40 protein-coding genes (1 of these 40 running past the window's edge) are annotated in these 53,395 nt (G+C 34.9%); 23 read left to right on the forward strand and 17 right to left on the reverse strand.

Going from position 1 to position 53,395, the window contains the following annotated elements; genetic code table 11:
- Positions 1-364: the start of an AraC family transcriptional regulator gene (locus tag L3049_RS18800; protein ID WP_275111371.1), read on the reverse strand. It extends 530 nt beyond the left edge of the window; 364 of the gene's 894 nt are visible here — the first part of the coding sequence; the start codon lies at positions 362-364; the stop codon falls past the left edge of the window.
- 98 nt (positions 365-462) lie between these two features.
- Between L3049_RS18800 and L3049_RS18805 the strand changes: the two genes are divergently transcribed.
- The 3 genes from L3049_RS18805 to L3049_RS18815 all read left to right on the forward strand — a co-directional run bounded on the left by L3049_RS18805 (position 463) and on the right by L3049_RS18815 (position 4,748).
- Positions 463-1,467: a uroporphyrinogen decarboxylase family protein gene (locus L3049_RS18805; protein WP_275111372.1), complete on the forward strand. Its 1,005-nt coding sequence runs from the start codon at positions 463-465 to the stop codon at positions 1,465-1,467.
- 106 nt (positions 1,468-1,573) lie between these two features.
- A complete protein-coding gene (locus L3049_RS18810) occupies positions 1,574-4,048 on the forward strand; it encodes a glycoside hydrolase family 2 TIM barrel-domain containing protein (protein ID WP_275111373.1) in 2,475 nt (824 codons plus the stop codon).
- Between the two features lie 31 nt (positions 4,049-4,079).
- Entirely contained in the window at positions 4,080-4,748 is a 669-nt protein-coding gene (locus L3049_RS18815) for a corrinoid protein (protein WP_275111374.1), read from the forward strand.
- A 110-nt stretch (positions 4,749-4,858) separates the two neighbouring features.
- Here L3049_RS18815 and L3049_RS18820 read toward each other — a convergent pair whose 3' ends face one another.
- The 8 genes from L3049_RS18820 to L3049_RS18855 all read right to left on the reverse strand — a co-directional run bounded on the left by L3049_RS18820 (position 4,859) and on the right by L3049_RS18855 (position 10,405).
- Positions 4,859-5,188, reverse strand: a complete 330-nt coding sequence (locus L3049_RS18820; protein WP_275111375.1) for a hypothetical protein — start codon at positions 5,186-5,188, stop codon at positions 4,859-4,861.
- 65 nt (positions 5,189-5,253) lie between these two features.
- Positions 5,254-5,619, reverse strand: a complete 366-nt coding sequence (locus tag L3049_RS18825; protein WP_275111376.1) for a hypothetical protein — start codon at positions 5,617-5,619, stop codon at positions 5,254-5,256.
- Between the two features lie 83 nt (positions 5,620-5,702).
- Entirely contained in the window at positions 5,703-6,464 is a 762-nt protein-coding gene (locus L3049_RS18830) for an RDD family protein (protein WP_275111377.1), read from the reverse strand.
- Positions 6,465-6,492: 28 nt separating this feature from the next.
- Complete coding sequence (locus tag L3049_RS18835; protein ID WP_275111378.1) at positions 6,493-7,335, reverse strand: hypothetical protein; 843 nt, start codon at positions 7,333-7,335, stop codon at positions 6,493-6,495.
- Between the two features lie 143 nt (positions 7,336-7,478).
- Positions 7,479-7,649 carry a hypothetical protein gene (locus L3049_RS18840; protein ID WP_275111379.1) on the reverse strand — a complete coding sequence of 57 codons (171 nt, stop codon included), beginning with the start codon at positions 7,647-7,649 and terminating at the stop codon, positions 7,479-7,481.
- Between the two features lie 101 nt (positions 7,650-7,750).
- Entirely contained in the window at positions 7,751-7,918 is a 168-nt protein-coding gene (locus tag L3049_RS18845) for a hypothetical protein (protein ID WP_275111380.1), read from the reverse strand.
- Between the two features lie 25 nt (positions 7,919-7,943).
- Entirely contained in the window at positions 7,944-8,171 is a 228-nt protein-coding gene (locus L3049_RS18850; protein ID WP_275111381.1) for a hypothetical protein, read from the reverse strand.
- 785 nt (positions 8,172-8,956) lie between these two features.
- Complete coding sequence (locus L3049_RS18855) at positions 8,957-10,405, reverse strand: sodium:solute symporter family protein (protein ID WP_275111382.1); 1,449 nt, start codon at positions 10,403-10,405, stop codon at positions 8,957-8,959.
- A 394-nt stretch (positions 10,406-10,799) separates the two neighbouring features.
- Here L3049_RS18855 and L3049_RS18860 point away from each other — a divergent pair, with 394 nt between their 5' ends.
- The 4 genes from L3049_RS18860 to glgP all read left to right on the forward strand — a co-directional run bounded on the left by L3049_RS18860 (position 10,800) and on the right by glgP (position 19,761).
- Positions 10,800-12,734 (forward strand): glycogen debranching enzyme N-terminal domain-containing protein, encoded by a 1,935-nt coding sequence (locus L3049_RS18860; RefSeq protein ID WP_275111383.1) that lies wholly within the window; start codon positions 10,800-10,802, stop codon positions 12,732-12,734.
- 7 nt (positions 12,735-12,741) lie between these two features.
- Complete coding sequence (locus tag L3049_RS18865; protein ID WP_275111384.1) at positions 12,742-14,052, forward strand: glycosyltransferase family 4 protein; 1,311 nt, start codon at positions 12,742-12,744, stop codon at positions 14,050-14,052.
- A gap of 4 nt (positions 14,053-14,056) precedes the next feature.
- Positions 14,057-15,361: a glycoside hydrolase family 57 protein gene (locus tag L3049_RS18870; protein WP_275111385.1), complete on the forward strand. Its 1,305-nt coding sequence runs from the start codon at positions 14,057-14,059 to the stop codon at positions 15,359-15,361.
- Between the two features lie 164 nt (positions 15,362-15,525).
- Positions 15,526-19,761: an alpha-glucan family phosphorylase gene (gene glgP, locus L3049_RS18875; protein WP_275111386.1), complete on the forward strand. Its 4,236-nt coding sequence runs from the start codon at positions 15,526-15,528 to the stop codon at positions 19,759-19,761.
- Between the two features lie 47 nt (positions 19,762-19,808).
- On the opposite strand, the gene L3049_RS18880 is transcribed toward glgP, so the two are convergent.
- The 5 genes from L3049_RS18880 to L3049_RS18900 all read right to left on the reverse strand — a co-directional run bounded on the left by L3049_RS18880 (position 19,809) and on the right by L3049_RS18900 (position 29,310).
- The gene (locus tag L3049_RS18880; protein WP_275111387.1) at positions 19,809-22,196 is read right to left on the reverse strand and encodes a PAS domain-containing hybrid sensor histidine kinase/response regulator; all 2,388 of its coding nucleotides are present in this window, start codon (positions 22,194-22,196) and stop codon (positions 19,809-19,811) included.
- 158 nt (positions 22,197-22,354) lie between these two features.
- Positions 22,355-24,829, reverse strand: coding sequence for a hybrid sensor histidine kinase/response regulator (locus L3049_RS18885; protein ID WP_275111388.1), 2,475 nt, complete (start codon positions 24,827-24,829; stop codon positions 22,355-22,357).
- A gap of 252 nt (positions 24,830-25,081) precedes the next feature.
- Complete coding sequence (locus L3049_RS18890; RefSeq protein WP_275111389.1) at positions 25,082-25,573, reverse strand: hypothetical protein; 492 nt, start codon at positions 25,571-25,573, stop codon at positions 25,082-25,084.
- 21 nt (positions 25,574-25,594) lie between these two features.
- A complete protein-coding gene (locus L3049_RS18895; RefSeq protein WP_275111390.1) occupies positions 25,595-27,295 on the reverse strand; it encodes an alpha-amylase family glycosyl hydrolase in 1,701 nt (566 codons plus the stop codon).
- A gap of 2 nt (positions 27,296-27,297) precedes the next feature.
- Positions 27,298-29,310 carry an alpha amylase C-terminal domain-containing protein gene (locus L3049_RS18900; protein ID WP_275111391.1) on the reverse strand — a complete coding sequence of 671 codons (2,013 nt, stop codon included), beginning with the start codon at positions 29,308-29,310 and terminating at the stop codon, positions 27,298-27,300.
- 525 nt (positions 29,311-29,835) lie between these two features.
- On the opposite strand from L3049_RS18900, the gene dhaK reads away from it, so the two are divergent.
- The 8 genes from dhaK (at position 29,836) to L3049_RS18940 (ending at position 40,594) form a co-directional block, all read left to right on the forward strand.
- The gene (gene dhaK / locus L3049_RS18905) at positions 29,836-30,906 is read left to right on the forward strand and encodes a dihydroxyacetone kinase subunit DhaK (protein WP_275111392.1); all 1,071 of its coding nucleotides are present in this window, start codon (positions 29,836-29,838) and stop codon (positions 30,904-30,906) included.
- 131 nt (positions 30,907-31,037) lie between these two features.
- Complete coding sequence (gene dhaL / locus L3049_RS18910) at positions 31,038-31,679, forward strand: dihydroxyacetone kinase subunit DhaL (RefSeq protein WP_275111393.1); 642 nt, start codon at positions 31,038-31,040, stop codon at positions 31,677-31,679.
- A 6-nt stretch (positions 31,680-31,685) separates the two neighbouring features.
- A complete protein-coding gene (gene ptsP, locus L3049_RS18915) occupies positions 31,686-34,163 on the forward strand; it encodes a phosphoenolpyruvate--protein phosphotransferase (RefSeq protein WP_275111394.1) in 2,478 nt (825 codons plus the stop codon).
- A gap of 133 nt (positions 34,164-34,296) precedes the next feature.
- On the forward strand, positions 34,297-35,175 hold the full coding sequence (locus L3049_RS18920; protein WP_275111395.1) for a helix-turn-helix domain-containing protein: 879 nt from the start codon (positions 34,297-34,299) through the stop codon (positions 35,173-35,175).
- Positions 35,176-35,308: 133 nt separating this feature from the next.
- A complete protein-coding gene (locus L3049_RS18925; protein WP_275111396.1) occupies positions 35,309-37,855 on the forward strand; it encodes a phosphoenolpyruvate carboxylase in 2,547 nt (848 codons plus the stop codon).
- Between the two features lie 99 nt (positions 37,856-37,954).
- Positions 37,955-38,662: a hypothetical protein gene (locus tag L3049_RS18930; RefSeq protein WP_275111397.1), complete on the forward strand. Its 708-nt coding sequence runs from the start codon at positions 37,955-37,957 to the stop codon at positions 38,660-38,662.
- A gap of 405 nt (positions 38,663-39,067) precedes the next feature.
- The gene (locus L3049_RS18935) at positions 39,068-39,772 is read left to right on the forward strand and encodes a Crp/Fnr family transcriptional regulator (protein WP_275111398.1); all 705 of its coding nucleotides are present in this window, start codon (positions 39,068-39,070) and stop codon (positions 39,770-39,772) included.
- 156 nt (positions 39,773-39,928) lie between these two features.
- Complete coding sequence (locus L3049_RS18940) at positions 39,929-40,594, forward strand: protein-methionine-sulfoxide reductase heme-binding subunit MsrQ (protein ID WP_275111399.1); 666 nt, start codon at positions 39,929-39,931, stop codon at positions 40,592-40,594.
- Positions 40,595-40,603: 9 nt separating this feature from the next.
- Here the strand turns inward: L3049_RS18940 and L3049_RS18945 are convergent, their stop codons facing one another.
- Positions 40,604-41,278: a Crp/Fnr family transcriptional regulator gene (locus tag L3049_RS18945; protein WP_275111400.1), complete on the reverse strand. Its 675-nt coding sequence runs from the start codon at positions 41,276-41,278 to the stop codon at positions 40,604-40,606.
- Between the two features lie 195 nt (positions 41,279-41,473).
- On the opposite strand from L3049_RS18945, the gene modA reads away from it, so the two are divergent.
- The 4 genes from modA to L3049_RS18965 are packed head-to-tail and all read left to right on the forward strand — an operon-like array spanning position 41,474 to position 45,193.
- Positions 41,474-42,244, forward strand: coding sequence for a molybdate ABC transporter substrate-binding protein (gene modA / locus L3049_RS18950; RefSeq protein WP_275111401.1), 771 nt, complete (start codon positions 41,474-41,476; stop codon positions 42,242-42,244).
- 1 nt (position 42,245) lies between these two features.
- The gene (gene modB / locus L3049_RS18955; RefSeq protein ID WP_275111402.1) at positions 42,246-42,941 is read left to right on the forward strand and encodes a molybdate ABC transporter permease subunit; all 696 of its coding nucleotides are present in this window, start codon (positions 42,246-42,248) and stop codon (positions 42,939-42,941) included.
- A 25-nt stretch (positions 42,942-42,966) separates the two neighbouring features.
- A complete protein-coding gene (gene modC, locus L3049_RS18960) occupies positions 42,967-44,061 on the forward strand; it encodes a molybdenum ABC transporter ATP-binding protein (RefSeq protein ID WP_275111403.1) in 1,095 nt (364 codons plus the stop codon).
- 31 nt (positions 44,062-44,092) lie between these two features.
- On the forward strand, positions 44,093-45,193 hold the full coding sequence (locus L3049_RS18965) for a serine hydrolase domain-containing protein (protein ID WP_275111404.1): 1,101 nt from the start codon (positions 44,093-44,095) through the stop codon (positions 45,191-45,193).
- Positions 45,194-45,245: 52 nt separating this feature from the next.
- Here the strand turns inward: L3049_RS18965 and L3049_RS18970 are convergent, their stop codons facing one another.
- Positions 45,246-45,485, reverse strand: coding sequence for a DUF3820 family protein (locus L3049_RS18970; RefSeq protein ID WP_275111405.1), 240 nt, complete (start codon positions 45,483-45,485; stop codon positions 45,246-45,248).
- Between the two features lie 132 nt (positions 45,486-45,617).
- On the opposite strand from L3049_RS18970, the gene L3049_RS18975 reads away from it, so the two are divergent.
- Positions 45,618-46,079, forward strand: coding sequence for a GAF domain-containing protein (locus L3049_RS18975; protein WP_275111406.1), 462 nt, complete (start codon positions 45,618-45,620; stop codon positions 46,077-46,079).
- 13 nt (positions 46,080-46,092) lie between these two features.
- Here L3049_RS18975 and mnmA read toward each other — a convergent pair whose 3' ends face one another.
- A complete protein-coding gene (gene mnmA, locus L3049_RS18980; protein WP_275111407.1) occupies positions 46,093-47,172 on the reverse strand; it encodes a tRNA 2-thiouridine(34) synthase MnmA in 1,080 nt (359 codons plus the stop codon).
- A 181-nt stretch (positions 47,173-47,353) separates the two neighbouring features.
- Here mnmA and L3049_RS18985 point away from each other — a divergent pair, with 181 nt between their 5' ends.
- The 3 genes from L3049_RS18985 to L3049_RS18995 all read left to right on the forward strand — a co-directional run bounded on the left by L3049_RS18985 (position 47,354) and on the right by L3049_RS18995 (position 53,106).
- Positions 47,354-49,399 carry a M13 family metallopeptidase gene (locus tag L3049_RS18985; RefSeq protein WP_275111408.1) on the forward strand — a complete coding sequence of 682 codons (2,046 nt, stop codon included), beginning with the start codon at positions 47,354-47,356 and terminating at the stop codon, positions 49,397-49,399.
- 276 nt (positions 49,400-49,675) lie between these two features.
- The gene (locus L3049_RS18990) at positions 49,676-52,162 is read left to right on the forward strand and encodes a PAAR domain-containing protein (RefSeq protein WP_275111409.1); all 2,487 of its coding nucleotides are present in this window, start codon (positions 49,676-49,678) and stop codon (positions 52,160-52,162) included.
- Between the two features lie 53 nt (positions 52,163-52,215).
- Positions 52,216-53,106 carry a hypothetical protein gene (locus L3049_RS18995; RefSeq protein ID WP_275111410.1) on the forward strand — a complete coding sequence of 297 codons (891 nt, stop codon included), beginning with the start codon at positions 52,216-52,218 and terminating at the stop codon, positions 53,104-53,106.
- Positions 53,107-53,395 lie beyond the last annotated feature (289 nt).

Raw genomic sequence — 53,395 nt, forward strand, 5'->3', positions numbered from 1 at the left:
CCGATTGTAATTCAGGAATATCGATGAACTGCGTTCCAAAAACACTTTTACGAAACTGCACATAAATCGATTCACAAGTGTCCTCATTGTCTTTCTTTGTGAAATGTGGATCGGAAATCCAGGCATGAGGCAGGTTTGCTCCAAGTAAGACCAAATCTCCCTCGGTAAATTCTTCGAAATGATCTCCAACCATGCGAGTGCCATATCCTTTTGTAATGAGTAATAGCTCAAATTCAGGATGATAGTGCCAAGGCCTTGCGAAAAATGAATCTCTGTATTTTCCCACTTTAAAGGATGATTTCTCAGCTACAGCAACATTTTCCAGCTCAACAGAAAGTAGTCTATTTTCTCTTTTTTCGTTCATGATGACAATATAGCTAAACTATTGGCAAAATAGAATAAATATTTACGCACTCGTTAGCGTAGATTTGCTTGTACTAATAAACCCTAAAAATCAGAACAATGACAAAAAGAGAAATCATTAAATGCGTATTGGATGGAAATAAACCTCCTTATGTGCCGTGGTCGTTTAAGTTTACCGAAGAACCAAAAGAAATGCTTCAGGCACATTATGGTGTTGAAGATTTAGATGTACCTCTTGGAAATCATATTTTGAATTTGGGTAGCGACATTGGCTTTTTTGAGGAAGTAGGACCCGATTTGCATCAGGATGTTTTTGGCGTTGTTTGGGATCGTTCTATTGATAAAGATATAGGAATGCCAGTTGAGGTATTAATTAAGGAACCTTCAATGGAAGGTGTGGTTTTTCCAGATCCTCTTGATCCTCGCTTTTTTGCGAATATTGAGCCAGAAATTGAGAAAAAGCCAGATATGTTCCGGTTGTTTCAAATTGGTTTTAGTTTGTACGAACGTGCATGGACATTGAGAGGAATCGAAAATCTGTTAATGGATTTTATGATGTATCCTGATTTTGTACATGAATTATTTACAAAAATTGCTGATTACAACATTGCTCAAATGAAAAAAGCAATGGAGTATGATATTGATGCCATTTATTTTGGTGATGATTGGGGACAGCAAAGCGGTCTTATTTTTGGATATGATATGTGGAAAGAGTTCGTATATCCACAATTGAAAAGAATGTACAGCTACGCTCGCGAAAATGGTAAATATGTAATGATTCACTCTTGTGGTGATGTGGATGAATTGTTCCCTGATTTGGTAGAATTGGGCTTGAATAGTTTTAATCCTTTTCAGCCAGAGGTAATGGATATTTACACCATATTACCAGAATATCGTGGTCGTTTAGCATTTCACGGAGGGTTATCGATGCAGAAGATTCTTCCTTTTGGAACTGTTGAAGATGTTGAGAACGAATCCAAAAGATTACTTGAATTAGGTAAAGATGGTGGCTATATTTTCTCTCCATCTCACTCGGTAGAAAGTGATACTTCAAAAGAGAATATTATGAAGTTTATTGAAATGGCACAAGCTCAGTTGAAATAAGAGATAGAATGAAATAATCCTAAGAATTTAATTGTCTATTGGTAAAGGTATGACGATTAAGTTCTTAGGTATAACTCAATATCAGTAATAAGAAAATTACCTGTAGATGAAAAAAATAAGCCTCGTTCTTGTTTGCTTTTTTATAATTGTTTCCTCGCTTAAAGCGGATAATGTAAGAAGTGTAAAAGACTTTAATTTTGATTGGAAATTTAATTTAGGTGATACGCCAAAGGCAAAGTCAACTGATTTTAATGATCAGGATTGGAGAGAATTGAAATTACCGCACGATTGGAGTATAGAACAGTCTTATACCACAGAAAATACTGCTGGTTCTACCGGATTTCTTCCAACAGGAATTGGTTGGTATCGAAAAACATTCAGCATCGATGCAAGTCAGCAAAACAAATTGTTTCACATCGAATTCGATGGTATTTTTAGCAATGCCGAAGTATGGATCAACGGGCATTATTTAGGCAAAAGACCTTATGGTTACAGCGCTTTTACCTACGAGTTGACCAAGTATTTAAACTTTGGAGGAGAGAATGTGATTGCTGTAAAAGCAGACAACGCCAATTATGCCAATTCTCGTTGGTATACAGGTTCGGGTATCTACCGAAATGTACGATTGGTAAGTACATCGAAAATTTATGTGCCACAGTTCGGAGCTTGGGTAGAAACACCACAGGTAAGCCAAAAACAGGCCAAAGTAAAAGTAAGTTCGATTGTAAAAAATACTTTTGGCAAAGCCCAAAAGCTAAAATTGAAAGTAGCCATTAAAGACAAATCAGGTAAACTGATTGCAAGTGGTTCAAAGAAATTAACGGTTGCAGCTGTTGATACTTCATCAATTAGCTTGACAATTGCCAATCCTGAGCTTTGGAATTTAGAGCAAACCAATCAGTATACAGCAGAGGTGCAGGTGTTTGCAGGCAAAGAGCTAAAAGATAAATACGATGTAGATTTTGGAATTCGTAGTGTCCGTTTCGATGCGAACAAAGGATTCTTTTTAAATGAGAAGAACATCAAGTTAAAAGGAGTTTGCTTGCATCACGATGCAGGAGCTGTTGGTGGTATCTTTATCCGTGACGTATGGAAACGAAGACTTGAAAACCTAAAAGACATCGGCGTTAATGCCATTCGCATGTCTCATAATCCTGCAGATCCTGGCTTGCTAAAATTGTGCGACGAAATGGGTTTTGTGGTAATTAACGAAGCATTGGATGAGTGGCGACGCAATAAAAACAAGTGGATTACCAGTCGTTTTGCAAAAGACATGCGTCCAGAATTGATCACCGGCTACGGCGATATTTATGAGGAATGGGCAGAGCGCGATGTGAAAGACATGGTTCGTAACTCTCGAAATCATCCATCCATTATTATGTGGAGCATGGGGAACGAAATAGAATGGACTTATTCCTATTACTATAAAATGGAGAAAAGCAATCAGGGCTTGGGAAATCAGGTGTTGATGGAAGAAACCGGAGACGGTAAAGATGAGTTGAAAGAAACAGCCGAAGAAATTGAGAAATGGATTAAAGAAATAGATCCAAATCGTTTGGTAACAACAGGTGGTGTATTGCCAAGAGCAGGAAACATTACGGGTTATTTTGATGTGCCAGATGTAATGGGTTACAACTACAGAGCCGACGATTACGATACCGATCACAAGAATTATCCGAATAGAATAATTTATGGTTCGGAAAATTGGGGAACCTACCAGGAGTGGAAAGACGCAGTAGATCGCGAGTTTATTTCAGGGATTTTTATTTGGACAGGTATTGCCTATTTGGGTGAATCGGGACCTTATCCCTGGAAAGGTTTAGATATTTCTTTACTTGATTTTTGTGGCTACTACACACCTAGAGGACATTTCTTTAAAACACTTTGGAGTGATAAACCATATACTTATTTGGCAACCAAGCATGCTAAAAAAGCACAATGGATTCAAAAAGGAGACAAGTGGATTGATAACCGTGTTACAGGTTGGTTAGACAAATGGTTGTTTGAAGATGTAGAGCAAACTTGGAATTACGAAACTGGCGATTCGGTATTTGTAGAGGTGTATTCGAATGCACCGCAAGTAGAACTGTTTATCAATCAGAAGAGCTATGGTGTAAAAAATCCTGATGATTTTGAGGATCACATTGTAAAATACCTTGTGCCTTATGCCGAAGGAGAAATTAAAGCTGTTGGCTTAAACGAATCGAAAAAGGAGAGTGAGTACCAAATAAAAACAGCGAAGTGGGTTTCGAAATTAGTCCTGAAAGCCGACAGAACAGATATGAAAGCCAATGGTTACGATGTGGTTCATGTACAAGCTTACATACAAACAAAATCTGGCGAACTGGTTCCCGATAAAGAGATGCAAATCGAGTTTGATGTTGAAGGAGAAGGCGTAAATATTGGTGTTGACAATGGTTGGGATCGAAATGTACAAAAGCACAAATCGAATTATATTGTTACCCACAAGGGACGAGCGATGTTGTTGGTTCAAAGTACACGCAAGGCTGGAGCTATAAAAATATCAGCACGTGCGGGAGAAATGAAATCGAATCAGATCGAAATAAAAACAGAATTATAGCCAAATGCCAAATGCCAAAAATTCGACTAAAATGAGCGAACTATTGAATCAAATTGCAGCTTGTATTGTATCGGGTAAAATCAACCGGAATTCAGCTTATCCACCAGCCATGAAAAATCAGGATGGTGCAGATGAACTCTGCAAAAAAGCGCTTGATCAAGGAATCGCTGCTGGAGAAATTCTAGAGAAAGCCTTGATGCTTGGAATGGAAAAGGTTGGTATTAAATTTCGTGAGAACAAGATTTTTGTTCCTCAGGTTTTAATGAGTGCCAAAGCAATGAGTGCGGCAATGAATCATTTAAAACCCTATTTCTGTAAGGGAAATGCCAACCGTAAAGGAGTGTTGATTATAGGAACAGTGGAAGGCGATTTACATGATGTTGGAAAGAATTTGGTGGCGACTATAGTAGAAGGAAATGGATATGAAGTGGTCGATTTGGGAACAGATGTAAATGCTGAAATGTTTCTTGAAGCTGCCGAGAAATATCCTGGTAGTATCATTGGATTATCAGCATTGTTAACCACAACTATGGAGAACATGCAGAACATTGTAAAATCGATAAAAAGTAGCAATGCAGCCTTGAAAGTATGTGTTGGAGGTGCGCCTGTTAATCAAGATTTTTGTGAAGAGATTGGTGCCGACAGCTATAATTCCGATCCACAAGGAATGGTAGAATACCTAAATTCACTTGCTTCATAGAGAATTAATAGGCTTGATGCTTTTGACAATAAATTAGGACTGAAGAAATAAAAGAAAGGATCTTGAACTACGCAAGATCCTTTTCTGTTTTTGTAATTTTTACGCTAGTATTAGGCACTTTGTTGAGCCTTTGTTTTTTCCTGAATTAGCAGTAGCAATCCAATTGCAAATAGAATGGAACCAATAAACGATATCGGAGTAGAGATCATCAAGAAATCAATAGTTCTAGAATACATATCCATGTTGGCCTGTTGCATTAAAATGGGAACTGCAATGCTATTAAATAGAAACGCCAATAGGTTTGTGATTGCTCCAATTAGCAGTAATATTCCACTTGCACTTTTCCTATGGTTTAAATTGATGAAGCAGGCTACAATAATTATTATTTGAGGAATTAAAAATAACAAATTCGGTATTATACTTATTAATGAGCTTTCCATTTTTAGAATTGTTCGTTATTGATTTGTAATTATTGGTTTTCTATGATTATTATTCATTCTTGCACTTAGAAATCGTATTTGTCAAACTCAATATACTCTACACCATTATTTGTGAAAGTGATTTCCAAGTACCTGATTTGTTCAGATCCAGAATCATCTGTTGTATCCACTTTTCTGAAATAACTTTCATCCGTTTTTGAAAATAAGCTAAAGCCTGATGTATAAAAAGTAAAGAAGGGCATAAGAGGTACGGCATACTTTAATTTCTCAGTAGTATTTAATTTAGATATGTCAACAACTTCGATTTCCTGATCGGAGTAATATTCATCAATTAACCTGTCTATAGCCTGTAAGCTCTGAATTTTTGTGTAAAGCATATAAAGTAAAAATGCACATACTGTTAGGATAAACAGAATTCCGATAATGTCCATTGCTTTTCGAATTGTAAGGGGTTAATATTGTTTTCTGTTTCTTAATAGATTTCTTACCTGTTTACTTACACAATAAATGAATATTAATTATTCATTTCAATTAATTCCCAATCATGGTTTGGTTCCTTTGTTAGGTGCGCACTAACACATACATCCTTATCATTTCCTTTAACTGTAATTTCAAGTTGCGCATCGCCAAAGCCGTTTGTAATGTTAATGTTTCCAGTTGGAATCATTCCATAGCCTGTTATTCCTCCAGTTTCACTTCGTATTTCTTCGTTTAACTCAATATTCTGTATGGTTATTTTGTAAGCGCTTGAACTTTTAATCGCAGAACTAACAAAGAGGGTAATGAAAAGAAAGAAAGAGATTCCAATGCCCGATAAAATTAAGATCTTTGGAAGTAGTAAATGCTTGTTTGGGTTTCTGACTACGATGGTATCTGCAGCTAGATCTCCTAGTCTTTTTTTAGATTTGCTTATAGCCAATACAATAAATTCTACAAACCAAAAAACAAGTAATAAATTCCGAAGTATTAAGCGCCAAAAAGAAGGTGTATTGTTTGGATCAATAGCATCTCGAACCATTATGCCCATAATCAATCTGCCTGCACTGATTCCCTTAACTGAATCTTTAGTAAGATACAAGAGAATTAGGGGAAGCATTGCATACATTATTGTACCTCCAATTTTAACCATATTTCCTTCGTCCATAAAATTAGGACCAAGAGCTAAAAATATAATTGAAGTCATTAAAAATGAGAGTAAGAAATGATCAATTAAAAAGGCTGCAATACGTCTTTTTCGACTTGATAGCTCTAGTTTGTTTTCTACTATTTCGTTCATAATTGGACTTTGTTTTTTGGGTTTTCAGTTATTGTTTTTTGATACTTCCTTCTAGTTTCTTTTGTAGCTGAGAGTGGATTTCTTTGCTTATAATCTCCGAAAGTTCACCAGATTTATAATTGAATAATCGCAATGTTTTAGGCTCTTTTGAAGATTTGTATTTGCCATCCTCATTGTAATCAATGCCAAATTGAATCAAAATATTTTTGCTCTCATGTACAAATTTATAAGCTATTATATCTGCATTTTTGATACCAACCTCCTTTAGCTTTTGCTCTGATATCGAGTACATATATAGTTTTTTTAGGTCGTTGGCATTAATAAGTCCATCCTTATACGAATCTGAAGTGGCCGCTGTAAAGACAATAAAAACATCATCATTAAAATACTTCGTGTCAAGTTTTTCGAAATTTATTCTATCCTCAAAAAGCTTGTTTAGGTTCCCATTTTTCGCATCGTAAATTAAGAGGTTGTTGTACGAACCGTAATAACTTCTCTTTCGGTATTTCTTTCCAGAACTAAAACTTCCCTCGTGCACATCAAGTAGGCCTAAAACGGCATCATCTTCTATGCCTTCTGGATTATTCAATGTTTTTTGTGATACAGGAATCATGTAAATCAGATTAAGTGTATCAACAAGTTGTGGAATTTGATAGGAAATAATTTGCTGTCTTTTATTTTTCTTTTGAAGCAGCTCAATTTTCTCATCAGATAAAATGCCATCCTGACCGCTATTTCTAAAACTCGAAGCTATTTCCAATCCAACAAAATACAGTATTGAAATTAAACCAAATAAGGCCATAAGAGCTACAATTGTGCCCAAAACAGCAAGTAGTTTTTGATTGTATTTTTTGACTTTCTCGATGTTCATAGGATATTGGGTTTTATTGAAGTTTCGATTTGTATGTGGCTTGCTTGTCTGAACTTATAGACTCTGGTTTGTAACGAATTTATCGGCACGAACCATTCCAAGCTAATATTTCATTAGCTTGGAATAATGTTTTCACTTCCCAGTTAAACTCTTTTTTTAGTGAAAAAGCTAAGTATATTAATAACAAATCCAATTGGGATTAATACTCCTGCTATAAGGTACATTCGATTAGATTCAGGATAATTAACCATTAAAAATAAAGATGCTGCTAAAAGTAATAGGCTAAGAATGTAAAATAGATTGTTCGTTTTCATAGGGTTTTAATTTTTTATGTGAAAGCTAAGTTTTCAAATGTTGAAGGTCCAAATGATCATCGTTAATGATTTCATATTAGTATGTCTTAAATAGGTTGGGTTTAATAGCCCTTGTTCTTTTTTTCTGTTTTGGCTATTTTTTCTTCGATCATTTTTAGTTTCTGATCTAATGATTCTAAGCCTTTTGTGTTTTCGTTAAAACCATTTTTAAGAACAACAATTATTCCTCCTAAAAAGGCTACAATTACAATTAGTGATATTAAATCCATATTTTTTCATCTAAGTTTAATCAATTTATCCTAACGCTTCAAAACTTTTAATCTTCAGATACACCATTCTTGCAATAGCTAGAGTCAATACTATTTTAAGCATGTTTCTGAGTGCCAAACCTACGGCATAGCCTAGGTCGTAAGCGGCAGTATTGGTTTCTCCGAAAGGCATATCGAATGCTGTGAAAACAACAGAAAGCAAAAAGATGCAAAATAGCATCAGGAAAATTCGGAGTGGTTTATTGTTTGTCATTTTTAGTTTTTTAATTATTCGAAATCGCTTCAGCTTATATTCTTTACAAAACACCTTTTTATATTTTATATGTCAAGAAGATATGTGTCTATAAATTGGTATTCGAATATAATCATAAAAAATAAATGGGCCTTTGTTTATGAGAGAAATATTGCTTTTTGTAGTTGTTTTTTTATTTGTTTAGATGTGCTTATTCTGGATGGCTTTATTTGGTAGGAGAAATTGTTTGGTGTTTTCTTTATCTCTTACATGGATCTGAATATAAGGGTTGTGGTATAGTTTTATTACTTAAGTAGGAGTTTTTTCCTTTTGAAGTAAAAAAGTCTACTTAACTCATAAATATTTATAGGATGTAAATTGCTGTTAAAGATCATCAAAGAATGACATTTACTATAATTCAATGATAATTTAAGCACATTCATTATTTTATTACCCTGGCGGTGGTGTGATAGAAGTACTTTGGGATTTTCAATCTCTGCCTTACGAAACTTTGGATTAGACTCTGAATGGTTTTACTTACTGTTTTATATTTATAATCCTGACAGCGTCTTTTTAGGCTTGTAAGCGTTTATGTATCTGCCTAAGCAATTCTCATATTTCTATGAGAATTTTAATTCTTTAGATTTTGATATTTTTCTCTCTGTTGCTTTGCGTGGCTGTGGGAGAATTTATAGTTTAAACGCTGTCAGGTTTTTCAGACTCTGACAGGTTTATTTTCCTTTGTGTTCTTCGTGAAATCCTTTGTTTACCTTGGTGGTTAAATTTTTCTCTGTGTAGCTTGATGCTTACAACATCCCAGCTTTCTCAATAAATGCTTCTGCTTTTTCAGTCTCTGGTTTTGTAAGCAAACTAACCCCAATAAAGATTAAGGCAGAAGCAATCATCCCGAAAAGGGCTTGTTGTACCGATGCAATTTCCCAAACTGTTGGTAGCTTTACACCTAATGCTATAAGTAGGTTGTAGGTAGAAAAAAGCAGTCCGAATATAATGGATGCAAAAGCTCCTTTTGAGTTGCCTGCTTTCCAAATAAAGGCTAAAATAAGCGGTACAAATGCTCCTGTGGCCAAAAAGTCTGATCCGATCCAAGCGATTCGTAGAATAGAACGTATTTCAAGACTAATGAGCAGGCCTAGCAATGCAATAATTAGAGTTGAGATTTTACCTGCCCACACCATTTGTTTCGAATTGGCGAGTGGTCTAAATCTATTTTTGAAAATATCAACGCTAAGTACCAAAGCTCCTGTATTTATCATCGAATCCATGGTTGACATGATTGCGGAGCACAAGCCAACAAACATAAGAGCAGCTAGGCCAACTGGCATGTATTGAATGATCATTGCAGGAACGATACCACCTTCAGGAACCGAATCGAATAGTCCAAGGCTTAAAACACCTGTTAGAGTAACAATAAGGTATAAGGGAATAAAAACCACAAAGGCTAAGGACATCATCTTTTTTGCATCTCCGGGTGTTTTCGTAGCCGAAATTCTTTGCCAGATATTGGCTTGTATCATCCATGAGCAACCAAAGGTAATAATGAACACAAGATTGTTCGAGATGTTATGAAAAAAGGAAAAGAACTCTGGCTTGTTATTCTTAAGCGCTATTTCTTGAACTTTTTCGAAACCACCGGAATGATTGTAGGCGAAAACAAAGAGTACTATGGCTGCGATCAGTAGAAATACAAATTGAATGATATCAGTAATCACTACACCCTTAAATCCACCAAAAAAGGAGTAGAGTAATACAATGCTAGTTCCTACTAATGCGGCAAGTTTATAATCGATATCGAAAAAGGATTGAAAGAAATTTCCAATAACGACTGCTTGAGTCGCCACACCCAAAATCATGAAAATTAGGATTAAAAGGGAGAGGAGGAAGGCAACTTTTTTATCGTAACGTTCTTCCATCAACTGTGGTTGGGTAATGCTACCAATTTTTCGAATGGCTTTCGAGAAGATATACATCAGAAATGTTGAGAACAGTACTGGCATTCCGTAAATCCAAAATGAACTGATTCCTTGATTAAATCCATGATCGACCAAATCAATTGCTGATCCGCCACCCCACCATGAGGCAATAAAGGTTATCGAGAGTGCCCAAAAGGGGAGTTGTCTGCCAGCTAAAAAATAATCCTCAGTGTTTTTACTTGCTTTCGATCGAAGAACAGTGATCATGATTCCTGTAAAATACAGGGCAAGCAAGACCAAGGAGATATATTGAAGTTGATTCATTTTGGATGTTTCATTTGTTAATTTTCAAAGCTAAGTATTAAAAGTAAGATTTACTTGATGATTAATTAATACAAAAATGCCGATTTGAAGGCTAAATTACACGGAATTATTTCTTTAATAGCAATGGTCTTTTCTCTTAGGTTTTTTATTTTAATTAGAATGGGCTGTGTTATTGTGCTGATATTGAGTTAAAACGATTGCGACTTACATAGTCAAGTATTAATATGTTAAATCATTTAGCTTTACAGTAAAAAAGTATGAAAAAATACGAAAGAAAAGGGGTTTAGCAGATGTGCTTTTTCAAAATTTATCCATAACTTTAATTGAAATTAGAATAATTATGATAATATAAAAACCTTAATAGACTGAATATCAAATCCAAAATCGTTTGCGTATGAACTACCTTAAATTTGACAAGGCTCAGCTGGTAAATACCGAATATTCTTTGAAAAAAGAATTTATACGTACGAACCGAGCGGGCTCATTTGCCAGTTCGACTATTATTAATTGCAACACCCGAAAATATCATGGACTTCTCATCTGTCCAATTGAGAAATTTGGCGGTGAAAATCATGTTCTTTTGTCTTCTCTCGATGAGACTATTATTCAACACGAATCCCCCTTTAACCTTGGGATTCATAAGTTCCCTGGAGAATATAGCCCCAAAGGACACAAGTACGTTCGTGAGTTTGAAATGGATTCTTTTCCTTCCATAACTTATCGTGTTGGTGGAGTTGTCTTAAAAAAGGAGTTTGTTTTAGTAGAAAAAGAACAAAGAGTATTAATTCGTTATACTTTATTGGAAGCTAATTCGGCTACAACAATAAGATTACAACCATTTTTAGCTTTTCGTAACATTCATGCTCTTACGAAAGCGAATTTAGATGCAAATACTCGATCAGAGTGTATTAAGAATGGTGTAAAGCTTTGTTTGTACAAAGACTTTCCTTATTTGAATATGCAAACATCCAAAAAGGCTGAATTTGTTCATGTTCCTGATTGGTATTACAATATAGAATACAAGGAGGAGAAAAAAAGAGGCTATGAATGTCACGAAGATCTTTTTGTTCCAGGATATTTTGAAATGCTAATAGAAAAAGGAGAGACAATAACCTTTTCGGCAGGAACCAAGGAAATTGATCCTGCTAAGATTGAAAAACAATTTACCTCTGAATTAAAAAAGAGAGACAAACGAGATAGCTTCGAAAGTTGTTTGGAGCATTCTGCGGTTCAGTTTTTTGCAAAAAATGGAAAAGAAACGGGCATCATTAATGGTTTTCCTTGGTTTAGCACAAGCGAAAGAAATACCTATTTATCCTTACCTGGATTAACATTGGCAAGAGACGATGAGAAGACTTTTTTGGATGTTTTTTCTACAGTTTTTGAAAGAATTTGTAATCGCTTTTCATCAAATCCGGATGTAAATGAAGGTCGATTCTCAGTTGACGTACCTTTATGGGCGTTTTGGACCCTACAGAAGTACATTGAATTTGGAGCTGATAAAAAAGAGATTTGGAAGAAATATGGTAAGAAGTTAATAGAGGTACTTCAAAATTATAAACATGGATCCAATTTGTCTATAAAAATGCACGATAACGGTTTGTTGTGGGTTATAGAGCAAGGTGTAACCTGGATGAACGTACGAAACAAAGGCGTTTGTTTAAACCGACGTATGGGGTATGTGGTAGAGCTAAATGCATTATGGTACAATGCTGTTCGGTTCGCTCTCGATTTAGCAAAAGAGGCAAAAGATACGAGTTTTATTGCCGATTGGGAAGCTCTTCCAGAGGAAATAGAAGAGTCTTTTTTAGCAACTTTTTGGAATAAAGAAAAAGGCTATTTATCGGATTATGTAGATGATACCCATCAAAGTTGGGCTGTTCGTCCAAATCAACTGTTTGCTGTTTCGCTTCCCTATTCATGCTTAAAGAAAAAGAAGAAAAAAGCCATTTTGGATGTGATCGAGAAAGAGCTTTTAACCTCGAAAGGATTAAGAACTTTATCGCCTAAAAATCATGAATATTTAGGGGTGTTTGGAGGCAGTGAAGAGAAACGAAATTTGGCCTTTCACCAAGGATCTGTTTTTCCATGGTTGTTTGGGCATTATGCTGAGGCTTATCTTACTCTTTATAAAAAAGGAGGAGAAGCTACCATCGATCGATTACTAGATGGTTTTGAAGATTGTTTGCATGAACATGGATTGGGTACTATTTCGGAGATTTACGATGGAAATCCTCCACATCGACCTAACGAGGCTACATCTTATGCACTTAGTGTTGCTGAGATTATAAGAGTAAAGAAAATGTTATTACAAAAATCTGATAAATAATCTGTGTATGAAAGTTCTAATGTTTGGGTGGGAATTTCCACCGCATATTTCGGGAGGATTGGGCACAGCTTGTTATGGATTAACCAGAGGCTTAGCCAAAATTGACGATTTGGACATCATTTTTGTTGTACCAAAAGCCCATGGTGACGAAGATCAAAGCAAAATGAAATTGGTTGGTGCCAATGGTGTTTCTATTGAGCAAGTTCAAACTCACATCGAAAATTTTAAAACTCAACATACCTATTTGGAAGTTGAGTCACAATTAATACCCTATAATGATCCGGATGAATATTATACATTTAGGAGTCAGGATTTGTATGGGCAAAACAAGTTTTTTAAGGTAGATAAAGAAGGTAAGCTTGAGTTTAGTGGTAAATATGGTGCAAATCTTATCGAAGAGATATACAAATACGCCTATGTTGCTTCTACCATTGCTGATAATCATGAACATGATGTAATTCATGCTCACGACTGGTTGTGTTATCCTGCAGGAATAGCAGCCAAAGAGGTTTCAGGTAAGCCATTGGTGATTCATGTGCACGCTACTGATTTTGATCGAAGTGGTGGAAATGTGAATCCTAAAGTTTTTGAAATTGAGAAAAAGGGTATGGATGCTGCTGATCAGATTATTGCAGTAAGTAACCTAACTCGGAATATTGTAATTGAAAAGTATGGACAAGATCCTGCTAAAGTAAAAACGGTTTACAATGCTGTTGAGCCAGTTACAATTGAAGAAAAGCTGAAGGTGAAAAAGGGCGTGAAAGAAAAGGTTGTGACTTTTTTGGGTAGAATTACCATGCAGAAAGGACCTGAGTATTTTGTTGAGGCAGCTTATGAAGTATTGAAGAGGACAGAGGATGTTCGCTTTGTGATGGCGGGAAGTGGAGATATGTTAGAGAAGATGGTTGAGCGTGCTGCCCAATTGGGAATTAGCGATAAATTTCATTTTACAGGCTTCTTGAAAGGTGATGATGTATTTCAAATGTTCTTGCTGAGTGATGTGTATGTAATGCCATCTGTTTCGGAGCCTTTTGGGATATCACCATTGGAAGCAATGCAATCTAATGTTCCGGTAATTATTTCAAAGCAATCGGGCGTTTCGGAAATCTTAACACATGCTGTTAAAGTAGATTATTGGGATATTGATGCTATGGCAGATGCCATTTATGGTATCGTTAAATACGATGCTTTGGCTAACGTATTTAAGGAGGAAGGAAAGGAAGAAGTGGACAATTTAAAATGGGCAAATGCCGCCTTAAACGTCCACGATGTTTATACCTCTGCTATTGAATTATTCGAACCATCACTTAAAAATTAAAACTATGAAAGCACTTTGTTTATATTTTCAAGTTCACCAACCATTACGTTTAAGAAGATATCGTTTTTTTGATATTGGAAATGATCATTATTACTATGATGATTATACCAATGAATCGATCATGAGAAATATTGCAGACGAATGTTATTTGCCTGCAAATAAAATAATGCTCGAAATGATCAAGAAGCAAAAAGGAAAGTTTAAAATTTCCTTCTCGATTACGGGTATTGCTTTGGATCAGTTTGAGCAGTATGCACCAGACGTGATTGCTAGTTTTCAAGAATTGGCAAAAACAGGTAGTGTTGAATTTTTAGCAGAAACCTACTCGCATTCTTTGGCTGCACTAACAAACCAAGATGAGTTTGTTGAGCAAGTTAAAAGTCATAGCGATCGCATCGAGAATTTATTTGGCATGCGTCCAACTGTTTTTCGCAATACCGAATTGATTTATTCGGATGAAATTGGCGAAATGGTTGCCAAAATGGGCTACAAAGCCATTTTAACAGAAGGAGCAAAACATATTTTGGGATGGAAGAGCCCTAACTATTTGTATTGCAATGCCATTAATCCGAAATTGAAAATTCTCATGAGGAATTACAAGTTGAGTGATGATATTTCATTCCGTTTTTCTTCTGAAGGATGGAAAGAATGGCCATTAACAACTGGTAAGTTGGTTGGTTGGCTCAACGATATGGATCCAAAAGAAGATTTGGTGAACATTTTCATGGATTACGAAACTTTTGGTGAGCATCAGAAAAAGGAATCGGGAATCTTTGAGTTTTTAGCTCATTTACCTGCTGATGTAATTTCAAAATCGAAATTTGAATTTGCTACACCTGCAGAATTAGCGGAGAATTATCAACCTATTGCGCAGGCACATGTGCCAAACGTTATTTCCTGGGCCGATGAGGAGAGAGATCTTTCTGCTTGGTTGGGTAATAAATTGCAAAACGAGGCTTTTTCGAAATTATACGCTTTGCGCGATGATGTTTTAGCAGTAAACGATGATCGAATTAACAAGGATTGGAAATTTTTACAAGCGAGTGATCATTTTTACTACATGTGTACAAAGTTCTTTTCCGATGGTGATGTACATTCTTACTTTAATCCGTACAGTTCACCTTACGATGCTTTTATCAATTACATGAATGTGTTAAGTGATTTCCAAATTCGTTTGAAAGAACTGAAAGATGGAATTGCTGTAAATCCTGAAGAATTAAAAAGTCAATTAGTCGAAAAAGAGAAATTGATTTCGAAATACGAAAGAGAATTGAAAGATTTGAAGAATCAATTTTCGCAAGCCGAATAAGTCGGTACTTTCAATTGATATGATGGAATAAATAAGAGGATGTGATAAGATAACATTCTCTTATTATTTAGATAATTAAAAGAATATGTTTTTGTTAGATCTTGGGTTAATTGTTCAAAAGGATAAAGTATTTAAGCCGATGAATAACAGTGAGTTATATGCGTATGAATAAAAGAAAGATAACACCGGATTATGTATTCGAGGTTAGTTGGGAAGTTTGTAATAAGGTGGGTGGAATTCATACTGTAATTTCGACTAAGGCCTTGACATTAAAACCTTTGTTTGAGGATAATATTATCTACATCGGACCTGATTTTAACAGTCAGGAACACAGAGATAAAGAGTTTGTTGAAGATGTACAATTATTCTCGGAATGGCGAACACAAGCACTTCGTGAAGGATTATCAGTTCGAATTGGTCGATGGAAAATTCCAGGGAATCCAATTGTCATTTTAATTGATTTTTCAAGTTTAATGCCTCTTAAAGATTCGGTATATACGAAACTTTGGGAAGTTTATCGCTTGGAATCATTGTATGGACATGATGATTATGATGACGCTGCTATGTTTGGTTATGCTAGTGGTAAAGCAATTGAGAGCTTTGTGAAGTTTAATGAGCTATCCGATCAAAAGGTTGTTGCTCAGTTTCATGAATGGATGACAGGTTCTGGGTGTTTGTACATAAAAGATAGTGCTCTGGATATTGCAACTGTATTTACAACCCATGCTACGATGTTGGGTAGAGTGTTGGCAAGTAATTATGAAAATTTGTATGACAATCTGAAATATTTTAATGCAATTGAGAAGCCGAGACAGTATAATGTAACAGCCAAATGTTCTTTGGAAAAATGTGCTGCTCAGGCGGCAGATTGTTTATCCACGGTAAGTGAAATTACGGCAAGAGAATGTGCACACTTTCATGATCGTTCGGTAGATGTTGTTATGCCAAATGGTTTTGAAGACGATTTTGTTCCTGATGAGGAAGAGCTGAAAATAAAGGCAGGTAATGCTAAAAAGAATCTTCGAAAAGTTGCAGAGGCATTAATTGGTTATGAATTGGCAGATAATGCATTGCTAATAGGAACAGGAGGAAGATATGAATACAAAAACAAGGGAATTGATGTCTTTCTTGAGGCTTTAGCTCAATTAAATGAGAATAAATATTTTGACCGAAATGTTGTTGCTTTCTTTTTAATACCGGGCGATCAAAGAGGAGCAAGAAAAGATTTGCAAGAGAATTTGAGTAACTATCCAGAAAAGAAACCATTGATAACACCTTTTTTAACGCATTATCTGGGCAATGTAGACCAAGATGAAATATTGCGTAAAGTGAAAGAGTTGGGGTTTGGGAATGGTCAAAATGAAAGAGTTAAAGTCATTTTTGTTCCTACTTACCTAGATGGTGCGGATGGAATTTTCAATAAATCATATTACGAACTCTTAATGGGATTAGACCTATCGGTTTTTCCATCCTACTATGAGCCGTGGGGATACACACCAATGGAAAGTGTCGCTTTTAGTGTTCCAACAATTACAACATCATTGGCTGGATTTGGCCAATGGGTTCGTATGATTGGAGAAGCTGGAAAAGGTGGCGTTGAGGTAGTGGAACGTAACGACTCTAATACAAAAGAAGTGGTGTCTAGTATTGCTTCTTACATTCAAAATTTTGCAGTAAAATCCATCGATGAACTGTTACTGTGTCGGGAAAATGCCAGAAGTATTGCAGAGCGAACTCTTTGGGGAAATTTTATTGGAAATTATCATCAAGCCTACGAAATAGCAATCAAGAAAAATATGGAGAAAAGAAATGAATCAGACGCGTATGTAGAGACAGGAAATAACCTGAGCATACCAAAAAGTAATCATATACATTGGCGTAAATTAATTATTGAGTCGAACTTACCTAAAGAACTAATAGGTTTAGAAGAATTATCGAAAAATTTATGGTGGTGTTGGAATTACCGCGCAATTGATCTTTATAAATCAATAGATAAGAAATTATGGATTAGTTGTAAGAAAAATCCAATTCTTCTTCTAAAGCAGGTGCCAAATTCTCGAATGAATGAATTGGCAGGAGACAAAGAGTTCATGGCTAAGTATTCGTCGGTTATTAAAGAATTTAATGATTACATGAATGAAAAGCCAGAGGAAGGTCAACCTAAGATTGCGTATTTCAGTATGGAGTATGGCTTGAATAACAATCTAAAAATATACTCTGGAGGTTTAGGTATTTTAGCGGGTGATTACTTGAAGGAAGCAAGTGATTCGAATGTGGATATGGTTGCTGTTGGTTTTATGTATCGTTTTGGATATTTTACACAGCGTTTGTCCTTGAATGGAGAGCAATTGGTAGAGCTTGATGCTCAGAAATTTTCTCAACTACCAATTAGTAGAGTTCGCGATTCAGCAGGAATAGAGAAGTCGATAACATTCTCATTAGAAGGAAGAACCGTTATTGCTAAGATTTGGAAAGTAGCAGTTGGACGTATTTCATTGTATTTGTTAGATACGGATACAGAAATGAATGAAGAACAAGATCGTTCTTTAACGCATCAGCTGTATGGGGGAGATTGGGATAATCGTATTAAGCAAGAGATTCTTTTAGGTTTGGGTGGTATTAAAACACTTGAAGTTTTGGATATTGAGCCTGATTTGTATCATTGCAACGAAGGACATGCTGCCTTGATTAATGTTGAACGATTGATTAATTTGATTGCTAAAGGATATCGATACGAAGAGGCATTGGAAATTGTTAGATCTTCTTCTTTGTTTACGACTCATACGCCTGTGCCAGCTGGTCATGATACTTTTTCTGCAGATATGATTCGACATTACTTATCGTATGTGCCAGAGCAACTAAAATTAGATTGGGATCAATTTTTAGCTTTGGGTAGAGTAAACCCACTGGATTACAATGAGAAATTCTCGATGAGTAATTTGGCAGCCAATACTTCTGTAGCTATGAATGGTGTAAGTATGTTACATGGTAAAATTTCTCAGGAGATGTTCAATAATCTTTACCAGGGATATTTTCCAGAGGAATTGCACATTGGTTACGTAACCAATGGAGTTCATTATCCTAGTTGGACTGCTCAGGAGTGGAGAAGTTTGTACGAAAAGGAATTTGATGCAGGCTTTGTGAATGATTTGTCTAATAAAGATTATTGGCGAAAAATATATGATGTGCCAGATAAGAAAATCTGGAAAATCAAAAATACCCTACGCAAAAAGTTGATTGATTTTGCAAAGAAGAGATTTCAGGAAAATTGGGTGAAAAGATATGAGGATCCTCGTGCATTAGTAGATATAATTGATTCTATCGATGAGAATGCTTTAACAATTGGTTTTGCTCGTCGATTCGCTACTTATAAAAGAGCTCACTTGTTGTTTAGTGATTTGGATCGCCTGTCGAAATTATTAAACAATCCAGAAAAACCTGTGCAGTTTATCTTTGCAGGAAAAGCTCACCCTGCAGATAAAGCTGGTCAAGATTTAATTAAATTGATCGTTGAGATTTCTCGCCGACCAGAATTTGAAGGAAAGATATTGTTCTTGGAAAATTACGATATGGAACTTGGACAACGCTTGGTGAAAGGTGTAGATATTTGGATGAATACACCAACTAGACCATTGGAAGCATCTGGAACTTCAGGAGAGAAAGCTGTAATGAATGGCGTGCTTAACTTTAGTGTTCTAGATGGATGGTGGTTAGAAGGATATCGTGAAGGTGCTGGTTGGGCACTAACCGAGAATAGAACATACGATAATCAAGGTTTTCAGGATGAATTAGATGCTCAAACCATTTATTCAATGTTTGAAAATGAAGTTATCCCTCTTTATTATGATCGTGATAAAAATGATATTCCAGTAGCTTGGATTCAGTACGTTAAGAAATGTATTGCAGAAATTGCTCCTGAGTATACAACCAAGAGAATGATAGATGATTACAAGGATCGTTTTTACAATAAGATGCACAAGAGAGTGCTAAAATTAAAAGAAAACGATTACCAGATAAGTAAAGATGTTGCTGCCTGGAAACAGAGAATTCTTAATGGTTGGGATCAAATAGAAGTTGTATCAGTTGATACGCCAAGTACACCAAAGCATAAATATCAATCTGGTGAAAAATACCATATGGAAGTGGCTCTTGATCTGAAAGGATTAATCGACGAATCGATAGGTGTGGAGTTGGTTCTAAGAACTGCAATGGACAATCAAAAACCAGGTCCAATTAGAACGGAGCAATTGATATTTGATCGCAAGGTCGATACATTGGCATTTTACCGTCTGGATTTAGAATTAAACGATCCAGGAATATTTGATTTTGGTCTTAGAATGTATGCTTATAATTCAGAATTAGCGCATCGACAAGATTTTAATTACGTTAAATGGATTTAATTTGCACTATAAAACAAAGGCTGTTTCGATAAGAAACAGCCTTTGAATTATACTGGAAAGTATTTTTTAATCTTATTGAGAAGGATCTGTTTGTTAATTGGTTTAGAAACATAGTCATTACAACCTGCATTTATACATTTGGATCGGTCCTCTGCTAAACCATATGCCGTTTGCGCAATAATAATAATGTCTTTATTAAATGAGCGAATTTCCTCAGTTGCCTCATAACCATTTTTCCCTCTGAATTTAATGTCCATCAAAATTAGATCAATATCTGTATGCTTTTTGCACATTTCGATAGCACCTTCTCCGGTGTCTGTTTTTAATGTTTGTTTACTGAATGGTTTAACCACAGAAGATAAAAAATAATCAGATGCTTCATCATCTTCTGCAATTAGAATAGTAAGAGGTTTAATCATTGGCTTCTGGTTATCTGCGGTGATTTTAATATGCTTTTTTGATTTAATCTCAGAATTGTAAGGAAGTGAAAAATAAAATTCAGAACCTTCTCCATATTTGCTATTTACCCAAATATTTCCATCCAGCATTTCAACATACGCTTTTGTTATTGATAGTCCAAGGCCAGCTCCTTGTAAGGCTTTTCGATCTAATATATCAGCTTGAACAAAACGATCGAAAATGGCATTTAATCTGCTGGATAATATCCCTGTGCCAGTATCTTTTACAAAGAATTCTAACTCATTGTTTTTTTTCTGATAACCAAAGTTAATTGTACCTGAATCTGTATATTTTATGGAATTATTAATCAGTTTTACTAGAATAGAATACAATTTTTCTTTGTCAGTTCTTAAATATGCTTCTTTATTAAGTAGGGCTTTATCCAAATTAAACATTATTCCTTTTGCTTCAATTTCAGGCTTGAAAAAGTCATATATGTAATCCAATTGATCATTAATGTTTGTAGTGGTTATTGATAATTCCATTTGACCAGATTCAATTTTAGAGATATCCATTAAATCATCAATAATATTGAGCATTCGAGTTCCACTTTCCTCAATTATCGTAAGGTATTTTAATTGTTTCTCGCCCGTTATTTTTTGATCTTTCAGAAGGTCAGAAAAACCCAATATTCCATTCATTGGAGTTCTAATTTCATGACTCATATTGGCAAGGAATGCAGATTTCAAACGATCACTTTCTTCTGCTTTTTCTTTGGCATGGATAAGATCGATTTGGACTTTATTGATGTCAGTAATGTCAATAAATGTAGCAAGGAAATTATCATGTATTGTAATCCCTGATATGATAATATCTCTAACACTTCCATCCTTACATGTCACCTTATATTCTTCTGATTTAATATCGGTGCCATTTTTCATTGCTTTTTCTACAGCATTGTTCCAATTTTCAACAACCCATTTTCGGTATTCAGGATCGGGATATGCTGCAATCCACCACTTTTTAAGATTAGGAACGTCTTCATCTGTATAGCCGAATACTTTTATAAATCTGTCATTCCTGAACGAAATGATCTCATTTTTATCTACATAACATAGCGGAAGAGGAGTTCCTTCCAATAATTTCCTAAACTTATTTTCACTCTCAAGAAGGGCAATTTCGGATTCTTTTTTAGTAGTGACGTCATAGGCACTACCAATAATCGATATTGCTTTTCCTTCTTCATCAAGGATTATTGTTCTGGTATCACTAATCCATCTGTATCCAAGTTTAGGATGTTTAAAACGATATTCTTCTACAATAGGGAATTGTGCGAAATTTCCTGAATATAGGTGCTCAGCATGATCTTTAGACCTTTGTAGATCTTCAGGATGAACGTGTTTTAAAACTTCAGATAATCCTTCTTTTAAAAATAATTCAGAAGGGTATCCGAAAACGTTACTCGTTGAAGGGCTAACATATTCATAGCTCCCAGTTTTAATATTGAAATTGTAAATAACAGAAATTGAATTTTCTAATATGTATTTAAATCTTTTCTGATCCTTTTTTTGAGTACTTATATCTGAGTAGGATATTCCAAAAAAATCATTCTCGAGTGGAAAAGCAACAACTTCTAAATGGCGCTTGTAAATAGGGAAGTATTGTTCGTATGAAATGCTTTTTTTTGTTTCAACTACTTTTGAGTAAATTTTAACAAAATGATCAGTTTCCTTTTTAGAAATAAGTTCAGAAGTTTTTTTATTGAGTAACATTTCAGGTTTAAAACCTGTCTGTTGCTCTGTTGAGTTGTTGACCTTATGATGGATGAAGTCGATAGGATTTCCTAATTCATCTCTTATTATTTGGCAAATAGCCATACCGACAGGATTATCATTAAACATGTTATAAAAACATGCATAACAATTGTCAATGTCGAGAGAGTTATTTGCAGAATTAGTTTTTAGAAGCTCGTTTGCTCTTTCTAAATCTAGCAATTTGTCTATTAATTGTTGCTTTGTCCTATTCTGATAATTCATCGACTATCTTAAAAATTAGATATTAGATTATTGGTTTTTACGTATTTGCAATATTTTGAAAGTTATAGCTAATGACTTTGCAATCAGACTGTTAGTTATTTTTTTAAAATAAATACAAATTACAATATAATAAAAGATCTGGTATTATTTTATTGTTGCTAACTAACTGAATTAATTAATTTTTGTTTTAGTTCAGTAACATCAATTGGTTTGGTGATAAAATCATCAAATGCTAGGTCTGAATATTTATCTCTTTCATGACTCAATACATAAGCTGATTGCGCAATGATTGGCAAGTTTGGTCTGAATTGTTTTATTTGTTTAGCTGCAGAATAACCATCAAGTTTTGGCATTTTAATATCCATTAAGATCAGATCAATTTCCATATTTGTCTTACAAATACGAATTGCTTCTTCACCATTTTTAGCGTGAATGAGTGTAAAGCCTTGATTAACTAAGAACTCTTCGATTAGAAGGTAATTGAATGGTTCATCTTCAGCCACTAAAATTGTATTAAGCTTAGAGCTAATATTAATATCTAGTGTTTTATTCGGCTTCACCTCTGCTTTTTGATAGGGAATGGAGAAGTGAAATGTAGATCCTTTGTCAATAGTAGAATGAACCCAGATTTTTCCACCCAGTAATTCTGCGAAACCTTTAGAAATGGCAAGTCCTAACCCTGTTCCTCCATATTGCTGACTTGTACTTATATTTGCTTGACGAAAACGTTCAAATATCTTTTTTTGATGCAATTTTCCAATTCCAATACCTGTATCCTTCACATAAAACTCGAGCTGATTATTTTTAAGGCTATAGCCTAATTCAATTAGTCCTTTGTGGGTGAATTTTATAGCATTGTTTAAAAGATTTGTGATTATTTGAGTTATTTTGGTTAGATCTGTAACGATTATCGACTCTTTATTATCTAAAGATTTAACACACTTAAATTCAACTTTTTTAGATTTATTGGGCCGAGAAATAGTAAGTAAATCATCAATTAGCTTGTTGATACATACATTTTCGAAACAATTTTCTTCAGAATTAGTATCAATCGAGGATATGGTTAAAATATCATTTACAATAGAAAGCAGTTGGTTTGAACTCTTAATGATAATGGAACGGAATAGTTTTCTTTTATCGTCAAGTAATAATGGATTTTCAAGCATTTCTGAAAAACCAATAATAGAATTCATTGGAGTTCTAATTTCGTGTGATAAATTTTGAATGAAAGCAGTTTTTAATTGGTCGCTTTCTTCTGCTTTTAATTTGGATTTTGTTAACTCTTTATTCTTTTCAATAAGTTTGTGTTCCGCATTTTTAAGATCTGTAATATCTATTGAAAAAACGATAATGCCCTTAATGATGTTGTTTTCATCTCGATAAGGAATTTTATCTGTTCTTAACCATATTTTTTTGCCATCGCTAGAAGGTAAGGTTTCGATTATACCAATTTTAGATTTCCCAGTACGAATAACTTCTAAGTCATCTTCCCAGTATTGATCAGCCATTTCTGGATAGACTTCAGAAGAATGTCTACCTTCAATTTCTTTTTTTGGTATTCCAGATAGCTTAGCGACACTCTCTGTTACACGGATGATGTTATTATTAGTGTCTTTGAAAATAATAACGGCAGGTGCATTGTCTAAAATAACTTGCTGATCATGAATTAGTCTAATTTGATTACTTTCGAATTTTTTTCGTTCGGTTATGTCAACGTGTGTACCAATTATTCTTTGTGCATTACCACTTTTATCGAAAGTTGCTTGTGCGCGAGAAAGAATATTAATCCACCGACCATCTTTGTGTTTCATTTTGAACTCAATTTCAAAACGGTCTCGCTTTTTGTCGATTAACTCCTTTGCCATATCCCATGATTTACTTTTATCATCTTCATGAATTAATTGTTCCCATGCAGATAAATCGTCTGGTAATTCATCGGATTGATAGCCTAGCATTTTTTTCCAGCCCGGAGAATAATAAATCTCATTGGTTTTGAGATTCCAATCATACAAGCCGTCATTTGTAGCATTCATTACCAACTCAAATTGTTTGAGTTTTTTTATATTTTCTTTTTGTTGCTTTTTCGCTCTACTTGCAAGCTCTAATTTATGAATGGTAAACCCGATTACTTCACCTAATTCGTTAAATAAATTAATAAGTTCTTTATTATTGATATTTTTTTCGGGTATTGTTAAAGACAAACACCCAAATGTTGTATTACTAGATGAGATTGGAATTATGAATGCGTGTCTACTCAAGCAATTTTCGGATATTTCACATAAACTGCAGTTTTCTTCCAATTTATTGCGTACTAGAATTTTATTATTTTGAATTGCTCTTTTTGCACAAGCTGGAAAGTCTTTTTTGTCAAATCGTTTAATTGCATTTGGTTTTCCACCATTTGAAGATTTTATAAAACGTTTTTCAGTCCCCAGAGAGTTAGTCAATATAATCCAAGCTGAATGAAAGTTGTTATTGTTTGATATTTGGTCAATAACTTCTCTCATAAGAGAATTTTGACTTTTGGTTTTGATAAGAATTTTATTGATGTGATTAATAAACTGTAGTGCCTGATTGAAAAACATTGTTTGGTTTTCAGGAGAAGAGTTTGATGCGTTAGAGGTATCCTTCATATTGTGGTATTTAAGATAGGCAATAATGAATCCAAAATGGCTTTATAACTAACAGATATATAGTCTATTTAATATGGGTTTTATATTTTTAAAAGCTTTAAATACAATTTATGAAAATGAATTGAGAATTGTACAATTATCTGTTACGAATTGATTAGATAAATTAATATATTTCTTGAATTGGGGTATAAAAAAAAACGATTAGTAATTGACTAATCGTTTTTTATTAATTTAATGTCGTTATTACTTATACTAGAGGAGTGTTGTCCAAATAGGAACCATTGTAGCTATTATTATTATAACCACACTCATTTGTATGTAATAATTGGTTACAAATAAACCCGTAAGGATACTTATATCATCTAATGTGTTTGTTTCAATTGTTCCTGCAGTAGTTGAAGCAGAAGAATTGATCTGTAATCCAGTTGAATCACTCATATTCCATTTAGAGTGCCATATGTTGCTGTATTTCCAAATAATTTTTCGTGCTCCCAAACTAATATTGGCCTGGTTCATCCAGTTGTTATATTCTATTTCACCAACAAGCTCATTATTTTCATTTAGAATTTGTGTTCGTTGTTTGAGAAATCCTGTGGTTTTAAATAAATAGCTTTTGCCATTTATTTCTCCTTCACTGGTTTGCGAGAATTTTTTGTCACGTAGAAGCCCAATTTGCTGGTTGTTCAAATAGATTTTGTAGGCACAATCAAAAATGCCTTTTTTCCAAGTGTATTTTGTGCTCATAGTTTTCAATATACCGAAAAATCAATAATTAATCTCAAATACAAGGTATTGATAGGCATTAATGTGAATAGAAATGCCATGATCTGCAACCCCTTCACTACTTACTTTTAGTGTTTGCTTCGTATCAATTTCATCAAAAATCAATTCTATTGGTCTAGGGATTTCTATAAGCTCCAATGCATGCTTTGGTATTTTAACATGCAAGTCTTGAGGATTAGAATCAAAATTACAAACAATTAGAAGCTTTTGTTCTTTGCAATGTCTTAGAAAAGCATAAACCTTATCCGAATTAAAAAGTTTAAAATCTGTATTCTGCCACATTAAATCGTAAAATTCACCATAGGCGATAGCTGGCATTTGAGTATATTTCAAAATGTTTCGATACGAGTTCTGAAGGTGTTTTTGTTCATCAGATAATAATTCACCATCAAATTTACCATTGTTCATCCACTTTTGATGTTCTGGTAAATTCCAATAATCAAATATCGTTGAGCGGCCATCTGAGCCACTATATCCAGATTCTTCCATTCCAGATTCTCCCATTTCCTGTCCCGAATAAAGCATTGCTGGTCCTCGATGCAGACATGCGGATAAAAGCATTGCCGGTAAGGCTTTTACAGGATTTACTGCAAAAAATGGAGATGCAATTCGCTGCTCGTCATGATTTTCCAGAAAGCGAAGCATGTATTCATCCAAGCCATTTAAGGATTGCCAGCATTGCGTTATTTCTCTTGCTGATTTTTGTCCTTTAATAACTCCTTTAAGGGTATCGTACAAACCAACCTTATCGTACAAGTAATCGAACTTTCCAGTTTTAATGTAAGCTTCGTATAAGTATGGATTGTATACTTCCGCAATGAATAAAATATCAGGAAATACCAATTTTATTTCACCTATTACCCAATGCCAAAATTCTACAGGCACCATTTCTGCCATATCGCATCGAAAGCCATCAACTCCTTTTTCTGCCCAATAGATTAGGATGTCTTTCATCTTTATCCATGTATTCGGAATGGGATCGAAATGTAAGGAATGATTGTTCTGGTAATCGATACCGTAATTTAATTTTACAGTTTCGTACCAATCATTTATTTGAGGAGAACTTGTAAATTGATCATTACCTGTTGCTTTTGCAGGATATTCATAGTATACAATTTGTGAGAAATGACTTCTAATTTCATCAGATAAATGCAAATGTTCATGTGGTAAATAGTAGAAGTTATTGCGAGTAGAAAATCCAACACTACTATCATCTTCTTCACCAAAGTCTGAAATATCTTTGGGTTTTGCATCTGAATGATATTCTCTTGCTAAATGATTGGGGACAAAATCGATTATTACCTTCATTGTATTTTGATGGGTACGATCAATCAAATCTTGAAATTCTTGCATTCGATGATTTACATTCTCAGCCAAATCCGGATTCACATCATAGTAATCTTTAATTGCATAAGGTGATCCAGCTTTGCCTTTTATTACCAGTGGATTACCATGTGGAATTCCAGCTTCCGGATAAGCTTCAACAATTGCATGCTCAATAATTCCTGTATACCAAACATGAGTTATACTAAGTTTTTTGATTTCTTGAAGCGCCTTGTTCGTGATGTCGTTGAATTTTCCACATCCGTTTTTATTTCTAGAACCATTAATAACTGGCGCTGTGTTTTTATTTCCAAACAATCGTGGGAATAGTTGATAAATTACCGGTTTGTGAATGTTCATGTTTAAAAAATAGGTTTTGAAGGAATGTGTTTAAATACCAAGGCAGTTCTACTTGGCAAGTAAAGATAAACTCTGTGATTTCTTGCCATTGCTGCTTCTGGTTTTGATCGGTATAGGATGTTTTCATTAATTCGATCAAAGCCTCCATATTTTGGATGGTCGGAATTTAAAACCATTTGATATTTGCCAGGAGTTGCAGGAATGCCATAGTATGTGAGAGATTTACTTGGGTTTAAATTGAAAACAAAAAGCAAGTCATTTCTCTGAATGGCCAAAACCTGATTGTCTTCGTCAGCTTGTAAACATTTAATATTACTAGCCTGCATAAAATTAGACTCATTTTGCAAGGCAATCATATCTCTATCAAATTCGTTTAAGTTCTCGAAACGTAAGCTTGTATTGTCAAGTAAACTCCATTGGCGTCTTGCATGTTTGTAAGACCAATTATTACCTTCTCGAGGGAAATCAATCCATTCAGGGTGACCGAATTCATTGCCCATGAAATTTAAATATCCGTTTCCAGCGCAAGAAAGAGTTAATAAGCGAATGATTTTATGAAGTGCAATTCCTCGATCAACAATTAAATTTTCACTGGACTTATCCATGCTATCATACATTGCTTTGTCAAGCAACCTGAAAATTAAAGTTTGATCCCCAACCAAAGCCTGATCATGCGACTCGGCATAGCTAATTGTTTTTTCTTCAGCGCGTTTGTTCGATAATTCATAAAAGATGTTACCAACTTTCCAGTTTTCATCTCTTTGTTCTTTAATTAGTTTGATCCAATAATCAGGAATTCCCATAGCCAATCGGTAATCGAAATCTAAACCACCATCATCTAGAGGAGAAGCTAAACCTGGGTATCCACTCATCTCTTCGGCTACACTTATTGCGTTCGGATTGTATTCATGAATCAACTTGTTAGCAAGGGTCAAATAACAAATTGCATCTTCATCTTGTTCTGCATCAAAATACATTTTATAACTGGTAAAATCTCTGGACAAACCATGATCGTAATAAAGCATACTTGTTACACCATCAAAACGGTAGCCATCAAAATGATATTCTTCTAGCCAATATTTAATATTCGATAATAAAAGGTGCAGAACTTCATTTTTGGCATAATTATAACATAGAGAATCCCATGCAGCATGTTCTCTTCGTTCATCTGCATGAAAAAATTGATGAGGAGATCCATCAAAATTACCAATTCCTTCTAGCTCATTTTTAACAGCATGAGAGTGAACGATATCCATAATTACCATAATGCCCAAGGAATGGGCTTCGTCAATTAAGCCTTTTAAATCTTCAGGTGTTCCAAAACGAGATGATGCAGCGAATAGACTCGAAACATGATAACCAAAAGAGCCATAATAAGGATGCTCTTGAATTGCCATTAATTGAATGGTATTGTAACCAGCTTTATGAATCCTCGGTAATACAAATTCCCGGAACTCATTATAGGTGCCAACTCCTTCTTTTTCTGTTGCCATGCCCACGTGAGCTTCATATATAAGAGGAGAATTGTATTTCTGTCTTTTCTTTTCGTGTTGCCAATCGAATGTTTCATTCGGATACCATACTTGTGCTGAGTAAAGTAAAGTGTCTGAGTCTTGAATAACCCGATTACTCCATACAGGAATTCGTTCACCACTTCCGTCCGACCAATGCAGTATTAGTTTGTAAAGATCTTTGTGATCTAATTGGTCCAAATCTAATACCAATTCGAAGTTGCCATTATCATCTTTTGTAAATTGATATTTTGGATTTTCTTTCCACTCGGAAAAATCTCCGATAAGGTACATTTCAGAGGCATTAGGTGCCCACTCGCGAATAATCCAGTTTTGATCTGTACGATGAATTCCGTAATAATGATGGCCATTAGCGAAATTAGATAAACTTGAATCACATAATTCTTTTTCCTTTTTTGAAGTGGCGTCTATTCTCTGTTGAATCACAAATTGGAATTCTTCCAATAAAGGATCCGATTGAATGATTTTAAGTGGTTTAATCATAAGCAATATAAGTGTTCCAGGTTAGGAAGTAAGTCGTAGGTGCGACAAGCTTAAAGATACAATTTATCTTTTGTAATTATTTAATTATTGAATGAAGTTTTTGAGGATTTTGCATTGCTGATTACAATCCTTATGAAAGAATTAAATACGCAGTTAATTAAGTCGGTTTTAATTTAAAAAAGAGGATTTAAAATGGACGGAATTGTTTCATTTTATTAGATATGTTCCTTTTGGTTGATAATAGTGTTTGAATTCTAAAATGATTGTGTGATTTTATTTAATATTTATTAAAGTACTTAGTAGTTAGGGGATTGTGTTCGCTGATTTTTTTGATTTATTTGCATTTTGCAATCGTTTTAACCAAATTAGATAAGAAATGGACTAAATAGAACATTTTGTATGGAGCAAAACTGCTTAATTCACATTATAAAAAATACTAAATAATTACTGCAGGAAATTTTGTTAAGTAAACCCTAGCCCGAAGGAAGCCTATCTCTACAATTGATCCTGTGAAAAATTTATTCTATGAAAAAATTAATTAATAAGGTAGACGATGTAGTTGTTGAACAAATGGAAGGAATAGCTGCAGCTCATAGTGGTATTAAGATTAATCTTGAGCCAAAATTCATGTATCGTTCGGATTCTCCGATTAGCACTAAGGTAGCACTTGTTTCAGGTGGAGGAAGTGGGCACGAGCCAATGCATGGCGGGTTTGTTGGAATGGGAATGTTGGATGGAGCTTGTCCTGGAGAAATGTTTACTTCGCCTACACCAGACCAAATGCTTGAATGTGCAAAGCAAGTAAATGGTGGTCCAGGTGTTCTGTTTTTGGTGAAGAATTATACTGGTGATGTAATGAATTTCGATATGGCAACAGAAATGTTGCACGAAGAGGGAATTGCAGTTCAAAGTATTCTAGTTGATGATGATGTTGCCGTAAAAGATAGTCTTTACACAGCAGGAAGACGTGGAGTTGGAACAACTGTATTAATGGAGAAGATTGTTGGTGCAGCTGCTGAAGCAGGTTACGATTTGGATCAATGTGCTGATTTAGCTAGAAAGGTAAATTGTAGTGGTAGATCAATGGGAATGGCTTTAACTTCATGTATTGTACCTGCAGTTGGGAAAGTAAATTTCGAAATTGGTGATGATGAGATTGAGTTTGGAGTTGGTATACATGGCGAACCAGGAAGAAAAAGAATGCCGCATACTACTGCTGACGAAATTACAAGCATGATGGTTGATAGTATTTTGGATGATGAAGATTATACGAGAACTGTAAGAGAGTGGGATAGAACAAAAGGAGAATGGGAAGATAAAGAAATTACCAGTGAAGCTTTAAAAGCAGGTGATGAGGTAATTGTAATGGTTAATAGTTTAGGTGGAACCCCAGTTTCTGAGTTGTATGTTGTTTACCGAAAGCTTGCTGAAATTTGCGAAGCAAAAGGAATTAAGATTGTAGAAAAACTAGTTGGACCATATATTACTTCTCTTGAAATGCAAGGATGTACAATTACGATGGTTAAGGCAGATGAAGAAATTAAGAAATTTTGGAATGCGCCTGTAAATACTCCAGGTCTTCGTTGGGGAGTATAAGTTGAGAATTAAGTAAAAGATAAGATCGGGATGTTTTAATCAATTTAAGACATCCTGATTTAATATATTCTAAGCCATTTAGTAAGTAAAGGTGAGCTTAGGTAAAAAGATTTAATTAAAAAATTAACCTAATGAATGTAATATCACAAGTTCAGATTAACGATTGGTTGAAAGAAATCGCAGTAGTGATGAGTAAAGACAAAGATTATCTTTCTCAGTTAGATGCTGCAATTGGTGATGCCGATCATGGAGTGAACATGGATCGAGGTTTCCAGAAAGTTTTAGGGAAATTAGAATCCTTTAATGGTCAAGATATAGGAGCAATTTTTAAAAATACAGGAATGACTTTAATTTCTAGTGTTGGTGGTGCTTCTGGTCCTCTTTATGGGAAGTTTTTCATGCAAATGGGCATGGCTCTGAAGGGGAAGATGGAACTGAATTTAGAAGATCTTAAAGAAGGTATTTCTAAAGGTTTAGATGGTGTGAAAGGAATAGGAAAAGCTTCTCTTGGTGATAAAACCATGGTTGATGTTTGGATACCTGTGGTTGAATCACTTAATGAATCTGTTAATGAGCAGGAAACATTAGAGATAGCAGCTGCAAAAATGGTAGAAGCTGCAGAAACTGGACTGAAATCGACAATTAATATGATTGCCAGAAAAGGTAGAGCAAGTTACTTGGGAGAAAGAAGTATTGGACATCAAGATCCTGGAGCTACTTCTTCATGTTCTATAGTTAAGGTATTGCAGGGAATTATTGTAGAAAATAAATAAGGAAAAATGATAGGTCTAGTAATCGTCTCGCATAGTAAGATGTTGGCAGAAGGTGTCAAAGAACTTGCCTCGCAAATGGGTCAAAATAAAGTGAAGATAGAAGCTGCAGGTGGGCTTGATGATGATGATAATCCTATCGGAACAGATCCAATGAAAATTGAACAGGCCATTCGTGATGCTTATTCCGAGGATGGGGTGTTGGTTTTAATGGATATAGGAAGTGCAATTATGAGTGCTGAGCTAGCGCTAGATTTTCTGGAAGATGATATGCGCGATAAGGTGATACTGTGCGAAGCTCCTCTTGTGGAAGGAGCAATTGCTGCTGCTGCACAAGCCATGTCTGGTTCCAATATAAAAGATGTAATTGCTGAGGCCAAGAATGCATTGCATGCAAAAAATGTTCTTTTACAACCAGAAGAGGAAGAAGTTCTTCCTGATGAGCAAAAAGAGATTCCTTTAGAAGGGAAAAACATACAAATTACAGTTCCTAACAAGCAAGGACTACATGCAAGACCTGCAGCAAAGCTAATTGAGATCGTGAATCGTTTTGATGCCACAGCTTTGGTTAGTGTTAACGGGAAAAAACCTGTTTCAGCATCAAGTATTAGTCAGGTGGGTACTTTGGGAGCTAAAAAGGGTGAAGTTTTAGATTTTGTTCTTTTTGGAAAAGATGCAGATCAGTTGGAAAAGGCCTTAATTGATTTTCGAGATGCTAATTTTGGAGATGATGATAAGGAGATAATCGAAACAAGTATAAAAATAGAAAAGACAGAAACTTCTGATGGTGCAATTCATGGGATTGCTGCTTCTGAAGGAATTGCAGTAGGCAAATCTTTATGGTTTAGAAAAGAATTGCCAATCCTTAATAAGGAAAGTGTTGAAGATGCAAATCATGAAATTTTCTTGCTGCACCAATCGATCGATCGGGTCATACAAGAATTGGGAGCCATTCAAAAGAAAATTACAAGTGAACTGACCAAAGAAAAGGCAGAGATCTTTGATTTCCACAAACTGCTCTTGCAAGACCAAGATTTACTTAAGGAAGTAGAAGACACAGTTCGCAATGAAAAATGTAATGTTGCTTATGTTTGGAATGGCCAAATCAAGAAATTGGAAACAGAATATTTAGCAATGGATAGTGTCTATTTGCAAGAACGTGCTGCTGATGTCGTAGAAGTTGGGAATAAGGTTCTTTTGGAGCTGTTGGGTGTTGCAAAAAAGGAGTTGATTCTTACTCATCCTTGTATTATTGTTACCGATGAATTGGGCCCAGCCGAAACAATGAATTTGGATCTTAATTTGGTTCAGGGAATTGTAACAAGAACAGGCGGAGAGACTTCTCATTCTGCAATTTTATCACGATCCTTGGGTATTCCAGCAATTGTTGGGTTAGGAGATGAGATCGATCAGATTAAGGATGGCGAGGAAATTGCCATTAACGGTGGAGCTGGGGATATATGGACGGCGAATCATCCAGATGTAATTGCAGACTTAAGAAAATGTAAAGAGCTTGAGGAAGCAAAAAGACTAAAAACTCTTACTAAAGCCAAAGAACCGGCTGTTACCAAAGATGGAAAAACGTATCAGATATTAGCAAATGTAAGTGGACCTAAGGAAGCAATTATTTCTTACGATAATGGAGCCGAAGGAGTAGGTCTTTACAGAACGGAGTTTCTATTTATGAATAGAGATGAAGCTCCATCCGAAGAGGAACAATATCAGGCATATAAAGCGGTTTGTGAGAATATGAAAGGTTATCCTGTTACCATTCGAACACTTGATGTAGGCGGAGATAAACCCATTCCATATCTTGATATTCCAGCAGAAAATAATCCATTTTTAGGCTTAAGAGGTATTCGATACTGCTTACAGAATACAGAATTGTTTAAAACGCAACTTAGAGCAATTTGTCGTGTCTCTGCAGAATACGATCTTCGCGTAATGTATCCAATGGTTGGTGTGATAGAAGAGGTTCTTTCGGCGAATGAATTACTTCGGGAAGTACAAGCAGATTTGAACAAAGAGGGAATCCCTTTTTCAAATAAGATGAAAGTTGGTGTAATGATAGAAGTGCCATCAACGATATTTTTCATTCCACAATTGGCTTTAGAGTTGGATTTCTTGAGCATTGGAACCAATGATCTTACGCAGTATTTATTGGCTTTAGATCGAGATAACAATAGTGTGGCTAAATATCATAGTCCCTTTCATCCAGCGGTGTTAACAGCTATTCAAGAAATATTAATTCGTTCGAAAGAAGCAGGAATAGAGGTGAGTATGTGTGGCGAATTGGCTGGGAACCCTAAGGCAACTGGTTTGCTAATTGGTTTAGGTCTTGAGAAATTTAGTATGAACAGTCCAGCTATTCCTAAAACGAAAGAAATAATTCGTGGAATGAATGTTGTTGATAATCAGACTGGTTTTCAGGTAGATTCATCAATTCGAACACTGGAGGAGCTTAAAAAATCAATTGGGGAAGGATAAGCCAGGAGTTATACTTCTTAAGTTTATTAATTATTACTTACTTTCATATTGATTTGTAAAATGAAATAGATTGCAAATTAGAGGGACTTCAGACCCCTAATTTGCATTCACTATTAAATAAAAGATAAATAAGGTGATTAGCGAGGAATTAAAAGCATATTTTGAACGATCGGAGGTTTGTAAAATTTTAGAAACCGATCAGCAATATATTGTCTATTATTCCAATACCGATCAGGAAGAATTGGAGAAATTCTTTATCGGCGAGCATACCTTAATGTTTATTTTGAAAGGAAACAAAGGAGTAGTTACACCAAATCATTACTATCAGATTGAGGAAGGTGAGGCTATTTTTATTAAAAAAGGTTCAATTCTTATCAACGAAAAGTTGAATCAAGGAAATCAAAATTCAGGCATTTTTATCTTCTTAAAAGAGGAGTTTATTATTGAGTTTGTAGAAAAGTACAAACACATGCTTCACTCTTCCGAAGCCATGGATATAAAAACTTGGGGAGCCTATCAATATCATATGGATTCATGGATGCAGGTGTATATCTCTTCTTTGATTTCATATTTTCAAGTTCTACCTCTCCCTGGCCCTGAATTGTTAAGTAATAAATTAAATGAACTTCTTTTGGTACTTATTTTAGGGCAGGAGCGAACCTATTTTATTAGTTTCCTTAGGGAAATGTTAATGGTTCGCCAATCGGCCATCGATACGGTATTGCAATCAAATATTTACCGTAATCTTAATGTTGATCATCTTGCCTTTCTATCAAACAAAAGCTTGTCGCAATTCAAACGAGAATTTAAGAAAAAGTACAACGACAGTCCGGCCAATTGGATTCGTGTAAAGAGATTAGAATATGCTTCTCATTTGTTAATCAGTTCAGACAAAACGGTTAATGACATTTGCTGGGAATCAGGTTTTTCTAATGTATCTCACTTTTGTCAGCTTTTTCAGAAGCAATATGGAACTTCTCCTTTAAAATATCGAAATGTAATTCGTGATTAGAACAATGGTAACTGTTTAATTCTATTTTCAATTCTTGAAGGAATATACCTACATCTCGTTATTTTCAATCCGTTTTTATTATCTTAATAGGATAAATGATATGTGAAACATTGGGGGAATAACGAATGAACGTATGAGATCTGAAAAATTCCAAAATGAAGTTGATTTAAAATACCAACTGTATAATAGTATTTTTTTAACCTTGCCATTGGATGGAATTCATGGAACAGGAATATTAATTCCTATACTTAAAAATGAATGTTCGAAAGGATTAAAGGAGGGGAAATCGCCAATTGAGATTCTGAATCTTTTTTTTGAGAAACAAACCTCTTTTCGAACCGAAAAGGAGCAATTGGATTTTATGTTTCGGGTAATTCATTACATTGAAAGGCAAGTCGTGTTATTAGATGCAGTTGAGGATGCTGAATTTGATAAATTGAATGATATAGATGGTGCTGGAAGTTTAAAAGCATTGAAATCGAAAATAAAGCGTAAAGACAAATGGGATGAGGTAAAAAGTGATTTGGAAAAATTTGCTGTCCGTATTGTTTTAACTGCCCATCCAACTCAGTTTTATCCGAGTACGGTTTTGGCAATTATTAATGATTTAATTAAGGCAATCCAGAAGAATGATCTGATCCAAATTAAGCTTCTTTTAACACAACTTGGAAAAACTCCATTTTTTAAGAAGGAGAGACCTACACCATACGATGAGGCTAAAAGTTTAAGTTGGTATTTGGAAAATATATTTTACCGATCTGCATCTGAATTGTACTCCGAATTGCTTAGTAGTAAAGAGTTAAAGGATACAAAAGTTGGTCCTATGATTTCATTTGGATTTTGGCCAGGTGGCGATCGAGATGGAAATCCATTTGTAACATCAGAAACCACATTAAAGGTTGCGGAAAGATTACGAACCATATTGTTTACAAACTATTACAAAGATTTAAGGCTGCTACGAAGACGCTTAAGTTTTAAAGGAGTTTATGAATTAATTGTAGACTTGGAAGAAAGGGTTTTAGATAAAGTAAACAATGATTCTGAACAAGGTATTTCAATTGAGGAAATCAATGATGGTCTTTCGAAAATTGAGCACATTTTAGTCAACGAACATGATGGATTTTTCTTGGATTTGTTGAGGAAATTTCAGAATAAGGTAAAGCTATTTGGATCGCATTTTGCAAGTATTGACATTCGTCAGGACAGTAGAATCATTAAAAAAGCCTTCGACGTTTTGTGCGAATCTCCAGTTTTAGCTGGTAAAAATTTTGAAAAGGCTTCCATTGATGATTTGCTTGCTGTAAAGGAATCGATAAGTTCTTTTGTAACTACTGATGAAGTAAGCAGAGATACAATTCGCGTGTTTTCAGCCATGAAAGAGATTCAAGAACAAAATGGGGAACCAGCTTGTAACCGTTTTATCATTAGTAATTGTCAAACTGCCGTTGATGTGGCAAGAGTTTTCGCCATGTCTAAACTTTGTGCTTGGAATGAAGATTTACCCATTGATATTGTACCGCTTTTTGAAACCATTGAAGATCTAGCTAAGGCTGATGAAACAATGAAAGAGTTGTTTGAAAATGAAATTTATTACGGACACCTAAACAAACGTGGCAAAAAGCAAACAATCATGCTTGGCTTTTCTGATGGAACTAAGGATGGAGGTTACTTTTCGGCAAACTGGAGTATATACAAAGCCAAAGAAAACATTACACGTTTAGCCAGAGAGAAAGGCATTGTAGTTGTCTTTTTCGATGGTAGAGGTGGACCACCAGCACGAGGAGGGGGAAATACGCACAAGTTTTATTCATCACTGGGAAATAATATTGAAAATCAGGAAATTCAGGTAACCATTCAAGGACAAACCATTAGTTCAAAATTTGGCACCAAGGCATCTGCAAAATATTATCAGGAATTGTTGATTACTGCTGGTTTAGGGAATCGCTTGTTCGAAGATCAAAGCAAACAATTTAATCCTGAGGATAAGGAAATAATGGAATTGCTCTCGCAATACAGTATGGAAGAATATCATCGTTTTAAATCATCAGATAAATTTGTTCCCTATCTTGAGAAAATGAGTGCGCTTAAATATTACGGGAAAGCTAAAATAGGTAGCCGACCAAGTAAAAGAAAAGCTTCAGCTCAATTAAATTTTGAAGATTTGCGAGCAATACCTTTTGTAGGAGCTTGGAGTCAAATGAAGCAGAATGTGCCAGGATTTTTTGGGGTTGGTACTTCTATTAAGAGATTAAAAGATGAGGGGCGAATGGAAGGATGTAAAAAGCTGTATCAGAATTCATTATTCTTTCGAACATTAGTGGAGAATAGTATGCAGTCAATAAGTAAATCTTTTTTCTCTCTAACACAATACATGCAAAAAGATGAGGAGTTTGGAGACTTTTGGAATTGGATTCATGATGAATATCTTCTGAGTGTTGATATGTTACTAGAGGTGTCAGGGCAAAAAGAATTAATGGAATTATCTCTAGAATTAAAGGATTCGATACAACTCAGAGAAGAAATTGTTTTGCCTTTGATATGCATTCAGCAATTTGCACTAATGAAAATTAGAGAGATGGAACTAAATGGTAATATCGATCAAAATAAATATATTATATTGCAGAACTTGGTAATTCGATCACTTTATGGTAATATTAATGCCAGTAGAAACTCAGCATAAATAAAGTTTAAGAAAAATTATTCTTTGAATTACAATTTTCTTTTTCGATTATCGTTTTCTTTGTAATTGAGACACACTAATAGATCAAATAGAAGCCCAATGAAGATGTACAAATCATTTTTTACAATTGCCCTTATTACCTTGTTTTCCTTAAACATTTTTGCGCAAACTACCGAAACTGTTAAGGAAGAAGCTAAAACAGAAGTAAAAACACAAGATGCCACAAAGCAAGCTACAAGCACACCTACGGTAAAGAAAAAAGTAGTAAAGACGCCAAGAAAGGCTTATTTAGATGATGGGACGATTAAAGAGCAGTTCGATTACATGATGAAAGTATCGAATCGGTATGAAGATAAAAAGATTATCAAAATTAATTCCTTGAATCGATTTGAATCGAATGTGAAGGATTCTTTAGATTTTGTGAAGAAGAATTTAGCTGATTCAAAATCATTAACTACTGCTCAACAAAAGGAGATCACATCTCTAAAAAATGAATTAGAATCTGTAAAAAAGAATTTAGATGAAACTGTAAATTCTAAGGATAGCATGGCATTATTAGGTATGGAATTGCCAAAATCTACTTACAATACGATTATGTGGGTTCTTATTTTAGGTTCATTGATTATCGCAGGGATTTGTTTCTTCCTGTTTAAAAGAAGTAATGTAGTTACAGTAGAAACGAAGGAGACTTTGGTAGATGTAAGGGAAGAATTTGAAACACATCGTAAGAATGCTCTTGTTCGTGAACAAAAATTGGCAAGAAAATTACAGGATGAAGTCATTAAAAATAAGAATTTAGGACTTTAAAATAATGATATTTAAAAGAAAACCCCAGATTGATCAGTCAATCTGGGGTTTTTCAATTAAGCTTAACGTTCTAATTTGGTTTACGGTTTGAAAATTTGATTTTTGGCTAAAAATCTTCTTGATAATATCACAATAACCACAAAAGACAAGACCAGAAGAGACACTCCAAATTTGCAATAAAATCCACAATAGAATTTGTCTTGCGCACCCAATTCTGATGCCGACCAACCAAATGCAATTAACAAAACATAGTCGATAAATAATATCAACGTTAACATTAGTAATATGAATAATGTTTTTTTCATGCTCTTATATTGTACTGTAAAGTTACGCCATAATAAGAGCTTATAATAATTGCTTAATGTGAATGATTTATCTTACCTTTGTGAGATACATCACTAAGTTATGTTATTAACAAAGGCCAATACAATATTTTCCAATTGTGAATCATGCACAGATAAATCTTGTGCAGTTCAAACGCTGTCCGATTCGGAACTAGAATTGCTGAGTAACAGTTATCATGAAGCAAGTTTTGAGAAGGGTGAAATTATACTATCGGAAGGATCTATGGCTTCTCACATTGTTTACTTACGCAATGGTTTAGTTAAGGAATATGGAAAAGGAACTTCTTCTCTGGAATACATACTTCAGGTAGTTAAACCGCATTCCTATTTAGGTTTGCATTCTATTTTTAGCGACAGGATTAACCATTATTCATACATGGCGTTAACCAAGGTTACCGTTTGTTATATCGAGTTACCTGTTTTTTCTAAGTTTATTAAAGAAAATGGAAATTTTAGTTTCGAAATTCTATCTTCGGTTTGTAATGATAGCCTTCGAAATTATCATCGTTTTATTGATCAACATCAAAAAAAGATATTTGGAAAGGTTGCAGATGCATTGCTATATTTTTCAAGTGTTATTTTTCAGTCTTCTAGTTTTGCTTTGCCCCTTAGTCGTAAAGAGATTGCACATATGATTGGTACAAGTAGAGAAAGTGTATCGAAGCAAATTTGTGGCTTTGAGACGGATAATATTCTGAAAGTTTATGGAAGAAATATTACCATTTTGGATATGGAGAGATTGCAGCAGATCAGCAAAAACGGTTGATTCTTCCTATTTATGAATACCTATATATTGGTATTTTTCTTTTCAATCTATTTTAGCATTTTTATGCTCGAACATAACATTTATGAGTTTTTTCTGATCGATAAAAAAGACTTCTTGCGAAATGTGTATTCTACACAAAATATTATTGAATTTTAGATGAATTGGTTGAAGAAACATTGGGGCTGGATTTTGGTTTGCATTCTTGCAAGTTTACCATTAGTGAACTTACTAGAAATGCTAAGCTTCAATTTTGAGGATAACACTTATGCTTTCTTACTGTTTGATGATTATGAATATCCTCCACATATAGCAGATCAGATGGATTTTGATTCCATGCCAGGAATTAAGTATGCTAGTCAGGTTACGGGAGAGTGGGCCATACGTTTTTTACTTGCTATTTTAATGTGCACACCTTTAAGAATTCTTTTTGGTTGGACTTGTAGTTTGTACACGCGCCAAGCAATTGGGATTACTACAGGAGTATATGCTCTGCTTCATTTTCTATTATTTGTTACTTACGAAGGGGTTTTGGCAACCTTTAGCGAGCCCGAATTAATAATTGGTTTTCTAGCGTGTATCATTGTCTTTTTCTTGATGATTACCTCGAATAAACGTTCGATGAAATGGCTTAAGAAAACATGGAAAAAAGTGCATCGATTATCCTATTTTGCCGGAATATTAGCACTTATACATGTCATATTAATGAAGGAAGATTGGGTTTTGTATGCAAGTATTTTAGGCGTAGGTTTTTTATTGCGTTACAAGCCGATTCGTAGCAAAATAGAACAGGTAAGAGTGAAGAAAGCCAAAACGAAGAACTAAGGTCATGGTTTAGGTAAGTTCCTTTGGTTTTCGAACTAAGATTCGTCTTCTGTCATAAGTGATAATTCCTTCACGCTCCAATTCATTAAAAGTAGAAGTAACCGTTTGCCTTGTTGTCGCAGCAAGATTTGCAATGTCTTGATGAGTAAGGTTTAATCGAATTTCTCTTTCATCACCAATCTTTATTCCATGTTCTTCTATGAGGTCGGATAAAAGGCTTTTAACACGTTCTGCAGCCGATTTAAACCACATCCGTTCCAAACGGCTACGTATCTTTTTAAGTCTGAACCCAATCAATTTGGTTATTTTTAGACTCAAGCGTGGATGACTGGCTAAAAAATTTTCAAATTCTTCTACATTAATATAGCAGATAATAGCATCTTCTGTTGTGGCTGCAATTTGTTCTCGATTTGTTTGACCTGCTATAGCTAATTCCCCGAAAATTTCTCCAGGTCCAAGAATCGCAAATATTAATTCTTTACCATCATCAGAAAAAGAAGAGATTTTTACTTTGCCTTCCTTTAGAAAATAAATGGAATTGGACACGTCGCTTGGTAAATATATGGTTTGATTTTTTTTTGCCTCAAGCATTTTGGCTCGATCACTTAGTTCCATTTTTTCTTTCATGCTTAGTGAATCCAGAAAATTAAAATTTTCAAAGTACCAAAGGATATTGTCCTTCATAAGTTGCTTTTTTTTAGTGCATTATTTTCTAACTAACAATTTACGAAATTTTATTTAGAATGATTAAAAATTAGCATTTCCTTAACAAATTAATTATTAGTGCTAAGGATTCCTTCTCGTTGAAATACGCCATTTTAATAGAAAAATGACTATTTTAACATCTTCTAAAAATCATTAAAGCAACACAAATCAATAATGAAGTTAACGCTTAAACATCTCTTTCTTCTTTTAATAACAACTTACTCTTTAGTAGGTTGTTCATCTACAGAAGATCGGAATGAGGTAACATTATTTGCAGCATCAAGTCTTACTGATGTGATAACTGAAATAGCCCATGAATATACGCTTGAAAAGGGAGTGAAAGTGAGACTTAATTTTGCATCATCAGGGATTTTAGCCAGACAAATTGAGAATGGAGCAGGTTTTGATTACTATGTTTCTGCTAGCAAGGAATGGATTGATTATTTGGACTCTTTGCAATTTATTGCAAGTAATTCGAAGAAAGGAATTGCAAAGAACAGTTTGGTTGCAATTGTACCTATCGATAGCAATATTGGAAAGCAAGATTCTGTATCGATAAATCAATTTCCTCAATTGTTTAAAGGAAGGTTATCAATTGGAGATCCCTTGCATGTGCCAGCTGGCAAATATGCACATCAAATAATAAAAAAATACTTGTGGCAAGAGAATTTGGATAGGAGGATATTGCCAGCAAAAAATGTTCGCGATGCTCTTTTTATGGTTGAGATGGGAGAGGCTGAAATGGGAATGGTATACCTTTCGGATGCAAAGAAATCAAATAAAGTTAAAGTGATATTTGAGTTTAAGAAGGAAGATAGCGATCCCATAGAATATTACGCTGCCACTAAAATAATAAAGGATAAGAAAACAGATGATTTTATAGCCTTTTTAAATGGTGATAAAGGAAGAATGATATGGAAAAAGAATGGTTTTAATGTAAACTGATATGCAGACTTTTTTAGGTTTTTCGGAAGTGGAAATGAGCGCAATTACCTTGTCTTTTAAGGTTGCTTTATGGTGTGCCGTATTGGTTTTGCCAATTGCAATTTTAGTTGGTTGGTGGCTTGCAAGAAAATCGTTTAGAGGAAAGTCCTTAATTGAAGGAATTATTAATTTACCATTGGTGTTACCGCCAGTCGCTACGGGCTTTATTTTGCTTTTGCTATTGGGTACCAGAGGTGTAATAGGACAATATTTAAATGAATGGTTCGGAATTAGAATTGCCTTTACTTATTATGCCGCTGTAATTGCATCTATGATTGTATCTTTTCCCTTGGCTGTTCGTGCCATTCGTCTTTCAATAGAAATGGTCGATCCTGGATTTGAAGAAGCTGCAAAAACATTAGGAGCAAATACATTTCAGGCTTTTGTAAGAGTAACCTTACCTTTGGCTTTGCCCGGTATTATTAGTGGTTTCGTTCTTTCGTTTGCAAGATCGTTAGGTGAGTTTGGTGCAACAATTATTTTTGCAGGAAATATATCGGGCGAAACACAAACAATTCCATTGGCTCTTTTTAATCAGATTCAAGTACCAGGGATGGAAAGTTCGGCTTTTCGCTTGCTCTTAGTGGCAATAGTATTTTCTTTTTTAGCCATGTCTGTATCTGAGTTTTTGGTGAAAAAATTACATCGAAGGAACTAGAAGAGATTAAATTAAACAATCAATTATGCATGCTTTATCAGCGCACTTGAAATCTAAGAAAGGGAATTTTTCTCTTGATATAGAAGTGGATTTTATAAAAGGAATTACAGGGATTTTTGGTCCTTCGGGAGCTGGGAAAACAACTCTTTTGCATTTGCTTGTCGGATTGGAACGTCCAGATGAAGGTTTTGTTGAGATCGATGAGGCGAGGATGGTTGATACTTCAAAAAAAATATGGGAGCCAGCTCGTAATCGTAAGATCGGTTACGTGTTTCAGGAGGGAAGATTGTTTCCACACATGACCGTTCGCAAAAATTTACTATTTGCAACTCCTTATGTCCTGAAAGGCAAACAAGTGATTGAATTTGAGGAGCTGGTTGGTTTATTAGAATTAAATGATTTGTTAGACAAGAGGCCAAAGCAATTGTCTGGAGGAGAAAAGCAACGAGTGGCAATAGGAAGAGCTCTGCTGAGTTCTCCAAAGCTTTTGTTAATGGATGAACCATTTTCATCGCTAGATGTAAAGTTGCGTCGACAGATCATCCCATACTTAATTAAGATCAATCAGAAATTTAAAATCCCAATGTTGGTGGTTAGTCACGATTTACCCGACTTGCTAAGCTTAACTAGGGAATTGTTTTTGTTGAAGAATGGCAGAGTTGTAGGTCATGGAAATTACCTCGATTTGGTAGAAGAGGAAAGCATGCTTGATGTTATGCGTGGTGCGGGTTTAATGAATGTCATTCCATTTAAGGTAGAATCTCATGATCAAAAAAATGGTATCACAATCCTATCAAATAAAGATGCTCATAAAGAGATTCGGGTAGAGCGTGAGTTAATAACGGATTGTTGTTTGGTTGGTGATGAAATGAATGTATCTCTTCGTCCGAAAGATATTGCATTAACCCTTGAGGAGATTCCTAATATCTCCATTCGAAACCAGCTGCCAGGAACCATTATTAAGGTAATTCAGAAGGAGAACCGAAACTATTGTCTTGTGGATGTCGGATTTAAGTTGTTGGTTTCAATAACGCATGCATCGCAAATGAAGATGAATTTAACAGAAGGGAAAAAAGTATGGTGTCTGTTTAAATCAATGGCATTGCAAATTAATATTTAAACCAATTATGATTGTATCAGTCTAAGAAATTATGAAAGCACATTTGTTAATTTTACTTGTAATATTGTTCTCAGCTTGTAGCCATGGTAACAATAATTCTGATGAAGAAATTATCGATGAACCAGAATTGTATTTTCCATCTTTAAGCACATCAGATTGGGAAACTAAATCGCTTGAAAGCTTGAATTGGGATGAATCTAAGTTGGAAAGTTTATATGATTTTTTGCAAGAAAGTGACACCAGAGCGTTTCTTGTTTTAAAAGATGGTAAAATTGTCATTGAAAAATATTGGGGCAATACAATATTGAATACTGGAGCATTCGAACAAAATAGTAATTGGTATTGGGCTTCGGCAGGTAAAACACTTACTTCTTTTTTAGTAGGAATTGCAGAGCAAGAAGGCTTGTTAAGGATCAATGATAAAACTTCTGCATACCTGGGAGAGAATTGGTCGGATTTATCTTTGGAGAAAGAAAACCTTATCCTAATAAAACATCAGCTAACAATGACAACAGGTTTGGATTATACCGTATCAACTCCTGATTGTACCGATAAAGATTGTTTGAAATATAAAGAAGATGCAGGGAGTCAGTGGTTTTATCACAATGCACCTTATACATTATTAGAACATGTAGTAAGTTCTGCTGCAGGAATGACTTACAATGCTTTTACAGATGAAACAATAGAAGCTGAAATTGGAATGAATGGGATATGGAGGGCTGCCGGGGATAATAATGTTTATTGGAGCACTGCCAGAGATGCTGCTCGATTTGGCTTATTACTCTTGAATAAAGGGGCTTGGGAAGATAAACCGGCTATGCTTGACGAGGATTATCTTAATGCGATGATCCATTCGTCACAGAACTTAAATCCATCCTATGGATACCTGACTTGGTTGAATGGTAAATCGTCCATTGTATTACCAGGTTTAGCTGCGTCATTTAATGTGCCTCTTTCCGAGGATGCTCCTGAAGATTTATTCGCAGCTATGGGAAAGAATGGTCAATTTATTGATGTCGTTCCTAGTAAAGGAATAGTTGTAATTCGAATGGGTCATGCACCAGATAATTCTCTAGTACCTTCTGTATTCCATAACGATATGTGGACAAAATTAAATGCAGTGATAAACTAAGTTCGCATAATTTTGATCTGGAAATTATGAATTTTAGTTTTGTGCTAACTGATCACTGATACTTCTTGCAAAGTGGTCGTAACATTCCTTCTAATCCATTTAGCTTTATTTCATACATAGAGGCTAGCATTTCTCCTAATTTACCAGCTGGAAATCCTTTTTGTCGATACCAAACCAAGTAAGGTTCCGGAATATCAATTAGGTATCTTCCTTTGTATTTTCCGTAAGGCATTCTCATTCGAATTAATTTAATTAATTCCTCGTTCATGAAACCCTTATCTATATTATCCATATCTGTAGTAATCGATTTTGCTGTAAAGATATTTTAGATTTTTTAGATACAAGGGTTTTTTAGCATGAAATTTGTGCTTGACATTATGGATAATTTTCGCATAACTTTAATAATTCTTAAAAGTAATTCGAGATGAATACATTAGAAAAACAAAATATAGGAAAGAATATCTTGTGCAATTGGCAAACTAAAGTTGATTTGTTAGAAGATTTAATGAAGGTGTCGGCAGTTTTGATTATGAAGTTGCACCCGCATGAATTAGAGGTTTTTGTAGGTTCTAAAAATGAGGGAAATCCTTATGCTATTGGTGATAGAGGCGAGTTGAATATTGGTTCGTATTGCGATTCTGTTGTTGCTAGCAAAGCCAAGGTGAAAATTGAAAATGCAGCTATAGATGTAAATTGGAAAGATAAATTGAAATACAACAACGGCATGTCTTGTTACCTCGGCCAACCAATTTTTTATCCAAACGAGGATTTATTTGGCACTTTGTGTATTCTAAATCAGGAATGCAGAGTTTTTGATGATTTGGATCAGCAATTGGTCGATTATTTTCGACAAAGTATTGAATCTGATTTAATTATTGAATCCTAGAAAACGAAATGTTTTAGACTGCAAATCCACCACCAATTAGCTTATCGCCAATGTAGAATGCAACGGGTTGCCCTGGTGCAATTGCCCATGCTGCGTCTTCTAAATTAACTTCCAACTCTTTGTCGGTAGTGATTGTTAGCTTGCTGAATTTTTGAGGATTGCGACCTAGTCCGCGAACAATTGTATTGATGTTTGGCAATTGAGCATCAGCAATATTATTAAAGTAGTAATCGGAAACCTTGAAACTCATTTTATTGAGATCATCCTTCTTTTCCAAAATCAACCTATTGTTTTTCGCATCAATACGGCTAACCATCAAACCCGTTTTTTCTTCCAGTTCCAAACCTCGTTTTTGTCCGATGGTGTAGTAAGGATAACCATCGTGCCATCCCAGATGCTTGCCAGTAGGATCGGTAACTTTTCCTTTCCCAATTTTTTGATTGATATCAGGAATCATCTCTTGCAAAAAGTCACGATAATCCATTCGATCCATAAAGCAAATGCCCATGCTTTCTTTCTTTTTAGCAACTTCGGCAAAACCAAAGTCTTTGGCAATTTCTCTTACTTCTGTTTTGGTGTATTTACCAAGTGGAGTAAGTGTTCTTGCTAAAATATTCTGGCCCAAATTCCAAAGAAAGTAAGATTGATCTTTAGCAGGATCTTTTCCTTTGTGGATGTAATGAGTATTCGCTTCTTCACGAATTTGAATGTAATGACCTGTTGCAATGTATTCACAGCCCAGTTCATCAGCTTTGTCCATTAGTAATTTCCACTTTAGCTGAGGGTTACACTGAATGCAAGGACTAGGCGTTCGCCCTGCCATGTATTCATCTAAGAAAAACTGGATGATGGTATCTCTGAATTCTTTACGTGCATCGATAACATGATGCTCGATGTTTAAAGTACTTGCCAATTTTTGGGCATCAAGAATAAAGTCGGGAAGGGCTTCGTTTGGATCGTATTCGTAATCGGAACCAAAAAACCAAAGAGAAACACCAATTACCTGATAGCCTTGTTTAACTAGCATCATAGCTGTTACAGATGAATCCGTTCCACCGCTCATTCCCAATACTACCTTCGCTTTTGTTTCCATCTCCACCGCTTAAATTGCCTTGATTCTTGTAATCTTCTGCAAACATATCCTTTTCACGGAAGATTACAAAATCGGTCTTATCGCGCAAATCATAATGAATATCGAAAAACTATGGCAATTGATTGGGATTTTCCTATTTTCGCTCGCAACTAAAAACGATTATTCACAACAAACCAAAACAATGAATTTAAAACAATTGTCAGGCGGTATTTTAAGCGCAAGTTTGGCGCTTACCATTATGGTGGGATGTGCTGAAAAGGCGCCCAAGGGTACAGATGTACTGAAAAAAGAAGACATGAATCTTGAGGCAAACCCCGGGGTTGATTTCTTTGAATATGCTAATGGAACCTGGATGAAAAACACACCAATTCCGGCTGATAAAAGTCGTTATGGTGCATTTGATATTCTTGGCGAAAAAGCAAACGAAGCAGTTCATAATATCTTAGAAGAAGCTGCAAAAACCGAAAATGCAGCTGAAGGAAGTAACTTAAAAAAGATTCAGGATTTCTATGCAACCGCTATGGATGTAAAGAAAATTGATGAAGTGGGAATTAAACCCCTATTGCCTGAATTTGAAAAAATTGCTGCTATCAAAAATGCTACGGATCTACGTAACGAGTTAATTCATCTTCACAAGATGGGAGTCAGCGCTTTATTTGGTGCCGGCGTTGATCAGGATATGAAAAATACAACGGTTAACCGCATGTATCTTTCTGAAGACGGTTTATCATTGTCCGATCGCGATTACTATGTTACTGACAACGAAACAAGTGAGAACATCCGTAAGGAATTCGTTAAGCACGTTGCCAAAATGTTCGAATTGATTGGTGATGATGCTAAAGTTGCTGAGAAAAATGCAAGTGATATCATGAGATTTGAAACTCGCATGGCTAAAAAGTTCAATACACTTTTAGAGAATAGGAACTACCCTGCGATGTACAACCCTAAAACGGTTGAAAATCTAATGGATGAGTATCCTAATTTCGATTGGGCAACTTATTTCAAGGAGATGGGTGCGGACATTAAAGAGTATGTCATTACAACTCACCCTCGTTATATGAAAGAGTTGAATATGATGTTCAAAGATGAAAAAATGGCCGACATCAAATTGTACCTAAAATGGAAAGTCCTTGATGATGCAGCTGGCTCAGTAGGAACTGATCTGGAAAATCAAAACTTTGCTTTCTATGGAACAGTTTTAACTGGAGCTACTGAACAGACACCTCGTTGGAGACGTATGTCAAAATCAACTGGAAATGTAATGGGTGAAGCAGTTGGACAACTATACGTTGAAAAATATTTCCCACCTGAAGCTAAAGTTAGAATGGACGAGTTAGTTACTAACCTGAAAGTTGCTTTACGCGGGAGAATTGAAAAACTGGAATGGATGAGCGAGGCAACTAGAAAAGAAGCTTTAGCTAAACTTGATGCATTCGGTGTAAAAATTGGATATCCTGAAAAATGGGAAGATTACTCAAAGCTTGAAGTTGGGACCGAGTCTTTCATCGAGAATCTATGGAATGCTGCTCGTTTTGGCGTTAAAAAGAATTTTGCAAAACTAGGAAAACCTGTTGATACTAAGAAGTGGGGTATGACTCCACAAACAGTAAATGCATACTACCATCCTCTTTTGAATGAAGTTGTATTCCCTGCTGCTATTCTTCAGCCTCCTTTCTTCTATTTAGATGGTGATGATGCTGTTAATTATGGTGCAATTGGTGTTGTTATTGGTCACGAAATGACTCATGGGTTTGATGATTCAGGACGTCGTTTTGACAAAGAAGGAAATATGAGAGATTGGTGGACACCTGAAGACACTGAGAAATTCAACGCAAGAGCTCAAAAGTTAGTTGATCAATTTAATGGATTCCAAGCTTTTGAAGACCTACATGTTGATGGTAAATTAACTCTAGGTGAAAACATTGCTGATTATGGTGGATTAACAGTTGCTTTGGAAGCTTATAAAATGGCTTTAAATGGTGAAAAACCTGCCGACATTGATGGCTTCAACAATATGCAACGATTCTTCCTTGCTTATTCAAAAGTTTGGAGAGGAAACGTGAGAGACAAATACTTGAGAAAACTAATCAAGGAAGATGTTCACTCTCCAGGAAAATATCGTGTTAATGGAGGATTATTCAACATTCCTGAGTTTTACGCAGCTTTTGAAATTAGTCCAGAAGATCCTTTGTATCGTACCGAAGAACAAAGAGCTAAAATTTGGTAAGAAATTAACCAATCTAATTGATACAAACCGCCTCAAGCAATTGAGGCGGTTTTTTGTGCTTATATTTTTTTTATGATTGTAATGATAATGAGAAATTATTTTTCATAAAATGATTGTGATTTTACTTTGCGATTTGGTTTTTGTTAAATAAAAATTGTAATTTTAACTGTGTTCGAAATATCATAATGCAATTTCGTATTGTGTTGACTCTCTTTATTTGTTCTACGAATAGTTATATAACTCTTTTCAGTGAAATAATACATAAAACATTAATGAATGCCTAAAAAACCAATAATAACATTAGGTAGTATGCATGTTTGTCCGATGTGTAGTGGAACCATTCCTCATGTTGGAGGTCCGGTTTCTGGACCTGGACAAGCAAATGTTTTGATAAATGGAAAGCCTGTGGCTACTCTGGGTGATATCTGTACCTGCTGTGGACCTCCTGATGCAATTGCACAAGGTGAACCAGTAGTTCTAATAAATGGATTACCAGTTGCTACAGTTGGCTGTTTAACTGCACATGGAGGTACGTTAATACAGGGTGAACCAAATGTGACCATCACAACAAGCGCTTCTTCTAAAAAGAGTACGGCAAAAATTAAAGACATTCCGTTTCCAGAGATCACAACTTTTGATGTAATGGGTGCTATGCTTAAAGGTGTATCTAAAGATCTGCAAAAAGCAAAAGAAAATATTGAGGAGATTAAAAAAGATGCTAAGGAAGAGCATGGCGAAGAGGAAGAGGATAAACAATTGCCCAAATTACAAGGTGAAATAATCTTTGTGAATGGATATTTAAGCGAATCTTTAGGTGGGATATTAAATGCATTACTTGATATTAATCCTGATTCAAAAAAATATTTTTCAAATTTAAGTAGAGGCCACAATGTTGACGAGGAAAATCACATTGATGATGATGATATTCTAACTGCAGATGAATTGGAAGCTATTAATAATATGACTGATGCGGAAAAACTTGAAGATTCTTTTTCTATTCCATATGTGAAACTTGGGGAATCAAGAGAGGCAACTGTACCATTTCCTATTGGCTTGTCTCCGGTTCCAAATTTTATGCCTTGTAAAATAAAGTATCCAACTTTTCAAATAGGTAAATTGGGGATCGACTTGCCTAATGTAATTAAACCAATTCCAAAATTGACGAAAGTTGAAATAAAAGAGGTTTTTTATGGATATTGGAATCAATTGGGGAATGGTAACAGCGCTTCAAAAGTATATGCCGATTATTTTAATGCAACGGGTAGGGAGCATTTTATAAATGGCTCTCATGGATTAGGATCGAATGCCGCACATAGGCTGGATCATGGTATTGCCTTAGGATATCATTGGGCAAAGTACAATTGGAAAATAAAAACGAAAAAAGAAGTTGATGCTCAAAAATCAGAAAAACCCCAAATTGAAAGTTTGTCTCCTGCATACAAACCAATTACAATTGTGATGCATAGTCAAGGAAATGCTCCTGGATCTGGTGTTGCCCTTGGTGTTTTAAAATATGCAAAAGAACAAGGATGGGACAAGGTACCGCTAAACATGATTTACCTTGGAGTGCATCAGCCTACGAATTTATGTGATGATGAATACGAGCGTTTTATAAATAATAAGGTTAAGTATTACGGTGTTGATAAAAATTTTTGGGATGCAGCAGTTTGGACTCCTGCTTTAAGAAAGGATAAAAAAGTTCTTAAATTCTTTAATAGTATGTCCGATCTATTTAATCCAAAGTATCATAAGTTACACCATAGAAGAGGAATTTATGAGCATCTTAAAGATCTTAACGTATTTGAGCAACTTAAAGAAAGGTCGGTTCAGTTTACGTTTGCTAACGACAGAGGTGACTTGGTAATTAGGGATGGAGATATTCCTGAAATAGACAGTGCTTGCAATCCAGATAGAGATAATAGTCTTTATAGTGTGGAGTTTCTTAGAAATGGAGAAGTTGATGACAATAAGTCAAACTCGCTTAAAAAAACAGTTCCAATTAAGGATGAAGGAAATCTATTGATACCTGCTTATTCGGCTGTACCTCGCTTATTTGTCGAGGAAAAGGATGGAGTAGTTATCAAAGAATATTGGGATGATTATAATAGTGTTGCAACCGATTTTGGGAATGCTGCTGCAAAATTTGTAAGCCTTCAGAAGAAGTTCAAATTTACTTATAAAGATATTTTATCACCAATTGGAAGAAAAACCAAGCAGGCCATAGAAATTTATATTAGTCATAAACAGATGCTTTATCATTATGGTCGCATTCAGGAAGCCGATTTGTACGCACACTTTAGCCCTGTTGAATTTATAATGGATGGTGATATTCTAAAACATCCCGATTTTGATGATAAATTAGGTCAGGAGAGTATCTGGGAGAGAATTAAAAATCTGGGAGCGAATAAATTTTATAGGGTGGAGTATGGGGATAGAGATGATGTCGAAAAAATGAACGATGAAGACATGCGTAATAAGGAAAAAGAAGAACTTCCTAAATTAATGACTAAGCAAATTTTAACAGGTATTGCAGATTCTGACTATGTGAATTTTGTTATAAAGGCATATGTTGATGGGGATGAGGGTGCTGAGAAAGAATTGTATGAAGAAACTGCTGTAAATTCTAATTATAAAGAAATAGAACGGCTTCAAAATCTCTTAGGTAATGAAGCTGTAAATCAGTTAAAAAAAGATTTAGTTGATGAAATAATTATGCAACAAGACAATACTAGAGTTGTTAAGCCAAAATCTTTAAAATTATGAATCAAAGAATAATATACTTTTTGACAATTATGATTCTATTAAGTTATTGCACAATGAAACTTGAAAATAAAATTAATACAGAAGAATATCAAGAACTTCACTTTTACTCAGGGAATCAAACATATGAGGTTGTTGAGCTTATTTCTAAGGAGAACTTAGCTAAATATGTACAGTTTGATACGATTCAGGATCTTTTAGTTCTAAAATCTTATTTTAAATCAAAGGACAAGAATAATAATACATATGAAACACTAAAAATCACAGCAGATGGAAAGATTCAAGTATTTGATGATACCGATAAGATTCTTAAGGATGGAACAATGTGGAATCGGAAATACTATCGAAACTGGCTTAACAATGGAGACAAAACCAAGCAAAAGTACCTTAACCCACTAACAGGTGAGGAAAAGAAAAATCCTAAAAAATGGTTAGCTAAATTTATTAAAATGTATAATGAGGCATCTGTGGTTTATGAATCGTCGTGGTCGTATTATATGAAAATAGATGGTCTTTGGTACAAATTTGAGCAAAATTTAGAGGTTAATAGTGGTAAGTTTGAAAAACAATATCCTATTAAATATGATGATGCTCGAATGATTGAATTAAAAGATCAATGTCCAAGTTTTGGGATCGCACCTGAAAAAAGAGACAGCAGTTTAATGAAGGAGATGAAATATGAATCTACATTTTTTGAAAAATCGAGTAGAGGTAAAGCATTTAATTTCTCGGCCGGTTGGTGGTATTTAGATTTTTATATGCAAGGCGGAGATACGCTTAAAATAAAACGTTACGCTTCCTATCGAAACCCAGCACTTAAGGTTTATAAAATCCCAAAAGAACATGGTGGTAGAGATGATGTATTGTTCATTGTGCAGGAGCCTAGTGAAATGCTTAAAGAACAAGTAGGCGGAATGTATGTTATACGACCCAAAAATATCAAGTAAGAAAATTACAAACCGTCTCAAGCAATTGAGGCGGTTTTTTTGTGCTTATATTATAAACTATCCTATAAATAGCATTATTTTCTTGTTTTAGGTTTAAAGGCAAATAAGTGACTTATACCACTAATAGCAACTTGGCAAGTTTGACAGGATAAGAATTATGTGAATTTTATTAGCTTTGGTACTGTTCAATTTGATAGGAGTTGTTGTTATCCCTCAATATGGGAGGAATAACAGCAACTTTTAACAAGACATAAAAGAAATAACAACAATATTGTCGTTATAAACTAGT

It is taken from the genome of Labilibaculum sp. DW002, assembly GCF_029029525.1.
GTDB lineage: Bacteria > Bacteroidota > Bacteroidia > Bacteroidales > Marinifilaceae > Paralabilibaculum > Paralabilibaculum antarcticum.

Coding starts and splice junctions, on each gene's coding strand:
- dhaK (WP_275111392.1), top strand. CDS start 29,836: ATGAAAAAATTAATTAATAAGGTAGACGATGTAGTTGTTGAACAAATG.
- L3049_RS18975 (WP_275111406.1), top strand. CDS start 45,618: ATGAATACATTAGAAAAACAAAATATAGGAAAGAATATCTTGTGCAAT.
- L3049_RS18970 (WP_275111405.1), bottom strand. CDS start 45,485: ATGGATAATATAGATAAGGGTTTCATGAACGAGGAATTAATTAAATTA.
- L3049_RS18990 (WP_275111409.1), top strand. CDS start 49,676: ATGCCTAAAAAACCAATAATAACATTAGGTAGTATGCATGTTTGTCCG.
- L3049_RS18985 (WP_275111408.1), top strand. CDS start 47,354: ATGAATTTAAAACAATTGTCAGGCGGTATTTTAAGCGCAAGTTTGGCG.
- L3049_RS18945 (WP_275111400.1), bottom strand. CDS start 41,278: ATGAAGGACAATATCCTTTGGTACTTTGAAAATTTTAATTTTCTGGAT.
- modB (WP_275111402.1), top strand. CDS start 42,246: ATGCAGACTTTTTTAGGTTTTTCGGAAGTGGAAATGAGCGCAATTACC.
- L3049_RS18925 (WP_275111396.1), top strand. CDS start 35,309: ATGAGATCTGAAAAATTCCAAAATGAAGTTGATTTAAAATACCAACTG.
- mnmA (WP_275111407.1), bottom strand. CDS start 47,172: ATGGAAACAAAAGCGAAGGTAGTATTGGGAATGAGCGGTGGAACGGAT.
- L3049_RS18830 (WP_275111377.1), bottom strand. CDS start 6,464: ATGAACGAAATAGTAGAAAACAAACTAGAGCTATCAAGTCGAAAAAGA.
- L3049_RS18850 (WP_275111381.1), bottom strand. CDS start 8,171: ATGACAAACAATAAACCACTCCGAATTTTCCTGATGCTATTTTGCATC.
- L3049_RS18845 (WP_275111380.1), bottom strand. CDS start 7,918: ATGGATTTAATATCACTAATTGTAATTGTAGCCTTTTTAGGAGGAATA.
- modC (WP_275111403.1), top strand. CDS start 42,967: ATGCATGCTTTATCAGCGCACTTGAAATCTAAGAAAGGGAATTTTTCT.
- L3049_RS18885 (WP_275111388.1), bottom strand. CDS start 24,829: ATGAAGGATACCTCTAACGCATCAAACTCTTCTCCTGAAAACCAAACA.
- L3049_RS18940 (WP_275111399.1), top strand. CDS start 39,929: ATGAATTGGTTGAAGAAACATTGGGGCTGGATTTTGGTTTGCATTCTT.
- L3049_RS18840 (WP_275111379.1), bottom strand. CDS start 7,649: ATGAAAACGAACAATCTATTTTACATTCTTAGCCTATTACTTTTAGCA.
- L3049_RS18965 (WP_275111404.1), top strand. CDS start 44,093: ATGAAAGCACATTTGTTAATTTTACTTGTAATATTGTTCTCAGCTTGT.
- modA (WP_275111401.1), top strand. CDS start 41,474: ATGAAGTTAACGCTTAAACATCTCTTTCTTCTTTTAATAACAACTTAC.
- L3049_RS18860 (WP_275111383.1), top strand. CDS start 10,800: ATGAACTACCTTAAATTTGACAAGGCTCAGCTGGTAAATACCGAATAT.
- L3049_RS18890 (WP_275111389.1), bottom strand. CDS start 25,573: ATGAGCACAAAATACACTTGGAAAAAAGGCATTTTTGATTGTGCCTAC.
- L3049_RS18995 (WP_275111410.1), top strand. CDS start 52,216: ATGAAACTTGAAAATAAAATTAATACAGAAGAATATCAAGAACTTCAC.
- L3049_RS18805 (WP_275111372.1), top strand. CDS start 463: ATGACAAAAAGAGAAATCATTAAATGCGTATTGGATGGAAATAAACCT.
- L3049_RS18870 (WP_275111385.1), top strand. CDS start 14,057: ATGAAAGCACTTTGTTTATATTTTCAAGTTCACCAACCATTACGTTTA.
- dhaL (WP_275111393.1), top strand. CDS start 31,038: ATGAATGTAATATCACAAGTTCAGATTAACGATTGGTTGAAAGAAATC.
- L3049_RS18835 (WP_275111378.1), bottom strand. CDS start 7,335: ATGAACATCGAGAAAGTCAAAAAATACAATCAAAAACTACTTGCTGTT.
- L3049_RS18855 (WP_275111382.1), bottom strand. CDS start 10,405: ATGAATCAACTTCAATATATCTCCTTGGTCTTGCTTGCCCTGTATTTT.
- L3049_RS18895 (WP_275111390.1), bottom strand. CDS start 27,295: ATGAACATTCACAAACCGGTAATTTATCAACTATTCCCACGATTGTTT.
- glgP (WP_275111386.1), top strand. CDS start 15,526: ATGAATAAAAGAAAGATAACACCGGATTATGTATTCGAGGTTAGTTGG.
- L3049_RS18880 (WP_275111387.1), bottom strand. CDS start 22,196: ATGAATTATCAGAATAGGACAAAGCAACAATTAATAGACAAATTGCTA.
- L3049_RS18820 (WP_275111375.1), bottom strand. CDS start 5,188: ATGGAAAGCTCATTAATAAGTATAATACCGAATTTGTTATTTTTAATT.
- ptsP (WP_275111394.1), top strand. CDS start 31,686: ATGATAGGTCTAGTAATCGTCTCGCATAGTAAGATGTTGGCAGAAGGT.
- L3049_RS18930 (WP_275111397.1), top strand. CDS start 37,955: ATGAAGATGTACAAATCATTTTTTACAATTGCCCTTATTACCTTGTTT.
- L3049_RS18825 (WP_275111376.1), bottom strand. CDS start 5,619: ATGGACATTATCGGAATTCTGTTTATCCTAACAGTATGTGCATTTTTA.
- L3049_RS18900 (WP_275111391.1), bottom strand. CDS start 29,310: ATGATTAAACCACTTAAAATCATTCAATCGGATCCTTTATTGGAAGAA.
- L3049_RS18815 (WP_275111374.1), top strand. CDS start 4,080: ATGAGCGAACTATTGAATCAAATTGCAGCTTGTATTGTATCGGGTAAA.
- L3049_RS18865 (WP_275111384.1), top strand. CDS start 12,742: ATGAAAGTTCTAATGTTTGGGTGGGAATTTCCACCGCATATTTCGGGA.
- L3049_RS18935 (WP_275111398.1), top strand. CDS start 39,068: ATGTTATTAACAAAGGCCAATACAATATTTTCCAATTGTGAATCATGC.
- L3049_RS18810 (WP_275111373.1), top strand. CDS start 1,574: ATGAAAAAAATAAGCCTCGTTCTTGTTTGCTTTTTTATAATTGTTTCC.